This is a genomic window from Microtetraspora sp. AC03309, assembly GCF_020826795.1.
GTDB lineage: Bacteria > Actinomycetota > Actinomycetes > Streptosporangiales > Streptosporangiaceae > Microtetraspora > Microtetraspora glauca.
Window position 1 is genome coordinate 56194 of sequence record NZ_JADDIL010000023.1, and the last position, 57324, is coordinate 113517.

The following is a 57324-nucleotide window of genomic DNA, read 5'->3' on the forward strand; positions in this document are numbered from 1 at the left end:
CTGGAATCCCTCCGCGGTCGGCCGGCCCGGACCCGGCGTCGGCGCCATGACCAGGGACGCGAGCAGTGGCCCGAGCAGAGGTGTGAGCAGGGCGGCGATCGGTCTCATCGGGCACACTCCTTCGCGGGCGCGGCAGGGTAGGTGGCGATGCGGAACGTGTTGATCCGCCAGACACCGCCTTCGTCCCGGCCGACCACACCGACCCACAGGTAGACGGCCAACGGCGGCCGGGTCCAGTCCGGCTGGTTCGCGACGGGCTTCCCCACCGGGTCGGTCATCCGGATCCCCGACTCGTCCACGCAGCCGAGCACCCGTACGCCCATCCGGTCGCCGATCGTGACCTCGGAATCGACGCGCAGCGCGTACAGCCGGGCCACGCCGCGCGCCGACAGGTTCCGGTCGGAGAACCCGCGCAGGCGGGTCACGATGTCGCGGACGGCCGCCGGCTCCACCTTCGCGAGGTAGGAGGCGTCCTGCCCGCCGCTGACGACGGCCCGCCACAGAGCGGTGTAGCTCTCGGCGTACATGCGCAGCGCTCCGGCCACGCCGGGGTTCACTCCCGAGGGCCACTCGATCTCGACTCGCAGCCCGTCCCCGGCCGAGACCTCCTCGGTCCCCGGAGTGATCGGCGACCCCGCCGGGAGGGGGGTGGCGGACGGCGTCCCCCGTACGGCGTCGGCGGTACCCCGGCCGGTGGACCCGCCCGCGAGCGTGCCCGTGCCTCCGGGGGCGAAGATCGGTTCTCTCCCGGAGGATCCGCATCCCGCCGCGAGGAGGCCGCACAGCAGGGCGCACAGGACGCCGCCCCTCAGCACCGCGTCGCCCCGCACGGTTCTCGCCGCTCGCACGGTTCTCGCCGGTGACAGGGCTCTCGCCGGTGGCACGGTTCTCGCCCCTCGCGGGGCGCCCGCCGTCGCCGGTGGCCGGTCACGCGAGACGCGGGGTGCCGAGGCCCGGGGGGGCGCCCCGGCGCCAGTCCGGGAGCAGTTCATCGATCAGCGCCTCCGTCTCGGGAGCCATGCCGCCTCCGTGGGGATGGGACGCGGCCCTACGGTGCAGGCCGTCGACCACCGCACGCAGCCGCGCGGGATCGCCGGTGGCGTGCGCGGCCCGCAGCAGGTCGCGCCAGAGCCCCTCGTCGTCCGCCGCGAGGAGCAGGCCCGCCCGTGCCGCCGCGACCGCGGACATGGGCTCGCCCCGCGCCAGCCGCAGCTCGCAGAGGCGGTGGGCGGCGTCCGCCACGCTCGCCGTCACGTCGTACTCGAGCGAGTCGGCGGCGAGCCAGGCGTACCGGCCCGCCGGCCTGCCGCTCAGCAACGGCCCGCGCACCAGCCCGACGGCCTTCTCCAGCAGGAGGATCTCCGCCTCGGGGTGCTGATCACGGGATCTGCGGACCAGCTCCTGGAAGAGATGCCAGTCGCTCCTGATCTCGGGGCCGAGCCGCAGCCGTCCCGACTCGTCCGCGTGGACGTGCGGGCGGCCTTCCGCGTCGGCGCCGAGCCACTCCACCACACGCGCGATGGTCGCGTCGCGGACCACCGCCTGCACGCCGCGCGGCCACAACACGCCGCCGAGCACGACCGGATGCACCCCCGACGGATGCGCCGCCAGGTAGACGACCATCTCGTGGGCGAGCGCGGCCCGGCCCTCTTCCAGCCGGTTCACCGGGCTGATCTCGACCGGGCCGAGGATGCGGACCTCGATCGAGGGAGGCTCGTCCGGCACCCGCACCTCGGGTTCGGGCAGCGGCTCGCCGTCTGCGCGCTGTGCCGTACGGAACAGGTCGATGACGGCGGTGTAGTGGCGACGCGGCAGGAGCTGGGCGTCCACCTCGAACCCCAGAGCGTCGATCCTGGCCCGGCCTCCGTCGGTGATCTCCCAGGTCCAGGTCGCGTGCGGCATCCCTCCCGCCACGACGTATCCGGTGGCCGTGCGCGTCGCCTTGCCGAGCACCGCGAGGCGGCGCGCCTCGTCCTCGTCCGGGCGGATCGCCGAGAGCAGGTAGTGGGGCGTCCAGGCGGGATCGGCCACCCTGGAGTGGATCCGTCCGGTGAGGACGTCGCCGGTCTCACAGGCCGCGCGTTCCTCCAGCTCGGGTAGGACCTCGGCGAGGCTGCCCGCGACCCGGATCCGGTCGGGGGCGATCAGCGTCAGCTCCTCGCCGAACCCGACGAGGGTGAGCGTCATGTGGTCCGACCAGCGGTTGGTCGCCAGCTCGACGGCGAGCGCGGACATGGCGGCGACGGTGTTGGTGCCCTCCATGGCGACGATCCCCTGCGCCGCCTCCAGATCGACGAGCACCCTGCCGCCGTCCGCGGTCCCCAGGGAGACGAGGCCCGGGTACGGAGCTGGCACGCCGGCGAGGTCCCGCTCGTCGATCCGGCGCCCTTCATGCGCGTGGAGCCGCCACACCTGCCCGCCGTCGCACGCCTCCCAGGGCTCGGGCGCGTCCAGGTCCGCGGGGTGGATCCACAGGTCCAGGCCCCTGCTGGACAGGTGGACCGCGTAGATCGTCGGCGGGCGCCTGTCCCGGTCGGCGAGCAGCCTGCCCAGCAGGCGCAGCCCCAGGTCGAGCATGCGGCTGCCCGGCGCGTCGGCCCCGAGGCGGATCGCCACCTCGGCCCCGGCGGCGTCCCCTCTCGGCCGGACCACCCGCCGGCCGAACGCGCGCCGCCAGAGCTGCTCCCTGCGCCGCCGCCCCAGAATGGCGAGCAGCCCGGCCGCCGCCAGCGACGCCGCAGCGAGGTAGTCGGCGAGGTCCGGGCCGCCGTCCTCCCGCTGCCCGTGGGGCCCGGCCAGCGAGGGCTCGCCGTGCTGCGCCGCCGTCCTGTCGCCCCTGGCGGTCGTGTCCTGCGCCGAGGGGACCGGCGACGGCTCGGCCCCGGCGGTCTCGCGGTGGGGGCGTTCGGGCAGGGCGGGCAGCGGCATCTGGAAATCGTCGTTTCCCGACACCGGATCGCGGTTCTCGCCCCGCCCGGTGTCACGCCCGGTGTCACGGCCGGTGTCGCCTTCGTTGCCGAGGTCGTCGTCCAGGTCGCCACTGCTGTCCGTCGGCATCCGGGGATGGTGGTCCAGCGTGGTGGGCCGGTCCTCCTCCACCGGGACGATCAGGACGTTCCTCGCGTCGTCCGGCATGTCGAGGACCCAGCCCGGCCTGATCAGATCGGCCATCCGCAACCGGCTGCCGTCGGGCTGCTCCTTGTGCTGGTTGAGCCGGTAGATCTCGGGATAGCGGCGGCCGTCGCCGAGGCACTTGTCGGCGATCTCCCACAGGCTCTCGTGGTGGCGCCCGTGCGGCGGCTGCACGACGTAGACCTTCTTCACTTCGCGGGCCTGGAGCGGCGGGCGGTCCTCGGTCGTGGCCACGGGCGCGGACAGCGTCGCCGCCTGGGGACGGATCGACGGGCCGGTGCCGGCCCCGGTGACCGGCCCGATCACCGGAACGGCCACCGCCGCGGCGGCGAACAGCAGCAGCACGGCCGAGACGAGCCGGTTGGCGAGCGCCTGCGTGCCGCCGGACAGGGGGACCCGCGCCGGCATGCCCACCCGGCGGATCCCGGCGTACACCTCCACGATCACGCAGACGAGCAGCTGCAACCAGGCCAGCCACACCAGCAGGATGAGGATCGCGATGACCGTCTCCGGGCCGACGTTGCTCGTGAGCACGTCCATGTCCCGCAGCTCGGGCCGCAGCGGCGGCCCGGCCAGCCTGATCAGCGCGTACGGCACGCCGCCCACGAGGGCGACCAACGCCAGCAGGGCCGCTACCCCGGCGAAGACGTCGCGCGGTGTCCGCTTCGGCGGGATGCGCACCGGACGCCGGACGGCCCGGCGGCCCTGCCGGCGGTGCTGGTGCGCGGCGGTCTGCTGGAAGGTCGAGAAGGACGGCCGGTCACGGTCGGCGACCGGCGGCCGGGTGGAGCGCCCCTCGGACGGCGGCGCGGGATCGCGGGAGGGCGGCAGCGCCGGTGGCAGCGGTGCCCGCTGGCCGGGAGGGCGACCACCGCCGGGTGGACGGCCGCCACCGGGAGGACGGCCCGCGCCGCGGGGGCGCCGCGGCGAGCTCGAACCGCGCGGCCACGAGTTCCCTTCACCGGTCATGCGTCCCCCGCGTCCGGCCCTGCCGTGGCGGTGGCCGCCATCTCCGAGCCGCCGAATCCGAGCACCGACAGGAACACGGCGTTCCAGCGGACGCCGACCTCGACGGTCACCTCCGCCTGGCCGCCGCCGATCTCGCAGCGCTTCATCTGTACGTTCTGGTCGTCGTGGGCCGCCACGATCTCCCCCGCCCGGCCGCACACGGCGCCCTCGTCGGCGAGCAGCCGTACCTGGCCGTTGGCGCGCAGCGCCTCCACGTCGATCTGGTCGGCCGCGGCGCGGGCGCCCTGTTCCGCGACGTCGGCGGCCCGAAGCCGGGCGTTGATGGCCGCCCCGCCGTCGACGAGCAGCCCGGCGAGCAGGAAGACCGCCACGGAGAAGATGACCACGAAGACCGACATCGATCCCCGCTCACCCCGCGCCCGCGATCCCGCGACGCGTCTCTGGCGGCCTGACCGGCGCGTACGGCCGCGCCGCCCGTGCGGTTCGGTCAATCCACCCTCCGGAACTGCTCCAGCGGGACCACGGAGGTCCCCTTCATCCGCCGTGTCGTGCCGAAGCCGAGGAAGTCCAGGTTCAGCTCGCAGGTCACGGCGACCTGGACGACGCCGCCTTCCTTCCATTCGGTGCCCGACAGGCCGACCTCGGGAGCGCAGTCGCCGGAGAGCGCGGACTCGGCCGTCTCCGCCGCCGCCGACTCGGCCTCCGACCGGGTCCGCTGGACCGACGCCGCGCGGGCCGCGTCCCTGGCCGCGCCGTTGACCTCCCCCTGGGCCTCGACGACCCGGCCCGCCCCGACGAGGAACATGAGGAAGAGCAGGAAGACGGGCGCGAGCATCACGGTCTCGGCCGTCATCGACCCGCCGTCCCGCGACCGGGGGCGGAACGCCTCGGGAGGCGGACGCCGTACGGGACGGGTCACCGGCACAGGTCTCCGCGGCATCGGTCTCATTGGCATCGGTCTCATTGGCATCCGTCCGAACCGTCGTCGGGGCGGAAACACTCGATGGGGCCGCCGAAACTGGCGGTGATGGTGAACGTCATCTCGGGAAGCAGCGGCACCACCTGGACGGCGCTGCCGGTCACGTCGACGCCGCGCTGGTCACCGCGTTCCCAGGCCCGAGCCGTGGCGTTCCTGAGGATCTCGGGCCCGACCGCCCGCACGATCTGCTCGGCCTTCGCCTCGGCGTCGCCCTGCCAGCTCTCCGAGGTGCCGGCCGCGCGGGCGAGCCTGGCGCCTTCCCTGGCGGCGGCGTCGGCGACCTGCCTGCCGTGGAACCAGAGCGTGAGCTGGACGACCAGCAGCACCACGGCCAGGACGATCGGCATGAGCATGGCGAGTTCGATCACGGTCGCTCCACGGTCGCGCGCGGTCCGCGGCACCGTGGACCGGGCCGCTCGGGGCCGGATCCCTGCCGACCGGGTCACTCTGGGCCGCCGTCGAACTGACCTCCCCCGCCTCCCCCGCCGCCGGTGCCGCCACCGCCGCCGAAGTTGGAGGTGATGTCGGCTTCCTTCTGCGTGACCAGGTTCTTGATGAGGGTGGCCAGGCCGAGCGCGACTCCGGCGATGATCGCCGTGATGATCACCCACTCGACGGCCGAGGCCCCCTTGCTCGGCGCGTTACGCGCGCGGTCGATCCGCACATGGAGCATCGCGATCAAATAGGTGAGCATCTACGCCCCCAACATCTTCATGGCCGCCGGGAAACTGAGAAAGATCACGAAGCCGGCGCACAGCAGGAGCTGGGCGACGAGCATCGACTGGGATCGCTCCCCCGCCTTGCCCTCGACCTCGGCGAGCTCCCTCCGCCGGAGGGTCGCGGCACGCGCGGTGAGCGAGGAGCGGATCTTGGCGCCGTCGTCGGCGACCAGGCCGAGCGCGGCGGACAGGTCGCGCAGCTCGTCCACGTTGATCTCGTCGCCGAGCTGCCCGAGGGCCTGCCAGGGGGTGATGCCGACGATGCGGGCGTTGCCGAGCGCCTCGCGGATGCGTTCCATCGCCCAGTTGGCGCCCGCACCGGAGCTCCCGGTGGGGCTGCCGACGGCGACCGCCATCATCAGCGCTTCCGGGACGCCGCGTCCGCCCGCGAGGTTCATGGCGACGAGGTCGAGGAACGCGCCGACCGCGTGCCGGAAGTCGCGGCGGCGGACTGCCGCGTCGCGCCGGATCTGCATGTCGGGGAGGAGGAAGAAGACCGCGGAGACCGCCAGCGCGGACCAGAGCGGGATGTTCACCGACATGTCCCAGCCCATCAGCGCCAGCCAGCCGACCAGGAGGGGGAAGACCAGCAGCCCGCACGCCGCGAGCAGGACCTTCGTGGCGAGGAACCCCTCGAAGGACTTGCCGAGCAGCGCGAGGTCGGCTCGGATGGACCGGGCCTCCCATCCTCTGGCCGCGTAGAACCGCGCGAGCCGTACGCCGAGGTCGCGGCGGAACGCGCTGACCTGCTCGTCGGGGGCGATGAGCGGCGCCCTCGGCAGGTCGGCGCCCTCACGCGCCAGGTCGAGCGCCGTCAGCCGGGCGAACAGGCCGGGCCTCGGTGGGAACAGCGCGCGGAAGAGCAGGAAGAGGCCCAGGCCGAGTACGGCTCCCGCGAGCGCCGGCTCTGTCATCGTGTCCCTCCCGCCCGGAGCGCGGACTCGTCCGCGGCGTCGTCGCGCGGCTCGCCGCCCCTCGCCACCGGCCCGCCCGCTGCCGCGTACGGCGCGAGGATCCGGGCGGGCTTGTCGAAGCGGGCCAGCCGGCGCATCCACGCGAATCCGGCGCCGAACAACCCCGCGACCACGACGAGGACGGCCTGGCCGAGCACCGAGCCGTACTCCTCCACGTACGAACGGTTGAAGATCACCAGGATGGCGGCGAAGGCCAGTGCCGTGCCGACCACGATCTGCACGCTCTTGCGGGTGGATCGGCGCTCGGCCTCGACCCTGCGCCGCATGTCGAGCTCCTCGCGGGCGGAGACGGCCAGCGCGGACAGCACGTCACGCAGGCCGGGACCACGCAGCCGCGAGTTGAGGATCAACGCCGCGACGACGAGGTCGGCGGAGGGGTCGTCGAGCTCGTCGGCGAACATCCTCAGCCCGTCGGCCAGGGGCATGCGGGAGTGCAACCGGTCCACGAGCGCGAGCAGGTGCGGCCGGAGCATGGGCGCGGCCGCCCGGATGGACGAGGGGATGGCCTGTTCGAGCCCGGCGGCGCCGGCGATCGTGTCCCGCAGCGACTCGGTCCACGCGGCCAGCCCCTCCAGGCGCCGCATGGCCGCGCGCTCCTCTGACGCGCCGCCGGCCAGGCCGCGCCAGGCCAGGACGAGGAGGACGGCGCCGACCGCCATCACCGGCCATCCCGTCACCAGCAGGACGACGAACCCGGTGATCACTCCCATCGCGGTCCGGGTGGACAGCGTCCTGAGCAGCTCGCGCCGGCCGGACTTCCCGTCGGGGCCGGCGGGCCGGGGGCGCAGGCCGTACAGGGCGAGGGCGAGGAGGAACAGGCCGCCGCCCGTCACCGCGCCGGTCAGCAGCACCAGCGGATCGAACAAACCGGCGGGCATCAGCGCCACACCTCCTGTGCGGGGTCGTAGCCGTGCGCCGCCAGCTCGTCCAGGCAGGAGATCGGGGCGTGCGGGACGACGCGGTCGCCCGCGGCGATGAAGACCTCCGAGGACAGGACCCGCCCGTCGCAGCCCGTGACCTCGCGCACGCTGGACACGAAGCGCCGGAGCGTCCCGCCGCGGTGGTAGTCGTTGCGCTTCTCGATGAAGACCACGAAGTCGATCGCGCCCGCGATGAGCATGTGGGTCGCCTCGATGGGCAGCCGCTCGTCGGCCTGCAGGGCGTACGTCGCGATGCGGTTGAAGACCTCCATCGAGGAGTTGGCGTGGATCGTGGAGAGCGAGCCGTCGTTGCCCTGCGTCATCGCGTTGAGCATGGTGACGATCTCGTCGCCCAGGACCTCGCCGACGATGACCCGCGAGGGGTTCATCCGCAGGGAGCGCCGGACCAGCTCGGCCATGGTGATCTCGCCCTGCCCCTCGGAGTTCGGCAGGCGCTGCTCGAACGCCACCACGTTGGGGTGCAGCTCGGGGAACTGGTCGAGGCCGAGTTCGAGCGCGCGCTCGACCGTGATGAGCCGCTCTGCCACGGGGATCTCGTTGGCCAGCGCCCGCAGCAGCGTCGTCTTCCCCGCGTTGGTCGACCCCGCGATCATGATGTTCTTGCGCGCCGCGACCGCGGCCGCGAGGAAGCGGCCGAGCTCTGGGGCGAGTGTGCCGTTGCCCACCAGGTCGCTGAGGAACACCTTGCCCAGGCGGGCCCGGCGGATCGACACGGCGGGCCGTACGGTGACGTCCATGACGGCCGACAACCGGGAGCCGTCGGGCAGACGCAGGTCGAGCTGCGGGTTCGCGGTGTCGAACGGCCGGGACGACAGGCCGGAGTACGCCGCGAGGATCTGGATGAGCTCGATCAGCTCGTCGTCGGAGTCGGCGACGGGCTCGTGCGCGATCTCCTGCCCGTCGGCGTAGCTCACGAAGACCCGGTCGCAGCCGTTGATGTCGATGTTCTCGACCTCGGGGTCGTCCAGGAACGGCTGGAGACGGCCCACGCCGAACAGCGCGGCGTGGATGCCGGCGGCGAGCGCCTCCTCCTCGTCGACGGTGGGCGGGGTGCGGCCGACGCCGATCTCGCCCCTGGCGTACTCCTCCAGGACCTGCGCGATCAGCGCGCGGGCGAACTGCCGCTCGTCCTCTCCGGTCATCGGGGGGATGCCGCTCGCCTGGTCCAGCCGCCGCTGGTGGGCCAGCCGGTCGCCGACCTCCTGGCGGAACCGCTTCACCAGCGTGTGGTCGATGCCGCCCTGCTGCCCGCTCATCGTCGCGCTCCGCTCTGGTCGGCCCGCTGCCCGGCCGGCTCCTCGGGAGAGATCAGGGCGGCCAGCCGCCCGGCCAGCTCACGTGCGGTGCGGATCAGCAGGCTGCGGTCGAGCCGCCCGCCCCACTGGCCGCGCAGCAACTCGGCGCCCTTGGGGTCGTGCGCGAGCCCGGCCACGAACGCGACGTCCCAGGGCGCGACGATACGCCGGACCTCCTCGACGGACGCCCGGTAGGACCGGGGGTCGGCGATCACGACCACGACCGGGCGGCTGTCCAGCAGGGCCAGCCGCTCGCGCAGATGGGCGACGTGGTCGAGGCTCGGGCGGGTGAAGAGCACGACCTGGGCGGCCTCCGCGATCAGGTCGCCGATCTGGGCGTGCCCGCCGAGGCGGCCGCAGTCGGCCAGCACGTCGGCGTGCGGCAGCGTGGCCAGCGACCGGCCGAGGGGTCCCCACAGCCAGGTGAGCCCCCCGGCCTGCTCGCCGTGGGTCAGGCCGGTGAGCACGTCCAGGCCGCCGACGAGCTTCTGCGTGTGCTCGTAGATGTGGTCGGGGTGCAGCCCGCGCCTGGCGACCGCGCCAAGGCTGAGCAGGCCGCGGCCCGGGTTCAGCACGCCGCCGTCCTGAGCGGGCAGCCGGTAGGCGAGGTCGCCGCCGGACGGGTCGCATTCGGCCAGCAGCACCGGACGCGGCCACACCGCCCCGAGGGCGGTCGCCGCGGTGGTCACGCCGGGCGCCCCCTTGTCGGCGGCGAGCACGATGAGCGCCACGTCACCCGGCTCCGGGGAGCACGGCCAGCGCGATCTCGCCGCTGGAGGCGTACGCGGCGACGGTGGGTGAGATGGCCGTGTCGACGACCACCGAGACCAGCCCGCTGCCCGACCTGCCGGGGGCTCCGACGCTGTGGACGCGGGCGCCGGACGCGAGCACCCGCTGCTGGGCCGTCCCCTTGCCGCCCGCGGAAACGTAGATCACCTGGACGACGTCGCCCTTGCGCATGCCGACCGGCGCCTGCCCCGCCTTGAGCGCGAGGCCCACGATGGCCTTGCCGGGGCCGAGCTCCTCGCTCGACTTGGTGACCATCGCGCTGGTCAGCAGCGTGCCGGGCAGCAGGGTCACGGCGGCGTAGGTCGTCTCGACCTCGCTCCGGTATCGCCAGGGAACGTAGTCGATGCCGGTGTCGGCGATCTGGACCTCCTTGATGGCGGAGGCCGTGATGAGCTGGCCGGCGCCGACCTGCTGGACGATCCCGACGGCCGAGACGCGGTCGCCGCTGCGCAGGACGAGCAGCGTGGTGGCCAGCGCCCCACCCAGGATGAGGAGGACGGCGAGCGCCGCCAGCGCCGGCTTGCGCTCCCGTGGCGGCACGGGAAGCTTGCGCGACGCCGGTCCGGACAGCCCTGGCCGCTCGTTCGCGGGAGCGCGTCCGTCGGAGGCGGGCTTGTCGCTGATCCTCATGGGTGGGGGACTCCCAGGGATGATCGCTTCCGGTACTGAAATGAAGGGCCGATTAACGGCCGCGCCTTCATCCGCAGTATTGGTCAGTTCGAATTACAGAATTGACACCATTATGGACAACCACCCGCTGCCGTGTGGCCGGAAACCGGCCATCCATGCTTATCCGTTAGGAATACCGGTGTCAATGCCCGATTGATCGATGCTTGTTTACGATTATCGCTTTCCTGTGGTTGAATTGCGTGATAAGAAGCACTCTGTCCGCATAGATCACATCGTCCCCACCAGCCCGTCCATGCCCATCCATGCTGTATGGCGGAGTGGGCCCGCGTTTCCCGCGAACAAGGAGATAACCGGGGACAGCCCCGCTACCTTGTCTCGGCGAGAGCCCTTTCGCCGGGCGCGTCCCGGAGGGACACTCCCCGAAATGTGGTCGGGGGGCCGGTTCCACGGGGGCCGGCCGATCGGCACGCACCGAGTTCACACACCGAGTTCACGCCACGAGTTCCGGTCACGGCGAACCGCCTTTCCCCGTGAGGGCGGCCCTTGGGAGTCTGGGTATGCGGATCATGCTCACCGTGGTGGCCGAGCACGGCCATCGCGAGGTGATGGTCGAAGGAGACGAGTCCACCACGGTCGGCGCGCTGGCGGCCGCGCTCGCCGGCCCGGCCCGGCCCTCCAACGTCGTACGGCTGCCGCCCGCCAGGGCGCCGTACGACCTGGACAGGGGTCGGCGGCGCCGGGCGGCGGGCCCCAAGCTCTGGGTGGACGGGCGGCCCCTCGATCCGGAGGCGCTCGTCTTTGGGCTGATCCGCGACGGCGATCTCGTGGCGCTCGACGGGCAGGCGGCGTCGGCGACGATGGCCGAGGAGCCGGACGGCGTGGTCGAACTCCGGGTGGCGGGCGGCCCCGGGGCGGGTTCCGTCCACAGGCTCGGCCCGGGCCTCCACACGCTGGGCTCGGATCCGGGATGCGCGATCGCCGTGCCCGACCCGCGGATGCCGCCCCACGCGGCGACGGTCCGGGTCGCGCCCGGCGGGGTCACGGTCGAGCCGGCGCATCCGGCCGCGGGGCTGGAGCTGGACGGCGAGCGTGTACGCGAGGCGACACCCTGGGCACCCGGAGGCGCGGCGCGGCGGCCCGCCGGGAAGTCCGGGAAGTCCGGGAAGTCCGGCCGCAGAGTGGGACGCAGGTTCCGCGGAGTCCGCACGGCCCGGCGGGCCGGCGAAAGCCGCCGGGCGGCGGGGACCGGCCCGGACACGGGAACGCCCAAGGACGTGCGGCAGGTCCTCCTGTCCTGCGGCGGCTCGGTGTTCTCCATCGGCCTCGTCGAGCCGCCCGACGCCCACCTGGACGCGCTTCCCGACGGAGGGCTGGCCTACAACCGGCCGCCCCGGCTCCGCGCGCCCGAACGGCACCGGCGCGTCGAGGTGCCCGGCGAGCCCAAGCGGGGTGAGGGTGCCCGGCTCCAGCTGCTGGCCGCGCTGCTGCCCGCGGTGTTCGGTGTCGGCATGTTCGTGGCGTTCCGCCAGGTGTACTTCCTGCTGATCGCGCTGATGAGTCCGATGATCATGCTCGGGCAGTGGGCGAGCGACCGCAGGCACGGCAGGAAGAAGCACCGCCAGGCCGTCAAGGCGTACAGGGAGCGGTTCGCGGAGTTCGAGACCGAGGTGGCGCGGGCGCGCGACGAGGACGAGGCGGCCCGCAGGGACGCGGCCCCCGACCCGGCGGAGATCCTGCTGACCGCGACCGGCCCGCGCCGCCGCCTGTGGGAGCGGCGGCTGCACGACCCGGACGCCCTGCGGCTCCGTGTCGGGCTGGCCGATCTTCCCGCCGGCATCGCCTTCGCGCCGGAGCGAGGCACGCCAGCCGACACGGAGCTGCCCGAGCCGCCCCTCGCGCGGCACGTGCCGGTCGCGCTCGCGATGCGCAGGCTGGGCGTGGCGGGCGTGACCGGACCCAGAGCCGTCGCGGTCGGCACCGCCCGCTGGCTGGTCGGGCAGGCGGCCGCCCTGCACAGCCCGAGGGACCTGGCCGTCGTGGTGCTCTCCGCGCACGCGGACGCCGCCGAGCAGTGGGGGTGGGTGCGCTGGCTGCCGCACTGCGCCGCCGAGGGGGCGTCGGGAGGTGTGGCCCTCGGTTCCGGCTCCGTCGCCCTCGTCGGCGCCGATCCCGAGGCCGCCGCCCACCGGGTCGCCGATCTCGCCGCGCTCATCGGCGAGCGACTCGACCCGGCAGAACCCGCCCTGCCCGGCGCCGCCTCGTACGGCACGGCGCCGCTCGGCGGCCCGCTGTCCGGCGGGCCGGCGGGCTGGGGGGACCTCGGCCGCCCGGGGAACGCCCGGCCCGAGGAGGCGGCGGAACCCGCGTTCGCCGCCTACGACGAGCGGCCCTGTGACGTGCTGGTCGTCCTCGACGGCGCCCAGGTGCTGCGCGGCCTCCCCGGGATGCCCCAGGTGCTCAGGCAGGGACCCAGGGCCGGGGTCTACACGATCGCGATCGACGACGACGAGCGCCTCCTGCCGGAGGAGTGCGCGACGGTGGCGTCCTGCGAGCGTGACGGGTCGCTGCGGCTCCGCGGCGGCGGGCTGGACGCGATCGGGCCGATCCGGGGCGACCAGGTCTCGCCGTCGTGGTCCGAGCGGCTGGGCCGGGCGCTCGCCCCCCTGCGGGACGTGAGCAGGGACGACCAGGCGTCGGCGCTCCCGGAGTCGGTCCGGCTCCTCGACCTGATCAGCCCCGAGGGCATCGCGGGCCGGTGGAACGGATCGGGCCGCTCGGGCCGCTCGACCCGCGCGGTCATCGGCGTGAGCCCCGACGGGCCGTTCGAGATCGACATCAGCCGGGACGGGCCCCACGCCCTGATCGCCGGGACCACGGGCGCGGGCAAGTCGGAGCTCCTCCAGACGCTGATCTGCTCCCTGGCCGCCGCCAACCGTCCGGACGAGATGACGTTCGTACTCATCGACTACAAGGGCGGCGCGGCCTTCAAGGAGTGCGTACGGCTCCCGCACACCGTGGGGATGGTCACCGACCTGGACGGCCACCTCACCCAGCGGGCCCTGGCGTCGCTCGCGGCCGAGATCCGGCGCAGGGAACGGCTGCTCCTGTCCGCGGGAGCCAAGGACATCGAGGACTACCAGGGGTCGCGGACGGCCGGCGGGGAGCCGCTGCCCCGGCTGGTGCTGGTCATCGACGAGTTCGCCGCGATGGTGGCCGAGCTGCCCGACTTCATGGACGGCCTGGTCGACATCGCCAGGCGGGGCCGTTCGCTCGGCATCCACCTGGTGCTCGCCACCCAGCGGCCCGGCGGCGTGGTGACCGCGGACATCCAGGCGAACACGTCGCTTCGGATCGCGCTGCGGGTGACCGACGCCAGGGAGTCCGCCGACGTGATCGACGGCCCCGAGGCCGCGCACATCTCCAAGACGACGCCGGGACGCTGCTACGTGCGGTCCGGCTCCGGCCAGGCGGTCGCCGTACAGGCGGCGCGGATCGGCGGGCGCTCCCCGGACGGCCGTGACGGCGGGGTCGGCGGGCCCGGCGGGAACCCCCGGGTGATCGAGCTTCCGTGGCGGGCACTCGGCCACGCCCTGGCCACCTCCTCCACCTCGTCCGCCTCGTCCGCCTCGTCCGGCGGGGACGCGGCGGCGTCCGGGACGGACCTCGCGCTGCTCGTGGACGCGATCGACGCGGCGGCCAGGGGCATCGCCCGCCGCCCCAGTCCCTGGCTGCCGCCGCTCCCCGACGCGATCACACTGTCCCCGGAGCGGGGTGTGGACGGGAGGCCGCCGGTGCCGGGCGGCGGGCCGTCGTTGCCCTTCGGGCTCACCGATCTGCCGTGGAACCAGGCGAGGGGGCCGCTCGCCCTGGATCTGGAGCACGGCGGGCATCTGCTGATCGCCGGAACGGCGCGGAGCGGGCGTTCCACGGCCCTGCGGACGATCGCGGGGGCGGTCGCCGCCTGGGCTTCCCCTGAGGACGTCCACCTGCACGCCGTCGACTGCGGTTCCGGGGCGCTGATCCCGCTGGTCGGTCTGCCCCACTGCGGCGCCGTCGTCGCCCGCGACCAACTCGACCGGGTCGAACGGCTGCTGTCCCGGCTCCGCGCGGAGGTCGGCCGCCGCCAGCAGCTTCTCGCGGAGGCCGGGTACGCGTCCCTGGCGGAGGCCCGCGCCGCCTCCGGAGCCGGGCGAGCGGGAGACACCGGAAGAGCCGGAGACGTCGGGAACGCCGGGAACGCCGGGAACGCCGGGGACACGGCGGTCGGGCGGCTCCCGTGGCTGGTGCTCCTGCTGGACCGGTGGGAGGGCTACGTCGCCGCGTTCGAGAACTACGACTACGGGCGGCTGCTCGACCTGCTGTTGCAACTGCTGCGCGAGGGCCCGGCCGTGGGCCTGCGGGCGGTCGTCACCTCCGACAGGTCGGGGTTGCTCGGCCAGATCTCGACGGTGTTCGAGGAGCGGCTCATCCTGCGCCTGGCCGACCCCGCGGACTACGGGCTGGCGGGGCTGCCGGTGAAGGACCTGCCCTCCGTCCTGCCTCCCGGGCGGGCGCTGTCCGTCGGGGAGCACGGGCTGGTGGAGAGCCAGATCGCGCTGCTCGCCGACGATCCGTCCGGTCCCGCCCAGGTTGCCGCCCTCCAGGCGCTGGCCCGTACGGCTCCCGCCCGGTTCGGCGGCGACCCGGAGCGGAGGGGATCGTGGGCGTGGCGGTCGCCGCCGCCCCTGCGCGTGGACGCGCTCCCCGTCCGTGTCACGGCCGAGCAGGCGATGGACCTGGCCCCGTCGTTCGAGCCGCCCTCGCCCCTGTGGGCGCTGCTCGGCGTGGGAGGGGACGCGCTGGAGCCGCTGGGCCTGGACCTCCTCGCCCAGGGTCCGGCGGCGGTGATCGGCGGGCCGGCTCGGTCAGGACGGTCGTCGTGCCTGGTCACGGCCGCGTGGTCGCTGGTGCGGCGGGGCACGCCGGTCCTCGTGGTCACCCCCCGTCGCAGCCCGTTGCGCGAGATGGCGGGGGCGCCGGGAGTGCTGGCCGTACTGGACGGCAACGCCAGGGGCGTGGCCGGAGGCGAGTCCGACGGGTTCGGCGGGCTGCCGGGCGCGCAGGACCCGCGGGCGCTCCTGGACGGCAGGGAGGGGTATGTGGTGATCGTCGACGACGCTGAGCTGATCTCCCCCGACTCGCCGCTCGGGCTGGCGTTGGAGGAGATCCTGCGCACCGCGCGGGACGGCGATCACGGGCTGCTGATCGCGGGGGCCACGGGGGATCTGGCGACGGCCTATCGGGGGTTCACCGCCGAGGCCCGCAAGGCCAGGACCGGCCTGCTGCTGTCGGTGCAGAGCCCCGCGGACGGCGATCTCTTCAGCGTACGGCTGCCGCGCGGCGCGGCCGGGGGCCCACCGGGGCGGGGACTGCTGATCACGTCGGGGACCGCGACCCCGATCCAGGCCGCGGTCCACGGATAGCGGGACCGGGCCCCGGATCGGGAGCGGGACGAACGTCGGGTGCGGACGTATCGGGGACGGAGATGTCGGGACGAACCGTCCGGACGGGACCGGGGCCGAAGGATCGGCGGATTCGCGGGTAACGGTGGATCGGTTACCTGGTCGCGGACTCGATGTTGCCGCGGTAGGCGTTGATCACCCGGGACGCCTCGTTAAGCTCTTCGGACATGCGCTGGAAGGCCGACCGGTAGCTCTGCCATGCCTCGTTGAAACGCTGCGCGCCCGGCCCCGTCCAGGCGGTGCCGACCTTGGCCGCCTCACGGTCGAGACTGGCCATCGTGGCGCGAACCTGGTCGGCCTGCTGAGTGAACTGTGCGGCCATGCTCTGCATCTCCGCGGGGTCGCCGCCGAGCAGGTTGTTACTCATTCAGTGGCTCCTTCGTCGACAGTTCGGGCGCCCTCACCGTAGATCACATACCGTCCTTGTAAAGGTGTTATGCCGACTGGTTATGAAGGCGGTCAGGAGTATTCCGAACGGATGTGGATCACACGGGCGTCGCGGTCTCACCGGCGATACGGCGGCGGGGTGGCGGGGTGGCCGGCCCTGGTGCGGCGGGTCCACGGGTCGAAGGGCCGCGGGGAGCCGGACCTGCGTGAGGCATGGTTCCCTGCGACCCCGGGTGCGGCAGATCGCCGGCCAGGACCACTCGTGAGTGCCACCGGAGAGGCGGCAGTAAACGGGCGGCCCCGGCCGCCTCTCAACTGGTGCTGTAGAACGCCGGGTATCCGGCGCAGCTGGCGGTGTTCAGCCGCCACGCTGAGGAGATCTTGTCGTTGAACTTCCACCGCGACGAGCTGAGGTTGGGCACTGTTTCGCCGGGACGAATGCAGTAATGGCGATCGCGGTAGTTCTTGTCGTCGTACACGACCCACGCCATCCAGTCGTTGTTGACCAGGGAGCTCGTCTTGTCACTGAAGCCGCCGAGGTCCGGCTCGGAGGTCGGGGTGACCACCCACATGCCCTCCGCTCCAAGCTCAGGGTGCCACACGAGCTTTTGCAGGACCCTGCGCCAGCCTTCGTATCCCGCGTCGTCGTGCAAGACCAGGGTGTAATAGTCGTCGTCCGTTGCTTGAGCAGGGGTTGCGGCCCCGAAGACGCCCAGCGCCGCCGCGGACACGATGGTCGCGAGCGCGAGTCGCATGTTGATTCGAGACATGATTCCTCTCAGGGGATCGGTTGCTTCGGTGTCTGAGAGGAGCTTGCCGATCGCATCTTGTCTGCGACTTATGCCGGGTTTGGAGCCCATTTGAAGCCATGGAGGCGCGCTCGGCCTTCCGGCTTGAGGGTCGGGCGGATGTCACATGTCGACCTCGAACGGCGTGTCACCACGAAACAGGACAAACCCAAGCTGCAACGGCACTAGTCTGTCCCGCCGGATCACCTGCTGTGGGGGCTCGCCGATGATCATTCGAGGTCTTGCCGCGATCGCGCTGGCGCTGCCGGTGCTGATCACCGCGACACCCGCGCCCGCGGACGCCGCCAGGCGGGACACCTGCGCCCCGTCCCAGCCGGGCCGCCTCACGCTGAGCGAGCCGTGGGCGCAGCGCAGGCTCGGCTTCACCTCCGTGTGGCCCCTCACCCGGGGGAGCGGCGTGACGGTCGCCGTCGTCGACAGCGGCGTGGACGCCAAGCATCCACAACTCAAGGTGGCCCAGTCGGTCGACCTCACCGGAACGGGCACCCAGGACTGCCTCGGTCACGGCACCAGCGTCGCCGGCATCATCGCCGGGACCGAACGCAAGGGCAGCCCCTTCGCCGGCGTCGCACCGGACGCCCGGCTGATCTCGATCAAGCACACCAACGCGGAGCGAGGCGATCCCGCGCTCCTCGCCAGGGCGATCGCCAAAGCGGCCGATCTCGGCGCCCAGGTGATCAACGTCTCGGTCAGGGCCTCCGACCGGATGGACCTGAGACGGGCGGTGGGATACGCACTGTCCAAGGACGCCGTGATCGTGGCCGCCGCCGGGAACGTGACCAAAGAGGACGGCACCCCGTCGCCCGCCTACCCGGCCGCATATCCCGGCGTCCTCGCGGTGGGATCGTCCACTCCGGACGACGGGCTGGCCGAGTTCTCCAACATCAGCACTCCGGTGGGCGTCCTCGCCCCCGGACAGGATCTCACCAGCACCTGGCCCGGAGGCACGTACCAGAATGATCTGAAGGGCACGAGCCAGGCGACCGCGTACGTCTCGGGGGTGGTCGCCCTGGTCCGCGCCCGCTATCCGCAGCTGGACAACGTACGGGTGCGGCGGCGCGTGGAACTGACCGCCGACGGCACGAAGGGCAAGGGAAGCGGCGCGGGCATCATCAACCCGCGGCTGGCAGTGACGACGATCCTGCCCTCGGAGGTCGTCGCGGTGGCGCCTCAGCAGCCCGCGTCGCTCACGGAGGCCGCGATCACCAAGGCCGATCCACCGGACGATCACGTGATCGGTGTGGCGTCGGCCGTGGCGGGCGGAGCGCTCGGCGCGGCGGCTCTCGCCATCGCACTGGCCGTGGTCGTGCCGCTGGGCCGCCGCAGAAGATGGCGGCCGGGCGGCGGGATCGGCACGTCCGAGTCCCCGTAGCGGATGAAAGCAGCCACACTCCGACATAGCGGATTCGCCACTCACAGTTGACGTTTGTCAAATAGACACCAAAAACAGCTGATGTGGTCGGGGTATTTTTGGTTGAATGTGACGTGATCATGACCGCTCTTATTGAGCTGATACCTCCCCGGAAGGACGTTCGATGGGCGAGATGAACCCCCTGCTTCCTGGTGATCCAGAGCAGGTAGGCGGCTATGCCCTCTTCGGCCGGCTCGGTGAAGGTCCCCGAGGTGTCACCTATCTGGGACGTCCCTCTCCGGAGGCGGCGGCGTCCGTCGTCAAGGTGATGCACGCCCAGCCGGCCGCCGACGCGGAGGCAAGGGACCGGCTCGTCCAGGAGCTGACCGAGGCCAAGGGACTGTCCGGATCCCACGCCGTCCCGCCCGTGGAGGCGGGCTGGGTGGGCGACCAGCCGTACCTGGTGCGCGGGTACGTCGCGGGGTCGTCCCTTCAGGAGACCGTACGGGAGGGCGGGCCGCTCGCCGCCGACGCCCTGGAGCGCGTCGCCCTGGGCACCCTCACCGCTCTCACCGCGATCCACGCCGCGGGCCTGGTCCACCGGGGCCTCACCCCGGACAACATCCTGATCGGCACGGACGGCCCGCGCGTGTCCGACATCGGCCTGGGAGAGGCCGTCGGCGCCTACCGCGCCCCCGAGCAGGTGCGCGGCGAGCCCGGCGACGCCCGGTCGGACCTCTTCTCCTGGGCGGCGTCCATCGTCTACGCCGCGACCGGACAGGCCCCCGGCGCGGCCGCCCCGACCGGCGCCGCTCCCACCACTCCCGCTCCGGGCGCGGACGACCCGTCCCCCGAGACGACCGTGAACGTCCGGGACATCGCCGCCGCCATGGCCGGTGACCCGACCGAAGGCGCGGACGCGGCCGGCGGCGACCGACCGGCCGGCACGCCCACTCTGGATGACGTTCCGCAGCCGCTGCGACGCATCCTCCTCGCCTGCCTGTCCCCCGACGCCTCCGCCCGGCCCACCGCGCGGAACGCGATGCTGCGGCTACTCGGCGAGGACGACGCGACGCCGTCCACCGAGGTCGCCGTGCCCGGCGCCCCCGTGGCCGGCGTCGTCCTCCCGGCCCAGCAGCACGGCCCGCAGCAGTTCCACGGGCCCGACGGCGGACCGCTCTGGGGAGCGCCCCCGATGCCCCCCGGCGCCGTGCCGCCGGCTCACGGCCCGCACGCGAACCCTGTGGCGGCTTCCGGCCAGGTCTGGCAGGGACCTCCGCAGCAGCGGCCCACCGCACCGCTGTGGGCGGCGCCCCCGATGCCCAACCAGGCCCCGCCCGTACCGGGAACCGTCAGTGGGTCCGGTGTCCCCGACCAGGGCGCGCCGCGGCGTAAGACACCCTCCGTCGGGCTGGCGGCGTCCCTGGCCGCCGTCCTCGCGCTGTCCGTCGGCGGCGTGTGGGCCGCCGGACACTACTCGAGCACCCAGTCGTTCGACCGTACGGCGGCCGAGGGGTCGGCCGGAGGCAAGCACGGCGCCGCGGGCCCGGGAGACGCCATCCCGTCCACGGGGACGGCCGGCAGGCAGCAGCCCCAGACCCAGGTGACCGTCCCGTGGGCGAACACTCCCGACCCGGAGGCGACGGGCGTGTTCCCGCTGACGTTGCCCACCGACTGGGTGTCCGAGACGCCGACGCCCGATGCCACCGCGCCGATTCCGGACATTCCGATCTCGCCGCCCGCCATTCCGAACACGCAGCCGACGGCCACCTCGGCGCCCGCGGCGACGGAGACGCCCACGGCGAACGCGCAGCCGACACGCACCCGCCGGCCGAGGCCCAGCCCGAGCCCCTCGCCCACGGAGAAGCCCAGCGAGTCTCCCAGCGAGAAGCCCACCGCGACTCGGGAGCCGGCTCCGGACCCCACGACACCGGCGCCCGACCCGACCACCAAGAAGCCGGAGCCCGAGCCGACCAAGACGACGACGCCTCCCAAGCAGGCGGACCCGACACCGACGAAGGCTCCGACACCGACGAAGGCTCCGACCCCGACCAAGAAGGCGGAGCCCGAGCCGACCAAGACGACGACGCCTCCCAAGCAGGCGGACCCCGAACCGGCCAAGCCGGTGGCCCCGGTGAGCAACCCGTACACGCCGCAGCAGGTCTGCAACTCCGGCGGTCACGGGTCGGGCTTCTACGTCCAGCGGTCGCAGGGTTTCAACGGGGGGACGCTCTACCAGCTCTACAGCAACTCCTCGGGGTACAACTGCGTGGTCGCCATGAAGACGGCGAACGTCGGTAAGGACACCAAGGTCTGGGCCACGCTCGAGGTCCAGGGCGGCGGCTCCTCGACCGACAGCGGGTCCTTCAAGTACTACGCCGGTCCGGTGATGCTGTCCGGCAAGGGCAAGTGCGTGCGCTACTCCGGAGGCAGCGACTCCGGCAGCGCCAGCGGCGACTGGGCGAACTGCGGGTGATCTCCCGTCGGGGGTGAGCGCGAAGGATCCCGCCTGAGGCGCGGCGGCCACGGTGATCGTGGCCGCCGCGCCTCAGCGTCGTCCCGGCCCGGCGAACCCGCTGACCACCGAAACAGCGGCGAACGCCCCCGGCTCGCCCGCCGACCGCCTGACCTCGCCTGATCACCACACCGGAAGAACGGACTGGGATGCAGACCCGTAAGGATCTCTACCAGGCGCATCGGCTCATGATGCAGCGCCTGGGCATGGCCCTGCTGCAGGCGGAGCCGGACGTGCCGGAGTCACCGATGCGCAGGCACAGCGTCGCGACCTTCTCGGGAGTCCTGCTCGCGGTCCTCGTCCTCGCGGTCTTCGGAATCTGGGGCCTGCTCAAGCCGGGCGGCGCGACGAGCCTGACGGAGCCCGGCCAACTCCTCGTCGAGGAGGAGAGCGGCGCCACCTACATCTACAGCGACACCGGCGACACGCTGATCCCCGTCGCCAACTACGTCTCGGCGCGGCTGTTGCTCGACAGCGCGGACGTGACCGTGCGCAACGTGTCGGCGGCGTCGCTCGCGGAGTTCAACCGGGGCCCGCTCGTGGGCATCCCCGGAGCGCCGGACTCCCTCCCCGCGTCCGAGAAGCTGGTCAAGGGTCCCTGGTCCGCCTGTGTGACGGAAGTGACGGACGCCGCCGGATCGCGCACGTCGTACGTGACCCTGGTGGGCGGCAGGGACGTCGGAGGCCGGGAGATCGGCGGCGACGCCATGATCGTCGAGGACGGCCGGCAGGACTGGATGATCTGGGGCGACAAGCGGATGCGTGTCACCGGCGAGGGCGCCCGCGGCCTGATCGGAGAGACCGCCAGAAGGGTGCCGGCCGCGTGGCTCAACGCCATCCCGCAGGGCCCCGACTTCCGCAGCCCGGACGTCCCCGGCCGCGGACGCAAGGTGCGCGGCCCCGAGGGCAGGGCCGCCGTGGTCGGCCAGGTCTTCACGGTTCCCGCGATGGCCGGGAGCTCCGCCCGGTGGTACGTCCTTCGAGACGACGGGCTCGCTCCGATCTCGATCCTCCAGGCGAGCCTGCTCCTTGAGGACCCCGAGAGCAAGAAGAAGGTGTACGGCAGGCGGCCGGTGAAGCCCATCGAGATCGACGCCGCCACGGCCAACACCGCCCCCGTGTCGAAGACCGGCATGGCCGTCGCCGACCTCCCCACCGAGATGCCGAAGATCATGACACCCGACGTGTCGGCGCCGCTGTGCGCGGTCTACGCGGACAGCCAGACCGGGTCGGCCCGGGCCCGGCTCACGATCGGCAGCCGGATGGACATCCCGGTCCCCCCGACGAGCGGCGACCAGGAGCACTTCGACCAGGTGCTGCTCCCGCCCGGCGCCGCGGCGCTGGCGGGGCTGCTACCCGGTGACGGGCAACTGTCGGCGGTGCACAGCTATGCGCTGATCACCGACCAGGGACGCCGGTTCGCCGTCGAGTCCGCCGACCTGCTCGCCAACCTCGGCTACCAGCTCTCGGACGTGACACCGGTGCCCGCGCAGATCCTCCACCTGATCCCCGAGGGTCCCGCGCTCGACCCCGCCGCCGCCAGAAAGCCCCTGCAGTACGGCCAGTGACCGGCGCCTCGGCCGCCGGTCACAGGCCGAGGCCGCTCGTTAATGAGGCCTGTGAGGCGACGATCCCCTGGCCGTCTTTGTACGTCAGTTTGATTTGCTCGAGATCGGGCGCCGGGCCGGGCATGGCCTTCATTTTCGGCAGGATGCTCGCTATCTGATTGCCGGCCATATTGACCGCGACGATTGTGGCGCCGAGCATGGCAACGATTTTGAATTGTTTCATGAAAACGCTCTTGAGCACTTCCAAGAGGGCACGGAGCCCCTTACCTATGATCCCCCTCACACCCACCCCGACAAGCGGGTTCCCCTTCGAGGTGATGTTCACTACCGCCCATATCATCATTGCATTCGCGACGAGGAACGCGATATTGGCGAGGATGTTGTAGATCTGAGCACTACTGAGAAGGCAGTCGCCGGCACCCTTGCGGCACTCCTTGGTCTTCGCCAACTCAGTGGCGAAATTATCCACCGCCTCGCTGTACGTGTCGAAAGCGGAACCCGACCACTGAACTGTCTCGTCGTTCGAGTTCCCCCGCCCCGCGAGCTTGTCTCGCTGCGATTTCAGCGCCGTGATCAAATTATCGATTTCAGGGCTGTCGACATGCCATTCGGATGCCGCTCGCACCATCTCGCCGGGGTTCGACACTATCGTCCCGATGGCCAAGGCGATCGTCTTGGTCACCGGATACTCCACCAGGAGCACAGCCGCAACGGACGCCACGGCGAAGGCTTCCCGGAATTTCCAGCGAGCACTCTCCGCGGCGACCATGTCTCCGGCGAAATTCTTGACCAGCCCCAGAGCCAAGTCCGAGTTATCCAAATCGAGCCTCACCTCCCATCGTCATGACGAATCCATTTCCTCAGCTCGTATGGGTGATGACCGAGGGCGCGACGTCACCGTCGTCGTCCCAGTCCCCCTCGTCGCCGGTCAGCATGGTCGATTTCTCGCGGTCGCGGTCCTGGCCTGCTCCGGCCGCACCACCGCCCATCGGCATGTACGGCATGCCACCCGTGCCGCTCCCGCTCGTGCCAGGCGTACCCGCCGTCCCGGGAGCGTTGGCTCCTCCCGAGGAGAACCCACCGTAGGACCCCGAGCCCCCGCTCCCGCCCGTCCAGGTCCCGGCGTTCGGACTCTGCTGCCCCGAGAGCGGGGTGTTGCCCGGGTTGTAACTCGCGAGCTTCGTCGGGTCGACCGTCGGGGAAGTCTGGTTGCCGAGCCCGTTCAGGCCGTTCCCATCGAGGCCTGATCCGGACACGTTCGTACCATTTCCGTTTCCGTCGAGACCGGGCTGATCGATGCCGGGAACGTCGGTCGTCGGCTGGTTCGGATCGGGACTGTCCGCACCTGGCAGCGTCGGCTCGGGTACTCCGTCGTCCGGAATGGTCCCGTCCGGAATGGTCCCATCTGGAATAGTCCCGTCCGGAATGGCCCCGTCTGGAATAGTCCCATCCGGAATAGTCCCGTCCGGGCCGGTCAACTTCGGGCTCTTAATATTCGCCCCGCCTCCACCCGTGTTTTCGTCTTCGGTCACGGATTTGTTCGCCGCGTGGTAGTTCTTGGCCGCCGCCATAAGAGCGTTTTCCCAGGACTCAAGAACGCCACTGACCTCGTTCAGGGACTTCACCACGCTTTCGCGGGCGTCGTCGTGTAGATCGCCGAGTTTCATGCCGATGACCCCGAAGGTCATCGGGCCGACATGGATCTTGGAGGTGTTCCGCGCCACTCCCGACACGCTGGACGTATGCTTCCCGGTGTTCCTGCCCGCGTCTTCCACTGCATCTTTTTTGAACTCGATCGCCCACGAACTGCTCACATCCGGCATCTGGAAGGCGGACGCCGCGGGGTTGCCGGTCTGGGCCGAGGCGTTCCCGGTCCCGTTCGCGTTCGCGTTCCTGGTCCCGTTCGCGTTCGCGTTCGCGTTCCCGGTCCCGTTCGCGGATGAATCTGTCATCGGGCTGCCGTTCCTCCGTCGCGCCTAGCCGAGAACCGGGGGAATGGTGCTGCCACTGTCGCCCCAGACCTCGTCGTCTTCCATGAGCCAGGTGGAGTTCTCGCGATCCTCCTGCTCCTCGCGGCCCTCTCCGCCACGCGTGGGGCCCATCATCATGCCGTTCGCGCCCAGTCGGCCGGTGCCCGCGCCACGGGCACCCGTACGCGTAGACGCCGTCCCACTGCCGGACATGCCGCCATAGGCCGGGACGATTCCCGAGGAGCCGGACCCGACGCCGGAGGGGCCCACACCAGATGTGCCGTAACCGGCGGGACCGGTCAGCGACGTTCCCGGAGGTGTGAGCGTCCCCGAGCCGTTGTATCCGGCCAACTGGGTCGTTCCCGTACCCGTACCCGGCACGCCGGGGACGGTTCCGCCGTTCCCTCCGGCGCCCGAGAGATCTGCCCCGGAATCGCCGACGACGGACGGAGACAGCCCGTCGGTATCCGGTCCGCCGTATCCCAGGTCGCCCGGGTCGAGCCCCTGTCCGGTCGTGCCGTCCAGATTCGGAATCGATCCGTCCAGGTCGGACGGTATGTCCCCCGGCGTCTCGAACCCGGGAAGCTTCCCGTTCTGATTTCCGACCGTCAAGCCCGGAATCTTGTCCGGATCGAACCCCGTGGGCTCGAACGGTGGGAGACCAATGTCGTTCGGATCGGGCAGCGCCTGCTGGACATCCTCCGGGAGCGCGGCGTAATGCTCGACGATCCGCTCGTTCACCTTCTTCAGGTGATTCATCGCGCGCTTCTCCGCCCGATAGATCCCGTAGAACGGAGTGACGTCGGCCCAGTCGATGTCGTTGTCGGATCGCGAGTCCCGGTATCTGCCGAGCACGACGTTCTGCTGCGCCCATTCGAGCGTCGCGGCGTAGTCCTGCAGCGGTCTGCCCACCTTGCCGAATTTGGTGGCGAGCTCGCGCACGCTCGCGTGCAGGCTTCGCAACTGCTTCTGCGTCTCGACGGCCACCGTCCCCTTGTTCTGCTCCGCCAACGCGGTGGCGGCCCGCTTGACGTCCGCGGCGAAGTCGTTGAGCAGGGTCTCGGCGGCGCAGTAGTACTGCCCGGCCCGTCGCACCTGGAACGGGTTGGTGTTGTCGATCCACTTCCTGATCGTGTCGATGTTGGAGTGCCCCAGGGAGGTCCAGAAGTTGAGCGGGAGCGGCACATCCGTGGTGGGGGTGTCCCCGAGCTTGAGATCGACACGCGTTTGCTTCGGTTCGGCCATCATGAACTCCGTCAGACTTCACGCGGGGCTTCGGCCCCGTTGGCTTGTTCCGCCACGTCATAGCTCTCGACCATGCTCAGCAGCGTCTGGATCGTGAGGTCGGCCTGCATGACCATGCTCGCGTAGGTACCGCTTCCGGCCTGCAGGCCGCCGGCCCCCTGGGCGCCGCCTCCTCGCGTGACCGCGCCTTCACCGATGAGGGTGCCGTACGCCATTTTCATCGACATCGTGAACTCCTCGGCGGTCAGCCACCCTCCTCCCCCGAGTTCCTTGGAGGTGAGCTTGCACTCCCGTCGCAGGTCCGGCAGCGACCCGGCCCCTGACGGCGGGCCGGGGAGCTCCGGCGGAGTGCTCCCCTTTTTGGACGCCGCCTGCGTGGCCTGGACGGGCGTCGGTGTGATCAGCGTGTCCAGCGCCGTCCGCAGTTCACCGGCGATCCGCTTGATCTCCGTGCGGTTCAGCTCAGGACTGCCTGAGCCGCCGGCGTCGTTCTTCTCGGTCAGGCCGGGCCAGTCGGCGTCGTATTCAAGCCCCATGCTCACCTTCCTGGTCTGTCAGGCGTCAACCGATCACAGGCGGGATCACTCGATGACTGGAGTCCCAGGCGTCCCGTTCCTCGGTCAGCCAGGTCGTTCGCTCCTCGCCCGAGGAGTCGCCCGCTCCGCTCGCCCCGCCCATCGGCATCAAGGGCATCATCGAGCCGTTCGCCGGACCGCGGGACGTGCCGAGGCTCGGCTGCCCGATCACTCCCGTGCCCGACACGGGTTCGCCCAGGATCGACGGCACGCCCGGCGCGGTCACACTCGGGCCCTTCACCGTTCCGATGACGTTGCCCGGAGTCACGGAGGGGACGTTGCCGGGGTTCGTGGAGAGGGGCGTCGTGACCGGCTGATCGGAGACGCCGGCCACTTCGGTGCTCTGGGAGTCGCTTCCCGTCGTCGTGCCGTCCTGCCCGATCACGGGTGGAGCGGTGCCGTCGCCCGCGTCCGTTCCGCCGTTCGAGCCGCCCGTGTCACCCCCGGAGGCGGTGCCGCCCGGATCGCTCCCGCTGTCACCGCCCGTGCCGTCACCGCTGTCGGCGGGGGTGTCGGGGGTGGTGTCGCCCCCCGTCCCGTCGTTCCCGGTGGCACCGCCAGAGGGGTCGCCACCCGTACCCGCCGCCCCCGACCCACCGGAGCCGGAGCCTGAGCCGTCGGCGCCCCGGGACGCGGCGGTCGCGCCGCCGGGGTCCCTCCCAGACGGACCGGCCCCGCCGGTGTACGGGGGCGTGTCCCCGTAGTCGACCTTCCGCTGGGGAGGGGAGCCGCCTTTCTCGGGCTCCACCTTGGGCAGCTCGTACGTCACGTACTGCGGGACGTGCAGGTTGTAGACCTCGACGATCTGCTCGTTCAGCGTGTTGAGGACCTTCTGGGCCTCACCGTCCGCGTGCGCCTTGGCCAGCTGGTAGGTGGCCTCGTTCTTGATGCCGGTCTGCGCGTTCAGCGTCCGGGGAATGCCGGTCGAGCCGCCGCCGGTCCCGTCGAAGGGGGACTGGCCCACGGGAGGGCTCGACTGACCGGTGGTGTCCGTCAGGGACGGACGCGTGCTCGTCCCTGACGGGTTCGTCGACGGGGGTGTGCAGCAGGGCAGCTCGGCCTGCAGGTCGAGCTGGATCTGCTGGATCTTGGCCTTCGCTTCGGGGAGATGGAGCTGGCTGTACAGGCGGAGGGCCCGGGCCATCTCGTCCATCTTGTCGAAGATCTCGGTGCCGGCCGCGCTGAGGAACTGCATCGCCTTCTGGACGTCGGCGGCGACCGGGCCCTGCCATGCCTCCGAGAGCCTCTTCGCCCGCGCCTCGATCGCGTCGGCCATGAGCTTGACCGTGCCGGCCGCGTTCCCGTAGGCGAAGGCGGCGTTCTCCACCGCCGTCGGATCGGTGTTCCGCATCCACTCGGCGATCTCGTCGACGGACGCGGTCACCTTCTCGCCGGGAGGAGGCGCGGTCGCCTTGATCACGAAGGTCTGCCTGTCGTTACCCACAACGATCCTTCTCCGACGTTCCGGTCAGCCCTCGTTCGGCGGGTTGGTCTTCTCGTACACGGAGGCGCTGACTTCCATCGCCTCGATGACGGCCACGTACGCCTCGTGGAACCGTCGATAGGCGTCGGTGAACTTCTCGCCGCCGGGGCCGACCGTGTCGGCCAGGGCCCGCGCGTCGGTCCACGTGCCGATCTGCGCCGCGTTGAGACGGCAGTTGCCCTCGACGCTGCTCAGCGTGCCGGTCGTGTAGCCCTCGGCGTAGGCCGGTCCCTCGACGCCCTTGAGGTACGCCCGCAGGTCTTCGGCGACCTTCCGGATTTCGGAGACGCTGTACTTGAGAGGCACCTCACCGTCCAGGCCCGGCCATTTCGGGTCGACCTGGAACGTGTCGTCACCGCCGCCGTCCACGGCGTCCTTCTGGGTCATGTCCCTCCCCCGCCTGGACGCGCGACGCGCGTCACCGAGCCGTACGCGGAGGGGCCGGCCGGGTCACCGCGGGGCGGCGACGACCGGACGGGCTCCCCGTGTGTCGCGACAGGTCAGCCGTTCACCCACATGGCCTTGTTCCGCGCCTCGGCCGCCTTGTAGTTCTCGTTGGCGATCTGGATGGCCCGCTGGATCTCGTCGAGCTGACCCCTCATCTGCGTGGCCTGGGCGTCCCACTTCTGCTGGTGCTCCCTGAAGAACGCCTCCGCGCCGCCGTCACCGTCCCAGTGACCCGCGAGGTCCTGCTGGAGCTTGGTGATCAGGTTGGCCGTGGCCTCTTCGAACGACTTGAGGATGTTGACGATGTCGCTCTGGGCCAGTTCCATCTGGCCGAAGTTGACCTTCGTGAAGTCGAGTTCAGCGGACACTGCGCTCTCCGTTCCTGCCTGGCTGGGATCCGGTCACCTGATGTCGACGTTGATCAGCGACTCGACACGGCCGACACCGGCCATCACGTCCTGGTCGGCGGCGTCGTAGACGACGGCGTTGGCGCCCATCGTCTGGGCGATCTGGTCGAGGTCGTCTCGGACGACTCGCATGCTGTCGTTCCACGCGGTCATCGCGCGCCGGAACACACCTGCCGCCGGCCCGATCCATCCCGTGGCCAGGAGTCCGTTCGCCGTCGTGTCGACACCCGCCCGGAGACCCTCGATGTACTGAGCCGTGTCGACGACATGGCCGGATGCGATCTTGATCTGAGCCGGACTCGCCCCAAAGAATTGCGACATTTTGTCACCTCCGTGACATAAGGCCAGTTGTGGCCCGCAATGCCCCCGCATATCAAGGGACATCCCGCGCGAACATCACCAACCGGCATCGTAATCGTCAAGATCCACCTAGATAACAGGTATGTACATTACAGATGGGTAAACTTTAGTCAGCATGTCCGTAATCGGTCACGCTCCGTCTCCGAGGCGACGCCGAATGCGCCCCAGATCGGCCATCACGTCGTCGAACGTCTGGTTGTAGACGGCCTCCGCCGCCGAGACCTTGTGCATCGCCGCATCGGGGTCGGTGAGCAACTTCATCGGGTTGTCGTCCTTCCCGAAGATCTCCTCAGACGCCTCCTCCATCTGCCCCTGCAGGTCGGCTCCCGCCGCCCGGATCGCCTCCTTGATCTTCTCGGCGAGCTCACCGGAGCTGAGCCGCATCGCCTTGGGATGCAGCTGCAGCTCGCTCAGGCCGGCGGCGGTCCATTCGACGGTGACCAGGTGGTCCTCGTCCTGCGCCCTACCGACCAGGCCGGACATCACGCTCTCGAGTTGCTCCATCTGCGCGACCTGCTTGTCCCCTTGGCGCAAGAGCTGCTCGATGTCGATGTTCGCGAAGTCTCCGAATCCCGCCATCCACTGCTCCGTCCTTCGAGGCGGCCGCCCGTCTCGTCCCGCGAGTCACATAAAGCCATATTTGGAGCAACGTATCTCACCGCCGCGCACTATCACCGGACTTTCCGGCCCCAAGAGACGGTTCGGCACCCGGCAGCGCGGCCTCTCGGCGGCGACACTTCCACCGCACGCGAACCCGTGCCGGCGAGAGGTGACTCGGGGTCGTTTCGACCCGACCATTTCACCGCAACCTCGAGTTATATGTGGCGCGATGCCCGAATGCGGCTGTCAAAAATCATGACAAACCTCGCATATATCCGAATTTGTCAATACCTGCTGAGCCGCGTGGGGCAGCCCCGGACTCAGCCGGAGCGGCGCCGGAACCGCTCCAGGCCGGCCATCCGGCCCTCCATCGACTCGAGGAAGGAGTCCTGAATCCGCTCCAGCCGCTGTCGCGTCCGCTCGATGTCGGGCGCCCGGTCCATCGGGCGGGCTCCCTGTTCCTCCGGGCCACGGGACGGCTCGGCGCGCACCCCGTCCGGTGGGTTCCGGAGTGAGTCCCCCGGTGATTCGCCGAGCACCACCCCCAGCACCTCGGCGGTCTTCCGGCGGGCGTCCCCCTGCGCGGCCCGTACGGCCTCGACCACCGCCTCAGCGAGGCTCTCGCTGTCCTGCCGCATCACCCGGGGATCGAACCGTACGCCCTGGATCATGCCCTCGCCGTCCACGACGGCGCGCACCATGCCGCCCGCGGCGTCCCCCTCGCCGGTCACCTCGCCCAGCCGTTCCATGGCGTCGGTGAGATCCCGGAGAGAACGATCCGCCTGCCGGATGATCCGGTCGATCTCCTCCGGGCGCACCGTCGCGGGATCGAAGTCGAACATCCCTGCCCCCTCTCGGTCGTACCGCACCGCGAGTTGATCATCAGGCGGTGAACCGGGTTCCAGCGCCGCATGGCCGCGGACCGAACCCGGCGTGAACAGATGGCTCCCACCTGGGCGAACGCCGCACGACGCGTCGCGCCGGGGGCGTGCGCGGTGATAGTGAGATCACATGTCTCCCCCTCATCCGATCGAGGCCCCGGCAGCCGGTACGACATCGACGCCCCGCCTCCATCACCAGCCCGGACCCAGCGGCCCGCCAGTGAAACGGACAGTGCGATGAGCGGCAACCAGGACAGGTATGTGACCTCGAACGGCATCAGGGACCTGCGGGACCGCCTCTCCGAGGACGTCATCCCCCAGTTCGAGACCAGGCGGCGGCAGGTGGACGAGACGGTCCTCGGGCCCTGGGACCTCGGCATGTCCGGCAGCGCGATCATCCTGCCCACCTACGAGGGAGCCGTGACGCGGGCACGCGAGCACCTCGCCGACGCGATCGGCGCCGCACGGAAATGGATGGACCAGCTCGACACCGCGGCGACCAACTGGCGCACCGCCGAGGACGCCAGCACCGTCAAGTACGTCTGATCGCGGCGGCGTCGCCGCCGACTCACGGCACCCGGCACCCGGCACCCGGCACCCGGCACCCGGAGCCTCGGCACTCGGGGCAGGGCGACCCGCACGACAACCAGCACATGTGGCGATATAGCGCCACAATTCGGCCACACGAAAGGCGAATGGATGGGCAAGCACGCGGGCGTCCCCGCCGTCGAGGCGATCGGCAACCTGAGACGGGCCCAGATCCTCGCGGGAGCGGGGCTCCTCGCGCTCACGCTGGTGGAGAACCTGCTGATCGACGACGAGGCGATCATCCACGCGGCCAACAACTGGCTCGCGGTCGCGCGCGAACTGGACGGCGGTCCGAAGCGGCTCCTCGCGCTCATGCTGACGGAGTCGAGGAACACCTGGATCGCCGACGACCAGACGGCGTTCGAGGACGCCGTCGTGACGTTCCAGTCGAAGCTGGAGGTCCTGCGGGGCATGTTGACCGACACGGGCGGGCTGCTCGACGAGATCGGAGCCACGTTCCGCGACTTCGGGTGGGCGATGTTCGTGTTCTCGGCCACGCTGCTCTCCACGATGGCCTCCGCCGCGGCCCTGCGGTTCACCCCGGCGGGTGCCCAGGCACAGCTCGTCATACGCGCGCTGATCCAGACGGCCGACAAGATCCTCGCAGTGTGGGGCAAGGCGCTGCTCGCCTACCTCGGCGGCGCGGCGTACATCCTCGGCTACCTGTGGCGCAAGGACATGCAACTGCGGAACGTCGAGCCGACCGGTGTCGCCGCCATCGACTTCACGAAGGCGACGATCGATGTGGCCGACAACCCGACCTTCCGCGAGCCGGGCAAGCCCGGCACGTTGCCGCCGTCCACCGCCGGTTTCGACTGGGTCGCCCCCAAGCGCGACGTGCCCCTGCCGTACGGGCAGTAGCCACGAAACGGGGCACAGAAGTACAAAACGGAGCACGGACGAACGAACCCGGGCGGGCGCGTCGGCCGTGAGAGGAGACGGACCAGCCAGCGGCCGGGTAACGGATCAGCCGGACAGGCCGCGGATCCAGGTGTAGACCTCCAGCACGCCCAGCGCGAGCGGGAACAGCGCCGCGGTCAGCACGACGTCGACGATGTCCCCGGCGCGTCCCCAGAACGGGGACGGGCGGCCGGAGGGCAGCCACAGGCCCAGGCTCACCGGGATCGCCGCGACCCACAGCAGGCCGATCACGATCGCGATCGCCCCGACTCCGCCCGCCCGCGTACTCAGCGCGAGCACGAGCACGACGATCCCGGCCAGGGCGGAGACGGTCAGCCAGAGCCGCTGGGACACGCCGTGGAAGACCCGCGTCCGCATGACCAGCGTCAGCGACGACACGAAGGACATCACCGGGGCGATCCACCCGTCGGCGAGCACGAGAAGCGGCTGGGCGGCGAGCACGGCGACGGCGATCCCCGCGATGAGCCCGGTCGCGTAACGCCGCGCCTGCCCGGTCCGCTCCAGGATGGCCGCGCTGTCCACCCGGTCGTTGTCCGCGCGCAGCTGCTCGGCCGTGGTGGGCATGGAGGGCAGCGGCAGCCGGGCGAGCCGGAACGCCAGCGCCGGGATGAACGGGCTGCACGCCAGCAGGACCGACACGGCGACCGCGGCGACCCCGGCGGGGGGCGCGTCGAACACCATCACGACGGCGGCGCTCACCGCTCCCACGACGGACGCGACGGCGGTGCCGAGGAATCCGGGCACGCCGTCGGCGACCGCCGCGCCGCCGAGCGCGGCCACGAGGGCGGTGCAGGCGAGCGCGGCGAGCAGGTGCGGCGCGCCGAGCCCCGCGAGCCCGGCCGGCCCGGCCGGGGCGAGCAGCCCGGCCAGGAACCCGTACGGCAACGCCGCGTAGCCGATCGCCGCCCCGGCGGCGGAGTCGCCCACCGCCCGGGACATCGAGGTGGCGGTGCCCAGCAGGATGACCGCGAGCACGCCCGCGACCACCGCGACCACGGCCGGCGCCGCCCCGGAGAACGCGAGCGCCGGGGCTCCGGCGACGAGGAGCGCGCACGAGGCGCCGACCCCGAGCAGGCGGGTGTGCCTGCCGCTCCACGTGCCCCGGCCCTCCTTCACGCCGGTGGCGACCACGTCGGCCACGTCGTCGAACATCGCCGGAGGCAGTACGGACTCGCGCGGGCGGAGGTAGAGCACCTCGCCGTCGAGGACGCCCAGTGCCCCCAGGCTCTGCCCGAGGTCGAAGGGCGTGCCGCCGAGCCGTTGCAGCACCCAGCCCGGCGCGGCGGCCGACTCCCCGTCCACCTCGCCGAGCGCGCGCAGCAGGCCGGGCATGACGTGCGGCAACGGGATGTCCGCGGGCAGCGCGAGATCGGCCCGCCTGTGCGGTCCGACGATCGTGACGTGGCACAGCGCGGGCAGCCGGGCGCCCGCCGCGGCAAGGGCTCCCTGTGGCATCGGCTCATGGGCGGCCAGCGAAGTCACACGTCCTCCTCGTACGGATCACCGAACAAGGCGAACATAGCGCGCCTCTTTCCCCCACTCGGATGTAAACCACATCTGGTAAGAAAAGATCCAAACGATCTGGAAGGGCGTCCAGGGTGAGCATTGTCGTCGTACGCCGTCCCGAGCGCCGTCCCAGCCCGAAACCGCCACGGGGCGAGATCCTGCTGGAGTCGCCGCCGGAGGTCCCGGAGGTGCAGCCGCCGGGCTTCGGCAACCTGCTCACCTACCTGCCGATGGGGGCGGGCGCGGCGGCCATGGGGCTGATGTTCACCGCCGGCGGGAACTCCAGCCCGATCATGTACGTATCGAGCGGCCTGTTCGCGGTGTCCATGCTCGGCATGAGCGTGAGCCAGATGGGACGCCAGGCCGGAGAGCGCAAGAACCGGATGAACGGCCAGCGCCGGGACTACTTCCGCTACCTCTCCCAGGTGCGCAAGCGGGTACGGCGGGCGGCCAAGCAGCAGCGTGAGGCCCTCGAATGGAGCGGCCCCGCCCCCGACTCCCTCTGGTGGATCGCCATGGGTCCCCGCCTGTGGGAGCGGCGGCCGCGCGACGACGACTTCGGCACCGTACGCCTGGGAACCGGCGTGCAGAAGCTCGCGATCCAGCTCATCCCGCCGGACTCCAAGCCGGTCGAGGACCTGGACGCGCTGTCGGCGGGCGCGCTGCGCAGGTTCGTCCGGGCGCACTCGACCGTGTCCAAACTGCCCGTGGCCGTGGCCCTGCACTCCTTCGCGCGGATCAGGCTGACGGGCGACCCCGTCGCCGTGCGGGGGCTCGTCCGGGCCATGATCGCGCAGATGACGGTGTTCCACTCGCCCGACGACATGCGGATCATGGTGTGCGCGGACCAGGAGTGGATGGCCCAGTGGGAGTGGGTCAAGTGGCTGCCCCACGCGTTGCACCCGGAGCGGACCGACGCCGCCGGGCAGGTGCGGCTGATGACCGAGAACCTCTCCGAGCTGGACCGGCTCGTCGGCTCCGAGGTGAGGGAGCGCGCCAGGTTCAAGCCGGGGTCCGCCGCCGACGCCCTGCCGTACCACGTCCTGATCGTCGACAACGGGCGGGTGCCCCTGGACTCCCAGCTCGGGACCGACGCCATCCAGGGCGTCACCGTGATCGACCTCTCCGGGTCGACGGGCGCCGTCGAGGAGCAGAGCACGCTGCGGCTGGACGTCCGGCCGGAGGGCTTCTTCATGATCAAACTCGATCACGCGGGCAAGGAGAGCCGGACCAGGCTTGGCGACCCTGACAGCCTCGACTTCCTCAGAACCGAGGGCCTGGCCAGGCAGCTCGCCCCACTGCGCGCGTCCACGGCCTCGGGCGAGGAGACGCAGGACGTCCTCGCGACGAACACGTCGCTCACCGACCTGCTCGGCGTCGGCGACGCCGCCCTCATCGACCCGGCGGTGACGTGGCGGCCGCGGGCGGGCCGTAACCGGCTGCGGGTGCCGATCGGGCTCGGCGCGGACGGCCGCATGGTCGAGCTCGACATCAAGGAGTCGGCCCAGGGCGGCATGGGGCCGCACGGGCTGGTGATCGGCGCCACCGGATCGGGCAAGAGCGAGTTGCTGCGCACGCTCGTGCTCGGCCTCGCCCTCACCCACTCCTCGGAGATCCTCAACTTCGTGCTCGTCGACTTCAAGGGCGGCGCCACGTTCCTCGGCCTGGAGAGCCTGTCCCACGTCTCCGCGGTCATCACCAACCTGGAGGACGAGCTGCCGCTCGTCGACCGCATGCACGACGCCCTGCACGGGGAGATGGTCCGCCGCCAGGAGCTGCTGCGCGCCGCCGGGAACTACGCCTCGCTGCGCGACTACGAGCGGGCCAGGGAGCAGGGGGCCGACCTCGCGCCCATGCCCACGCTGTTCGTCGTCCTGGACGAGTTCAGTGAGCTGCTGACGGCCAAGCCCGAGTTCATCGACCTGTTCGTCATGATCGGACGGCTCGGCCGCTCGCTCGGCGTGCACCTGCTCCTCGCCTCCCAGCGCCTGGAGGAGGGACGGCTGCGCGGCCTGGACACCCACCTGTCGTACCGGATCGGGCTCCGGACCTTCTCCGCGATGGAGAGCCGGGTCGTGCTCGGCGTGGCCGACGCCTACGAGCTGCCGTCCGCCCCCGGCAACGGGTTCCTGAAGTTCGACACCAGCGGGATGACCCGGTTCAAGGCCGCCTACGTCTCCGGGGCGTACGAGGCGGGGACCCACCACACGGCCGCGCCGGACGGAGGCGGCCCGATGCCCCGCGTGGTCGAGTACGGCCCCGCGTACACCCCGCTGCCGGAGATCGAGAAGGCACCGGACGAGCCGGACGAGGACGCGGCGGCCGAGGGCGCGGCGGCCGACGGCCAGAAGACGCAGAGCAGCCTGCTCGACGTCGTGGTCGCCAGGATGAAGGACAAGGGGCCGGCCGCCCACCGCATCTGGTTGCCGCCCCTCGGCGCTCCGCCCACTCTCACCCACCTCCTCCCGCCGCTGTCGGTCACACCCGAACTCGGGCTGTCCACCGCCGCGTGGCAGGGACGGGGACGGCTGCACGCCGTGGTGGGCATCATCGACAAGCCCTTCGAGCAGCGCCGCGACCCGTTCTGGCTGGACCTGTCCGGCGCCGCGGGTCATGTCGGCGTGGCCGGGGGCACGCAGAGCGGCAAGAGCACGGTGTTGCGCACGCTGATCACCAGCATGGCGCTCACCCACACCCCGCGCGAGGTCCAGTTCTACTGCCTGGACTTCGGCGGCGGCTCGCTCGCCTCGCTCGACGGGCTGCCGCACGTCGGCGGCGTCGCCAGCCGTCTCGACGCCGACCGGGTCCGCCGGACGGTGGCCGAGATCTCCACGCTCCTCCAGCAGCGGGAGCGCGACTTCGCCGAGCGGGGGATCGACTCGATCACGGCCTACCGGCGGCAACTGGCCGAGGGCACGGTCGAGGGCGACGGCTGGGGCGACGTCTTCCTAGTGGTCGACGGCTGGCTCACCATCCGGCAGGACTTCGACACCCTCGAACCCGTCATCACCGACCTCGCCGCGCGCGGGCTCGGCTACGGCATCCACGTCGTCGCCGCCACCAACAAGTGGTCGGAGTTCCGGCCCGGCATCAGGGACCTGTTCGGCACCCGCGTCGAGCTCAAGCTCGGTGACGCGTACGAGTCGGAGATCAACCGCAAGAAGTCGCTGGCCGTGCCCGAGGGCGTGCCGGGTCGCGGCCTCACCAGGGACGGCCTGCACTTCCTGTCCGCGCTGCCCAGGATCGACGGCGTCCAGAGCGCCGAGGACCTGTCGGACGGCGTGCGCGGGCTCGTCCAGGCGGTGCGGAGCGCCTGGACCGGCAGGCCCGCCCCCGCCGTACGGCTGCTGCCCGCGGTGCTGCCCGTCGAGACGCTGCCCGACATCGCGGCGACCGGGCCGGGCCGGATCCCGATCGGCATCGACGAGGGCACCCTGTCACCGGTGCTGGTCGACTTCGACGCCGACCCGCACTTCGTCGTGGCCGGCGACACCGAGAGCGGCAAGTCCAACCTGCTGCGGCTGATCGCCGAGGGCCTGGTGGCCCGGCGCACGCCGCAGGAGGCCATGATGATCGTGATCGACTACCGCAGGACGCTGCTCGACACCGCCGTGACGGACCACCGCATCGGCTACGCCGCGTCGGGGCCCGCGGCGCTCGAACTGATCAGCGACGCCCGCAGCGCGCTGCTCAAGCGGCTGCCCCCGGCGGACCTCACGCCGGAGCAGCTCAGGGCGCGCAACTGGTGGCGCGGCTCCGACCTCTACATCGTCGTGGAGGACTACGAGCTGGTCGCCACCTCGTCCAACCCCCTGCTGCCGCTGGCCGAACTGCTGCCACAGGCCCGCGACATCGGCCTGCACCTGGTGTTGTCCCGGGCCATGGGCGGTCTCGGCCGGGCCATGTTCGACCCCGTCATCCAGCGGGTCAAGGACATGGCCAGCCCCGCCGTCATCCTGTCCGGCAACCGGGACGAGGGCTTCCTCTTCGGCAACGTGCGGGCGCAGCCGCTCCCGCCCGGCCGCGGCATCCATGTCGACAGGAAGTACGGCAACCGCCTGATCCAGACGGCGTTCCTCCCCCAGCAGCAGCCGCCGGAAGCCGGCTGATGGGACTTCGCCTGCCCACCGGGCTCGTCCTGGCCATGGGTCTCGTCGGCTACACCTGGCCCGCAGCCGACGAGACCAAGCTCATCGAAACCGGCCGTGCCTGGCTCGGCTTCGCCGACACCCTCAGCAAGCAGTCCCAGAACTCCTACGAACACGTCCGGCGGGTCGCCACACGCAACAGCGGCGGCGACATCACCGCCATGCACGACCACTGGATCTCCGCCGACGGCCCCACCGCCCACAGCAAGGACGCCATAACAGCCACCCGGCTCATCGGCGCCGCCTGCCTCGCCGGAGCCGCCATCGTCGCCGCCCTCAAATTCGGCATCATCACGGCACTGGCCCGCCTCGCCGTACGGGTCGCCCGTGCCATCGCGACCGCCACCGTCAGCCTCGGCACCTCACTCGCCACGCTTCCGCTCTCCATCGCGGCCACCCGCGTCGCCATCCGCGGGCTCCTGCGCGTCACGCTCAACCGCCTCAAACGGATCGTCGGAGCCCTCCTCGAACGCGCCCGCCGCCTCTTCCAGAAGATCACCCCCATGGGGTTGCGCATGCGGCTCGCCAGGCGGCCGGATCCGCTCCGCGCCGCGGCCGACCGGAGCGTGAACGTCAAGGCCATCACCCCCTCCCCGGTGTGGCGTACGGACCGGCTCGTTCTCCGGCGCGCGGACGACCGGCACCCGGACGAGGTGTTCGGACCCGGCTTCCATCCGCGCAACCCCGGCAACACCGACCTGGAGTCCCACCTGCGGTTCGAGGAGTCGGCGTTCGTCAGCACCACCCGGCTGGACAACCCGATGGACATCTTCCCGACGAGATACCTGTACGACGTGGACGCGCCCGGAGGCATCGACCTCGCCTCCACCATGGGCAGCGCCCTGCGCACCGGGCACCAGCGGGAGATCGCGTTCCCCGGCGGGATCGAGGGCCGCTACATCAAAGGCGCACGGCCGTACGACGCCACGACGGAGACATTCGGGGACTACATCCCGAACCCGGGCTACCGGCCCTGATCAGACCATCCGGTCGGGAACGGCGTCGGCCGCGGCCTGCGCGCTGGCCGACTCGGCGCCCCCGTGATTTCCGGACATCGCCTCGACGGCGGTCCCCGCGTCCCTGATCCCGCCGGCGAGCGTCATGTACGCGTCCAGCGCCTCCCGCCGGATCATGGCGTAGATCGGCCCGCACATGCTTCCCAGCTCGTCGTCGCCCCAGGGATCCAACCGGCCCGCCAGCTCCGTGCCGAAGATCTCGGCCTCGCGTGCCATGTTCTCTCCCACGCGCGTGAGTCCCTCGCCCGCGGCGCGCAGGTCCGTGTGGGAGACCTCGATCCCGCCCGGTTCCCTCATGCTCTGTTCTCCTCCTCACCGGCGCTGCGCCGGATCAGCGCCCTCATGAACGGGCCGTCCATCCGGCCCGGCGCGTAGGGGGCGGCGTTCGCCCGGGGACGCTCACCGACGGCCCGCGCCCGCCGCTGGAGTTCCTTCCAGCACACGTGGTAGCCGTTTCCGGGCATCGTCACACCTCTCCCTTCGGAGGCAGGTCGATGGGCTGGGGCAGGAACGACGCGAAGTCCACTCCGTCCCCGAAGAGTTCCTCGTACGACAGGCCCTCCGGCAGCAGCGGAGCCATGAGCTCCTGGGTCCGCTCCGCGATCTCGGCCGTTCCCTTCCCGATCAGCTCCATGATCGAATGCGACAGCTCGGACGGCGACAGCTTGCGGTAGACCCGGGGATCGAACTGGATGTTCCGTACCTGCCCGCGTGAACCGATCGTCACGGTGACCATCCCGTCCTCCGAGCGGGAGGTCGCGGTCAGTTCGTTCAGGCTGCCGTACGTCTCACGGAGTCGCGCGGCCTGCATGTTGTATTCCCGGGCGAGTCCCTCGATCATCGCCTGGTACTCGTCGCTCATCCGCGATCACTCCCGGCGCGGCCGAGGCTGATCAGGGATCGTCCACTCCGCACCCGCCACTTATCGATCACCCACAAAAGGTGGCATCGCTCCGAAATCCCCGTCAACGACGGCAGCCACCCGATCCTGACAGCCGAGGTCGCGATGTGACATGCTCGGCCACCGCGATCACCGCGGATGCCGGAACCGGTCCTGGAACGGTCTCGGCAACGGATACGGTTTCGCCGGACAGGAACAATTACGCATCACGGTTCGTCCTCAAGGGCGAAGGAGGCTTACGCCGTGACCATCACCCATCCGCTGGGCCGCGTGGGGGCCGCCGTTGCGGCGCTGCTCGTCGGCCTGTTCGCGTTGTTCGCCTGGAGCCCGGCGGCCCACGCCGCGGCTCCACCAGACGTCAGCACGGTCCTGGCCGGCTGGAAGAGCAATGATCCGCTCTTCGTCCAGGACGGGGCTCCCTTGTCGTCCGGCGACCAGTCCGGCATCCGTGACGCGTTGAAGAACGCGGACACCAAGATCTACGCCGTCGCTCTGCCCGACGGGACGATCACCACCAACCAGGAGGCGGGCACCTACATCACCTCCCTGGGTCAGGCCCTCGCGAACGCGGGCCGGCCGAAGGCCACCGTCGCCGTCATCGACGGGACCACGCTCTTCGCCGGGTCGAGCGCCCTGGGCCGCAAGACGTCGGGGCTCGCGGGCCAGATCGCCAGGAAGGCCACGGAGAACAACCCGGGCAAGCCCGTCGAGGTCATGCAGGACTTCGCCAACCGGATCGACGCGGCAGCGTCCGGCGACCGCAAGGCGCTCGACGACGGCAGCGCCGCCGGCGGGGTCGGCGGTGGCGGTGGCACCGGCCTGCTGGTCATCCTCGGCATCGCCGTCGTCGGAGGTGGCGGTTTGTGGATCTTCGCCCGCAGGGCCAAGCGGAAGCGCGAGGAGAAGGAGGCCGCCGAGCTGGCGGCCGTCAAGCAGACGGTCGAGGAGGACGTCACCAAGTTCGGTGAGGAGATCACCGCGCTGGACATCGACGTGAAGATGCTGCCGCAGTCCGAGACCTCGGCCGACTGGCAGCGCGCCCTCGACTCCTACGAACGCGCCAAGAACGAGCTGGCCGCCACCAAGCGGGCCGAGGAACTGCGCACGGTGACCGCGACGCTGGAGGACGGGCGGTACGCCCTGGCCTGCGTCAAGGCCCGCGTGAACAAGCAGCCCCTCCCCGAGCGGCTGCCCCCGTGCTTCTTCAACCCGCAGCACGGCCCGTCCGCGCGTAACGTCAACTGGGCTCCTCCCGGCGGCGCTCCGCGCGAGGTCCCGGCCTGCGCGGCGGACGCCGAGGCGGTCGAGCGCGGCTTCGACCCGCAGATGCGCGAGGTCATGGTGAACGGCGAGCGCCGTCCCTACTGGGACGCCGGCCCCGCCTACCAGCCCTACGCCTACGGCTACTACGGCGGTTTCGGCGGCGGCGACATGCTGACCGGCATGCTCGTCGGCACCATGCTCGGCAGCGCCTTCGGCGGCTTCGGCCACGGCGGTTACAGCCACGGCTACGCGGACGGCGTCGCGGCCGGCGACTCCGGCGGAGACTGGGGCGGCGGTGGCGGCGACTTCGGTGGCGGCGGAGACTGGGGCGGCGGCGGTGACTGGGGTGGCGGTGGCGACTTCGGTGGCGGCGACTTCGGTGGCGGCGGCGACTGGTGACCCGCACCCCCGCGTGCTGATCGATTCCTGATCGACGGCCGGGGCATGGCTTCTCAGGTGACCTCGCACCCAGTGGGTGCGGGGTCACCGCCTTTTCCGGCACTTTGGGGCGATGCCGAGGGAGATCAGGGATACCGCCTACCATCGGCGCGAGAGACTTAGGGGGCGTTTCTTCAGCTTTGTGAGGAGGCTCCGTTGCGTCACTCCCGAGCGTTGGCCGTCACGTTGGCGGCCTCCGCCGTGTCGTTCCCCGTCCTGCTGGGCCCGGCAGGCGTACCGGCCGCGGCACGCGCCAGGGCCTGCACCCCGGGCAGTGGGCCGGACCTGCGCGGCGAGGACCTCGCCGACGCCGACGATCTCCCCCGCAACCTGCGCTGCGCCGACCTCACCGGAGCCACGCTCAACGGCGCCGACCTCACGCACCGGGATCTCACCGGGGCGATCCTCCGCGACGCGTCCCTGCAGGGGGCCACGCTGAGTCTCGCCCACGCCGACGGCGCGGACCTGCGGGGCGCGGATTTCACCGGTGCCGACCTCGGCCAGTTCCGTGCCAAGCGGGTGAAACTGCGCGGGGCGCTCCTCATCGGCGTCTACGCGGAGCAGGCGGAGTTCCCCCGCTCCGACTTCACCGGCGCGATCCTCAGCGGGGCGGTGCTGACCCAGGCGGACCTCACCGGGAGCACGTTCGCCTCCGCCGATCTCACCAAGGCCACCATGGGGCAGGTGAAGGCGCGCGGGGCCGATTTCACCCGGGCCACGATGCGCGGCACCAGGCTTGGCCAGGCCCACCTGGAGCGCGCGGTGTTCACGTCCGCCGATCTCAACCGGGCGGTGCTGACCCAGGCGTCGCTGGACGGTGCCGACCTGAAAGGGGCGAACGTCAACGGCGCCACCTTCGGGCAGGCGCGCGACCTCGATCTCACCGGATCACGCGGGACGCCCGCCGATGTTCCCGCCGACGCCCTCTCGCCCTCGCCCACGGAGGCCGACAGGACGCCCGAGGCCGCTCAGGAGGCCGCGAACAGGGCCATCGCCAACGATCCCGTACGGACCGCGGCAGGGCTGCTCCTGGTCGTCCTCAGCGGCATCGGGCTCGGCCTCACGCTGCTCTTCTGGGGGCTCTCCCACCGGCGCAGGAAGCGCGAGCTCGGCGCCTTCGAGAACGAACGCATCGCGGTCATGGACGACCTCGCGCGGTTCGGGGACGAGATCAACACCGTCGACGCCGAGATGAAGTCCGGGCGGATCGACGGCGCGCCCGGCGACTGGCGCGCCGCGCTCGACGCGTACGAGGCCGCCAGGCACGTGCTCACGGTGGCGCGCACGCCGTACGAGCTGCAGGGGGCCGCGTCAGCCGTACAGCACGGCAGGGCGTCGCTGCACCGGGTCAGGACGCTGCTGTCAGATCACGGTGGTCAGCGGTGACATGAGCCGGCGGGCCGCCTCGGTGATCGATCCGGACAGCGAGGGGTAGACGGCGAACGTCTGCGCGAGCTGGTCGACCGTCAGCCGGTGCTGCACCGCCACCGACAGGGCGAGGACGAGCTCGGACGCGCGGGACGCCACGATGACGCCGCCGAGCACGATGCCGGTGTTCGGGCGGCAGAAGAGCTTGACGAAACCGTCGTTGAAGCCCTGCATCTTGGCCCGCGCGTTGGTGGCCAACGGCAGCTTGACGACGTTGGCCTCGATCTCGCCGGACTCGATCTGCCGCTGCGACACGCCGACGGCCGCGATCTCGGGATCGGTGAAGATGTTGGAGGCGACGGTGGCCAGGCGGATCGGCTGTACGGCCTCGCCCAGGGCGTGCCACACGGCGATCCGGCCCTGCATGGCGGCGACGGAGGCCAGCATGAGCACGCCGGTGCAGTCGCCCGCCGCGTAGACACCGGGCGCGGAGGTCCTGGAGACCTTGTCGACCTCGACGAACCCGCCCCGGTCGAGCCGGACGCCGGCCTCCTCCAGGCCGATGCCCGAGGTGTTGGGGATCATGCCGACGGTCATCAGGCAGTGGCTGCCCTCGGCGGTCCTGCCGTCCTCCAGCGTGACGACCACGCCGTGCTCGGTGCGCTTGACCGACGCGGCCCGGGACCGGCCCATGACGTTCATCCCACGGCGCCGGTAGACCTCTTCGAGCACCTCAGCCGCGTCGGCGTCCTCGTTCGGCATCATCCGGTCGCGGGAGGAGACCAGGGTCACCTCGGAACCGAGCGATCGGTAGGCGCCGGCGAACTCGGCCCCGGTGACGCCGGACCCGACCACGATCAGGTGCTCGGGCATCTCCTGCAGTTCGTAGATCTGCCGCCAGGTGAGGATGCGCTCCCCGTCCGGCTCGGCGCCGGGCAGCACGCGCGGGTACGCGCCGGTCGCGACGATGACCACGTCGGCCCGGATCGTCCGGTCACCGGCGCGGACGACCTGCGGGTCCACGAGCCGGCCCTTCGCCCGGATGACCTCCACGCCCTCGGCGGCGAGCCGCGCGGCGATGTCCGCCGACTGCGCCTGCGCCAGCTCCTTGACCCGCTTGTTCACGAGGGGCATCTCGACCATGATGCCGCCGATGTCGCCGTCCGTTCCCCCGTCGAAGTGAACGCCCACGGAGGCCGCGTCCAGCAGCGCCTGTTTACGGACAGAGGTGGCGATCAGCGTCTTGGACGGCACGCAGTCGGTGAGCACGCACGCGCCCCCGGGCCCTTCCTGTTCGACGACGGTGACCTGCGCCCCCAATTGGGCGGCGACCAGGGCCGCCTCGTACCCGCCGGGGCCACCACCGATGATCACGATCCTTGTCACGTGCCCTATTCTCCCGCATCATCCCACTCGTCGCAGATGAGGGGGACATGTAAGGGTCCGACTACGGGGATTCCGCGCGAGTTGGCGGGTCGTGCGTCATGGCCGTCCGGGGACGCGCCTCGTGGTTTAGGCTTCGTGCCGTGCCTGTCTACGCCGCCTACAGCAGCAACATGGACCCCAAGCAGATGGCTGAGCGCGCCCCGCATTCACCCATGCGCGGCACCGGATGGCTGTCGGGCTGGCGGCTGACCTTCGGCGGGGAGGACGTCGCCTGGGAGGGCGCGCTCGCCACCATCGTCGAGGATGCCGACGACCAGATCTTCGTCGTCCTGTACGACGTTCCGGAGTGGGACGAGGCGTCGCTCGACCAGTGGACCGGCACAGAGCTGGGCTTCTACCGCAAGGTGCGGGTCCGCGTCGCGACGCTCGACGGCGACGTGCTGGCCTGGACCTACGTCCTCGACTCCTACGAGGGCGGTCTGCCGTCGGCCCGCCACCTCGGCATCATCGCGGACGCGGCGGAGAAGGCCGGGGCGCCGGACGACTACGTCAAGCACCTGCGGACCCGCCCCTGCAAGTCGCTGGGCGACTGACGGCGCTTTTCGCGACGAGCGTCGCCGCCGGCGTCCCGTCGGCGCCATTAGAAAGAGTCCTTTACTATCAGTGCGCGCCGACTTATCGTGACGGTGAACGTCGACGGGGGCGACACAACTGACGTGCCGGCGGGCCGCTCCGCCCGGCACGCGGCGACCCCTCGGAGGCGTCGATGAAGGTCTACGGAGGGCGGCGCGGACTCGCGGCCCTGCTCCTCGCCCTGAGCGCCGGTGTGGCGGCCGCCGGGAGCACCGTGCTCGCGATCGGACCGGCGGAGGCCGCGCCCACGCCCGTGCCGTTCGGCTCGGTCCTTCCCGCCGTCGCCGGCTCGACCTCCACGCCCGGCGTCACGTACGACATCGGCGCCGCGACCACCATCTACACCGAACCCGGCTCGGCCGCCGCCGCGTCCATCGGCGGCTACCTCGCCGCGCTCCTGCGTCCCTCCACCGGCCATCCGCTTCCCGTCACCGCCGCGTCCGTCCCCTCCCCGTCCGACGGGATCTCGCTGCTCCTGTCCGGCGCGCCGAGCACCGTCGGGAACGAGGGCTACCAGATGGAGGTGACGGCCACCTCGATCGTCGTGCGCGCCAACCGGCCGGCCGGTCTGTTCGCCGGGGTGCAGACACTGCGCCAGCTGCTGCCGGCCGCGGTCGAGAGCACGACGGTGCGACCCGGCCCGTGGACCGTCGCCGGCGGAAAGATCGTCGACTATCCGCGATTCGCCTATCGCGGCGCCATGCTCGACGTCGCCCGGCATTTCTTCCCGGTGGCGACCGTCAAGCGCTACATCGACGAGATCGCGCCATACAAGATCAACCATCTGCACCTGCACCTGTCCGACGACCAGGGATGGCGCATCGCGGTCGACGGCCGGCCCAACCTCGCGACCTACGGCGGGAGCACCGCCGTCGGCGGCGGCCCCGGCGGGTACTACACCAAGGCCGACTACCAGGCGATCGTCGACTACGCCGCGTCGCGATACATCACGATCGTCCCCGAGATCGACATGCCGGGGCACACCAACGCCGCCCTGGCCTCGTACGCCGAGCTCAACTGCGACGGCGTCGCGCCGCCCCTCTACACGGGGACGGACGTCGGATTCAGCTCGCTGTGCACCTCGAAGGAGATCACCTACACCTTCGTCGACCAGGTCGTCGGAGAGCTCGCCGCGCTGACACCCGGGCCGTACGTGCACATCGGAGGCGACGAGACCCAGTCCACGCAGCCGGCGGACTACACCGCGTTCATCAACCGGGTGCAGCGGATCGTCTCGGCGTACGGCAAGACCGTCATCGGCTGGCACGACGTCGTCAACGCCACGCCCCCGGCCTCGACCGTGGCCCAGTTCTGGGGCACCACCACGCGGAACGCGGCCGTGACGAGCGCCGCCCAGCGCGGCGTCAAGGTCATCATGTCCCCGGCCAATCGCACCTACCTCGACATGAAGTACAACTCCCGTACTCCCGTCGGCCAGAAGTGGGCCGGCCTCATCGAGGTCAGGGACGCCTACGGCTGGAACCCGGGGGCGTACCTGGGCGGCGTCGGCGAGTCCTCCGTCCTGGGCGTCGAGGCGCCGCTGTGGACCGAGACCATCCAGAGCCTGTCCGACATCGAGTACATGGCCTTCCCGAGGCTGCCGGCGATCGCGGAACTGGGCTGGTCGCCGTACAGCACGCACGACTGGAAGGCGTTCGGTCAACGTCTCGGCGCGCAGGGCCCCCGCTGGCGCGTCATGGGCCTGAACTACTACCGCTCCGCCCAGGTGACCTGGCCGGCGGGTTCGTAGGCGCCCCCGCGAACCGGCCCGGCCACGTCTCCTCGCCTACCTGAACCACCCCGCCAGGTGTCAGCGAGAAGGAGTCCGTTCCATGCCCGTTTCCCGCAAGCGTCCCCGGCTGCTCCTGTCCCGATTATTCGTGATCCTGCTCATGGCGTTCGCCATGGGAGCCGTCGACGCCGGCGGCGCGACGGCCGCCACCCTCGGCTCGACCGAGCTGACGACGGGGTGGGCGCTGCGGTCGGCCGCCAACGTCGCCGACACCGGCGCGACCATCTCCCAGGTCGGTTACAGCACCGCCTCGGGCTGGAACCCGGTCACGCTTCCCTCGACCGTGCTGGCCGGGTTGACCGCCAACAACGTCTACCAGAACATCTATTTCGGGACGAACCTCAAGTCGGTCCCGGACCTGACGGGGCAGAAGTGGTGGTTCCGCGGCGAGTTCCCCGCTGCGGCGACGACTCCCGGCCAGGTCTACCGGCTCCGTTTCACGGGGATCAGCTACCGGGCCCAGATCTGGCTGAACGGGACCCAGCTCGACACGGGCGCCGTGGGCTCGATGGTGGCCCACGAATACGACGTCACCGGCCTGATCAACCCGGGGGCGGCGAACGCGCTGGCCGTCCTCGTGACACCGCCCGTCCACGACTGCAAGGACCTGTCCTTCTGCACGGTGGACTGGAATCCCGAAGCCCCCGACATGAACGCCGGCCTGTGGGGCAGGACGCTGCTCGACACGACCGGCCCCGTCGTGCTGCGCGACCCCTACGTCAGGACCGTCCTGCCGCTGCCCGCGACGAACTCGGCCGACCTGACCGTCTACGTCGACGCCGTCAACGCCACGAACGCGCCGGTCACGACCACCGTCAGCGGGACGATCTCGAAACCGGGCCATCCGACGATCTCCGTGAGCCAGAACGTCACGCTCAACGCGGGTGAACGGCGGGAGATCGCCTTCACCCCGGGGGCCTATCCGCAACTGCACGTCACCGACCCGGCCCTGTGGTGGCCGTACCAGTTCGGCAGCCCGGAGCTGTACCGGCTCGCGATCTCCGCGGCCACCGGCGGCGCGACCTCGGACACCAAGTCGATCGACTTCGGGATCCGGCAGTTCACCGACTACCGGACCACCGTCAACGGCACCTCGTTCGCCGGCTACAAGGTCAACGGCCAGAACATCATGTTCCGCGGCGGCGGTTACGTGTGGGACATGCTGCAGCGCTGGGACACCAGGACGAACGCGGCGCACATCCAGTACGTCAAGGACATGGGGCTCAACACGATCCGGCTGGAGGGCACCCTCGGCAACGAGGAGCTCTACGACCTGGCCGACAGAGCGGGCATCATGCTCATGCCCGGGTTCGTCTGCTGCAGCGCCTGGGAGAACGACAGCGGCTGGTCCGCCGAGCAGGCGCAGGTGGCCGTCGCCTCCCTGGACAGCCAGATGCGGGCCCTGCGCGCCCACGCGAGCACCTTCCTGTGGACGTACGGCAGCGACCAGCCGCCGACGGCGGCGCACCTGACGGCCTACAAGAACGTCGCCACCGCGCTGCACTGGCAGAACCCCACCCTCGACAACGTCGCCACCTGGTCCAACGCCGACGCCGGGATGAAGATGGACGGCCCGTACGTGTGGGAGCCGCCGGTTCTGTGGTGGGACACCACCAGGGCCGGGAGCGCCTTCGGCACCACGGGTGAGGAGGGCACGGAGTCGCCGCCGCCGCTGGAGAGCCTGCGGAGGTTCCTCGCCCCGGCCGACCTGTGGCCGATCGGAACCGCCTTCAACTACCACGCGGGCAAGCCGGGCAGCGTCTTCGACACCATCGCCCCGTTCACCAACGGCGTCAACAAGCGGTACGGCACCGCCACGAGCGCGGCCGACTACTCGAAGAAGTCGGAGCTGCAGAACTACGAGAACACCCGGTCCTTCTTCGAGGCGTGGAACGCGCACCAGCACACCCAGTCCTTCGGCACCATCTTCTGGATGCTCAACAGCGCCTGGCCGTCGGTCCACTGGAACCTGTACGACTACTACTTCAAGCCGGGCGGCGGGTACTTCGGCAGCAAGAAGGCCAACGAACCCGTGCACATCAGCTACGACTACGCCACCAGGAAGGTGTTCGTCGTCAACTCCACGCTCGCGGCGCGCAGCGGCCTGACGGCGACCGCCACCGTGTACAACGTCCCGGACCTGTCGCAGAAGTACACGACCCAGGCGGCCGTCAACGCGGGCGCCAACGCCTCCACGCAGGCGCTGACCCTTCCCGCGATCACCGGCCTGTCGACGACCTACTTCGTCCGCCTCCGGCTCACGGACGCGGTGGGCGCGACGGTCAGCGACAACCTCTACTGGTACTCGACCCAGGCCGACACGCTGGGCAACAAGAGCAACTGGTACCAGACGACCGTCAAGACGTACGCCAACCTCACCGGCCTGAACAGCCTGGCCGCGAACCCCGACGTGACCGCGACCGCCACCCGGACCGTGTCCGCCGGAAAGGAGACGGCCACCATCACGATCAGGAACACCAGCACGACCGCCGTCGCGTTCTTCCTCCGTCCCGAGATCACCGCAGGAAACGGCGGCGACGAGGTCGTGCCCGTCACCTACACCGACAACTACCTCTCGCTCTGGCCGGGTGAATCCACCACGATCACCGCCGCGTACCAGACGGACGATCTGGGCGGCCAGGCGCCCTACCTGCGGGTGAGGGGCCACAACGTCCCCACCGTCTCGATCCCGCTCCCCTAGTGACCACGGTGGAGGTCCCTTCTCGCGAGGGACCTCCACCGCCGCCGAAGGTCGTGTTTGGAGAACATCGCCGAAGTCCGGCCCGCGGATTCTGGCAGGTGACGTGGCAAGCGAGGTTCGTCCGCTTCTGTACGCTCGGTGAACGTGACCAACGACGCTTACGAACTGGCGGCAGAGGCCGCGGCCACCCTCAAGAACCTCACCGGCATCGAGTCCTTCGACGTCGCCCTCGTCATGGGGTCGGGCTGGGTCCCGGCCGCGGACGCGATCGGCGAGACCGTCACCGAGTTCCCGGTGACGAAGTTGCCCGGATTCGCCCCGCCCGCCGTCGCCGGGCACGCGGGCACGATCCGCGCCGTCACGACGGCGTCGGGGCTGAACGCCCTGATCTTCCTCGGTCGTACGCACCTCTACGAGGGCCGCGGCGTCGAGCCGGTCGTGCACGGCGTCCGTACGGCCGTCGCGGCCGGGGCGCGCACCGTGGTCCTGACGAACGCCGCGGGCGGCCTGCGCCCCGAGACCCAGAACGTGGGCGACCCCGTCCTGATCAGCGATCACATCAACATGACCGGGGCCAACCCGATCACCGGCGCCACCTTCGTCGACCTCACCTCGGTCTACTCGCCGCGGCTGCGCGACCTCGCCCGCGAGGTGGACCCGTCCCTCGCCGAGGGCGTCTACGTCGCCTTCCGCGGCCCGACGTACGAGACCCCGGCGGAGATCCGGATGCTGCGCACGCTCGGCGGCGACCTGGTCGGCATGTCGACGGTGCTCGAGGCCATCGCGGCACGGGAGGCCGGGGCGGACGTGCTCGGCATCTCCCTGGTGACCAACCCGGGCGCCGGTCTGGTGGGCGAGCCGCTGAACCACGAGGAGGTCCTCGAGGTCGGCCGCGCCACCGCCGCCCGGATGGGCGTGCTGCTCGCCAAGGTCGTCGACAAGCTGTAGGGGCCCCGATGAGTGATCTCGTACTGCGGGCGCGGGAGTGGCTGGCCCAGGATCCGGACCCGGAGACCCGGGCGGAGCTGGAGGCGGTTCTCGCCCTCGACGACGAAACGGAGCTGGCCTCCCGGTTCGGCTCCAGGCTGGAGTTCGGCACCGCGGGCCTGCGCGGCGAGCTGGGGGCGGGTCCCGCCCGGATGAACCGGGTCACGGTGATGCGCGCCGCCGCCGGTCTGGCCCGCGTCCTCGGCCCGGGCCGGCACGTCGTGATCGGCTACGACGCCCGGCGCAACTCGGACGTGTTCGCCAGGGACACCGCCGCCGTGCTGACCGGCGCGGGCCTGCGGGCCTCCGTGATGGACGGCAGGTGGCCGACCCCCGTGCTGGCGTTCGCCGTACGCCATCTGGGGGCGGACGCGGGCGTCATGGTCACCGCGTCGCACAACCCTCCGCGTGACAACGGCTACAAGGTCTACTGGGGGGACGGCGCGCAGATCGTGCCGCCCGTCGACGGCGAGATCTCACGGGCGATCGACGCGGTCGGCCGGGTGGACGAGCTGCCTCTCGGCGAGTCCTGGGACACCCTCACGCACGAGGCGATCGTCACCCCCTACCTGCGGGCCCTCGCCGCGCTCCCTGTCGGTGACGCCAGGGACGTCCGCATCGCGTACACGCCGTTGCACGGGGTCGGCGCGGACACCCTGGCGGAGGCGTTCCTGAGCGCGGGCTTCGCGGTCCCGGAGATGGTCGCGGCGCAGCGCGACCCCGATCCGGACTTCCCGACCGTGGCGTTCCCCAATCCGGAGGAGCCGGGCGCGATGGACCTCGCGCTCGAACTCGCCGGGACGATCGGGGCGGACATCGTCCTGGCCAACGACCCGGACGCCGACCGGTGCGCGACGGGGCTGCGGCTTCCGGACGGCGGGTACCGCATGCTCACCGGCGACGAACTCGGCTCCCTGCTGGCCGAGCACATCCTGCGGAACACCTCGGGCGACGACCGCCTGGTCGCCACGACCATCGTCTCGTCATCGCTGCTCGGCAAGATCGCCGCGGCGCACGGCGTGCGGTACGCGGAGACGCTGACCGGTTTCAAATGGATCATGAAGGCCGGACCGGGGCTGATCTTCGGGTACGAGGAGGCCCTCGGCTACAGCGTCGGCTCCGACGCCGGGCTGCCCGTCCACGACAAGGACGGGATCGGCGCGGCACTCACCGTCGCGGGACTGGCGGCTGCGGCCCGGCGCGAGGGCCGGACGCTGCTCGACCTGCTCGACGACCAGGCGCGCCGGTACGGCCTGCACGCGACCGGCCAGCTCTCCGTCCGGGTCGAGGACCTGTCGCTGATCGGACGGGCCATGGCCCGCCTGCGGGAGGAGCCCCCGGCCAAGCTGGGCGGGCGCGAGGTCGAGTCGGCGGAGGACCTCGGCGCCGGCCTGTCCGGCCTGCCCCCGACCGATGGCCTCCGGTACCGGCTGGCCGGAGGGGCGCGCGTGGTCGTACGGCCCAGCGGCACCGAGCCGAAGCTCAAGTGCTATCTGGAGGTCGTCGTCCCGGTCACCGGTCCGGCGTCCGGCGACGTGGCCAGAGCACGGGCGGCCGCCGCGGCCGACCTCGCCGCGATCAAGGCGGACCTGTCCGCCGCGCTCGGCGTGTAGGAGGCCGGGCGCCGGCGGGCCGCCCGGTGGGCGAGCGCGGCGGTGGTTGTGGCGGCGGCGCGGGCGGCTCAGACGAGGACGAAGGTCACCACGACGAGCACGACCGCCGCCGCCACGGCGGCCAGCGCCACGGGCGACCAGGACACGCTGGTCGTCCCCGAGGCGTCCCGCTTGCGCAGCACGGCCATCTCCAGGAGCTGCTGGGCCACCCAGTCGGCATGGGTGCGCCCCAGCACGGCCTGCGCCGCGCTGTCCGGCAGCTGCGAACTCCGCGCCTGCTGCCTGCCCGCCCGGCGCACGGCCTTCGCCCGCTCGCGGGCGCTCGGCTGGGGGCTCCAGCAGCGGATGCTGGTGTCACCCGCCACGATGACGATCGCGTTGGAGACCTGTACCTCGTCCACCGAGCTCCACGGCACGTACGCGTTCCGGAACGGGTTGCGGATCCGGACGCCGCCCTCCTCGGGGATGATCGCCGGGCGGAGCGCCAGCAGGCCGACGAGCAGGGTGATGACGCCGAGCACCGCCCCGGCGATCAGCGCCGACGGCATGCTGCCGCGGACGATCAGGTCCCAGGCGTTCCACGCGGCGAAGATGACCCACGCCCACCCGAAGACCCACGCCAGCTTCGACCGGAAAACCTGTTTCATGCCTGCCACTTCTGCTGTGCGAAGCCCGGCTTGATCACACCGTTGATCAGCGCGAGCCTCTCGTCGAAGGGGATGAACGCCGACTTCATGGCGTTGACCGTGAACCACTGCAGGTCGTCCCAGCCGTAGCCGAAGGCGTCCACCAGCTTGGCGAACTCCCGGGACACGCTCGTGGCGCTCATCAGCCGGTTGTCGGTGTTGACCGTGACCCGGAAGCGCAGCCGGCGCAGCAGCCCGATCGGGTGGTCCGCGATCGAGGAGGCGGCCCCGGTCTGCAGGTTGGACGTCGGGCACATCTCCAGAGGGATGCGCTTGTCCCGGACGTAGGCGGCCAGCCTCCCGAGCTTGGCCTCTCCGTCGTCCGACAGCGCGATGTCGTCGATGATCCGCACGCCGTGGCCGAGTCGGTCGGCTCCGCACCACTGGATGGCCTGCCAGATCGACGGCAGCCCGAAACCCTCACCGGCGTGGATGGTGAAGTGCGCGTTCTCCCGCTGGAGGTATTCGAAGGCGTCGATGTGGCGGGTGGGAGGGTAGCCCGCCTCGGCTCCCGCGATGTCGAAGCCGACCACACCCACGTCGCGGTAGCGCACGGCGAGCTCCGCGATCTCCATCGAGCGGGCCTGGTGCCGCATGGCGGTCAGCAGGGTGCCGACCCTGATCCTCGGGGTGCCGTCGGGGCCGGCGGAACCCAGCCGGAAACCCTCGATCACCGCCTCGACGACCTCGTCCAGGCTGAGACCGCCGGTGGTGTGCTGCTCGGGCGCGTACCGGACCTCGGCGTAGACGACGCCGTCGTCGGCGAGGTCCTCCGCGCACTCGGCGGCCACTCTGACGAGCGCCTCCCGGGTCTGCATGACCCCGACGGTGTGGTCGAAGGTCTCCAGGTAGCGTTCGAGCGATCCCGAGTCGGACGCCTCCTGGAACCAGACGGCCAGGTTCGCGGCGTCGTGGGACGGCAGCTTCGCATAGCCGGAGTCACGGGCGAGGTCGATCACCGTCTCGGTACGGAGGCCGCCGTCCAGGTGATCGTGGAGCAGGACCTTGGGAGCCTTGCGGATCTCCTCCAGCGTCGGCCGGTTCATGCGCGCTCCTCGCGAAGGGCGCCGTGCCTACCGATTCGCTCGCTCATGCAGCCTCCTCGCCCGGCGGCCCCGGGATCGCCGGGCGCCGTTCTCGTTCATCTCGGCATCCTATGCCACCTGCGGAAACGCCGATCATGCACTGTTTGCCGATTATGAGTCGTCACGATTGGCAGTCTCGGGGGAGAACGCCGGGAGGCAGACGGCGACATATTCGGCCCCGGCGGGACCGGAGCGATAGCGGATCTTCTCGCCCGGATCGCTGACGAAGGCCTGACCTGCCCCGATCTCGGTGGACCCGCCCTCGTGCTCCACGATCACCGATCCCTTGAGCACGAGGGTGTACTCGCCGAACTCCGGGGTCTGCGGCGGTTCCTCCCAGTCGGGCGGCGCCTGCATGTGCGCGATCGAGAGCCGCTCGTCACCGCTGTTCACACGGCCGACGTACTCATCGATGATCTTTCCGCCCGGAACCGGGATCCGGGTGGCCGCGTCGATCTTCCTCACCATGCGACCAGTCTGTCAGTGCGCCACGTCGATCACGATCCGGGACGGCCCCGACTGCGGCACGACCCGGAACCCGGCCTTGTGGGCGAGGACCAGCCCCACGCTGACCATGCCCTCGAAGTCGCCGTTGTTCACGATGTGACGGACGTTGGGAAGTTTCGCGGCGACCTCGCGCGGCCCCTTCCACGTGGATTTCCCCGCGCTGTCGTGCGCGGCCGCGGGGGTGACGCGCACCTGGAGGTACGCCCCGCCCGTGACGCCCACGGCGGAGCCGGAGCCGTCGTAGACCAGCTTGTCCGTCCAGTCCACGGAGTACCCGGTCATGGCGCCCTTCAGGTCGATCACGACGCGGTCGAACCCCGCGTGCCGGGCGAACCTGACCCCGGTGACCTTCGGCGGCTTGGCCGGGGTGCGCTCCGCCTTGACCGGCTTGGTGCTCGTGGGCGGGGCGGGAGCGGACGCCCCCGGCTTCGCCGCGGCCGTACCCGTGGCGGCGGCCGGCGCGGCGGAGTCGGCGGCTCCGGTGGGGTCGCCCGCGCCGGAGCCCGGGGAGGCCGCGACGGCCGGTGAGGCGACCTGTCCGGCCGTACCACCGGTTCCGAGTTCGTCGCCTCCCGCGCTCCCGGCGCCCCCGCAGGCGAGGGTGGCGGCGACCGGTACGAGGGCGAGAGCCAGAGCGTACGACGTCTTCATCGCGATCTCCTTTCGAACGTTCCACAGCCGGCGGTGCGGTTCCGTCTCCAGTCGATTAGACGTGTGCTTCCGGTCCGAGGTTCGGATCTCCGTTAATGTGGCCGCCGCAGCGCATCTCACATTCCGAAATATCCGCATCATTCCACGCGGAAAAGTGGAGGGCCAGTGATGACCGAGCCACGCCGCGGGCGCGACCGCGGCCCGCTTCGCCTCCGGACCCGCCTCGGCACGGCGCGGACGTGCGCGCATGAACGGTGACCGCGGCACGAGCGGTGATCCCGGCGTGAGCGGTGATCCCGGCGTGAGTGCCGGCCACGGCGTGAGCGGCGGTCCCGGTGACAAGGGTGCGCGGGGTAAGCGCCACAGGAACGACATGGGCCGGCTGACCGGCTTCGAGGCGTTCGTCGCGGACCAGGCTCAACCGCTGGCCCGTACGGCTCTCCTGCTGACCGGCGATCCCCATGCCGCGCGCACCTTCGTGATCGGGACCCTGACCCGGATCGCCGCCCGCTGGCCCACCCTTCGCTGGGCCAGGCCCGCCGACACGGCCCGTCAGGGCCTCTTCACGTACGTCCTCGCCCGGCCCGCCGACACCCGGGCCGGTGATACCCGGGCCGGTGATACCCGGGCCGGTGATACCCGGGCCGGTGATACCCGGGCCGGCGGTCGGAAGGGCCGCGCCGGGGCGGCGCGTGGCGAACTCCGGCCCTCGACCGTCCCCGCCACGGAACGGTCGTCCCTCCAGGAGGCCCTGGCGGCGCTGTCCCCGCTCCAACGCGCGCTGATCGTCGCGCGCTTCCACGAGGGGATGCCGGAGCCGCAGGCGGCGGGGCTGTGCCGCACGGCCGCCGCCACGACACGGGCGGAGATCGAGCTCGCCCTCGCGGAGTTGCGCCACCGCGTCCCCGGACTCGCCGAACCCGTGTCCGGTGCGGCTCGGACCTCCGCCGACCTGGCGGCACGCACGTCCGCGGCGGCCCCGCCCCCATGGACGCCTCCCGGGCCGGAACCGGACGCCGCATCCCTGCCGTCGGCGACCTCCTGGGCGTCCCCGACTCCGGAGCCGGAGGTCATCGCTTTCGCGAAGGAGCCCGCCTGGGCGACGGTGCCGCCGTCAGCGGTCCCGTGGGGAGGGTCCACGGCGGGAGCGTCCGGCGTGTCCGGCCCCGTGCGGGCCGACCCGATGGAGGAGGCGCTGCGCCGGGGGTTGGACGCCATCGCCTCCGAGATGCCACCCGTCCGCGTCGTCGACGAGGTCGTCGACACCGCCCGGCGCCGTCGCGCCAGCCGCGTCTCCCTCATCGCCAGCGTCTGCGTGACGCTGGCCGCCGTCATGATCGTGCCCATCGTCTTCGGCATGACCGTCTTCGTCGGCGCGATCAGGGACGCGTCCGACCGAGGCGCGCCGGACGGCACGGCGGACGGCACGGTGGACGGCACGGCGGATGATCCGTACGGGATCCACGAGGACGGCCCGGCCCAGGAGTCCGGCGGCCCGCTCCCGTCCGTCGTGGACGTCCCGATCCGGTACGCCTACCAGGACTTCTGTACGCCGGGCCAGGCGAGCGGGAACGACTGCGTGGAATGGCGCGTGGTCACCGCGAAGGGGCAGGAGTACGAGATCGTCGATGTGGGGGTCGAGGACAGCTCCCGCGCGAACGAACTGCTCGCGGTCAGCGGGGACGGGAACCAGATCGCCTACTACAGCTCCAGCGCGTCCGACGTCGTGATCGTGGACCGGCGGCACTCCGTGCCGGAAGAGACCGACCTCGTCCCGTACGGGCAGACCCCCACCAACAACACGTCGTTGGCCATCTCGCCGACGGGGCGGTGGCTGGCCACCGGACTCGGCACGCGCAAAGCGATCGGACGCCCCCGGGTGCACGACGCCACCACGAAACGCACCTGGACCCTGCCCCTGCGCATGCGGGTCCTGGCCGTCTCCGACGGCGGCACGGTCCTCGGCACGACCGTCACCCGGGTGAACGACACCCGGATCACGGAGCTGGTGCGGATGCGCCCGAACGGCCGGGTGCTGAGCCGCGTCTCCCTACGTGACCCCATGTACGGCCTCCGGCTGCCCGTCGCGGGCATGCCGCTGTCACCCGACGGGCGCAGCCTGGCCCTGATCGACCTCAGCGACCATCCGGGGAAGGACAGCCCGCTCTGGCTGAGCACCGTCGACCCCGGCACCGGCCGGGTCCGTACGAGCTGCGCGCCGCGCCTTTCCGAGGACGCCGAAGTCCTGAGCGTGCGCGGCTGGGCGAGCGCCCGCGAGGTCATCGTGGACGCCCGGACCGCTTCGGACGGCGGATCGGGTGGTGGAGGCGCGGTGCCATCTGTCCACGCCGTGGACGTGCGGTCGTGCGCCGCGCGCGACATCGTCCTCGACGAGCGGAGCCGGGTCCCTCCTGTCTGGACTCCGGGAGCGCTCGGCTAGTGCCGTGACCGATCCCCGCGGCCGTCTTACGCGTGCCCGGGTCGCGCAATCCGGGCACGCCAGAGGGGCGCCCCCGAAGGAGCGCCCCTCACTCGCCGTACCGTCGGACCGGCGCCCCCGCCGCGTGCCGGTCGGACGGGACACGGTCACCTGGACGCGTCGTCCGT

General features: G+C 71.3%; 50 protein-coding genes (1 of these 50 only partly in view). 17 read left to right on the forward strand and 33 right to left on the reverse strand.

Translation table 11 applies throughout. From position 1 onward, the window contains the following. The 12 genes from IMZ11_RS15970 to IMZ11_RS16025 all read right to left on the reverse strand — a co-directional run. Positions 1-108, reverse strand: partial view of a hypothetical protein gene (locus tag IMZ11_RS15970; protein WP_228642141.1) — the 5' end (the start) only. 873 nt of this gene lie to the left of the window's left edge; the window shows 108 of its 981 coding nt (coding positions 1-108); the start codon lies at positions 106-108; the stop codon falls past the left edge of the window. Next, positions 105-848, reverse strand: coding sequence for a hypothetical protein (locus tag IMZ11_RS15975; RefSeq protein ID WP_228642143.1), 744 nt, complete (start codon positions 846-848; stop codon positions 105-107). Before IMZ11_RS15975 ends, IMZ11_RS15970 begins: the two co-directional genes overlap by 4 nt. A 79-nt stretch (positions 849-927) precedes the next feature. After that, positions 928-4101: a bacterial transcriptional activator domain-containing protein gene (locus IMZ11_RS15980; RefSeq protein WP_228642145.1), complete on the reverse strand. Its 3174-nt coding sequence runs from the start codon at positions 4099-4101 to the stop codon at positions 928-930. Further along, a complete protein-coding gene (locus IMZ11_RS15985) occupies positions 4098-4499 on the reverse strand; it encodes a pilus assembly protein TadG-related protein (RefSeq protein ID WP_228642147.1) in 402 nt (133 codons plus the stop codon). The genes IMZ11_RS15980 and IMZ11_RS15985 overlap by 4 nt, the downstream gene beginning before the upstream one ends. A gap of 89 nt (positions 4500-4588) precedes the next feature. Further along, positions 4589-5041, reverse strand: coding sequence for a TadE family protein (locus tag IMZ11_RS15990; protein WP_228642149.1), 453 nt, complete (start codon positions 5039-5041; stop codon positions 4589-4591). 20 nt (positions 5042-5061) lie between these two features. Then, a complete protein-coding gene (locus IMZ11_RS15995) occupies positions 5062-5448 on the reverse strand; it encodes a TadE/TadG family type IV pilus assembly protein (RefSeq protein WP_308066798.1) in 387 nt (128 codons plus the stop codon). Between the two features lie 74 nt (positions 5449-5522). Next, a complete protein-coding gene (locus IMZ11_RS16000; RefSeq protein WP_061253381.1) occupies positions 5523-5774 on the reverse strand; it encodes a hypothetical protein in 252 nt (83 codons plus the stop codon). Continuing rightward, positions 5775-6713, reverse strand: coding sequence for a type II secretion system protein (locus IMZ11_RS16005; RefSeq protein ID WP_228642151.1), 939 nt, complete (start codon positions 6711-6713; stop codon positions 5775-5777). Beyond that, a complete protein-coding gene (locus IMZ11_RS16010; protein WP_228642153.1) occupies positions 6710-7651 on the reverse strand; it encodes a type II secretion system F family protein in 942 nt (313 codons plus the stop codon). The genes IMZ11_RS16005 and IMZ11_RS16010 overlap by 4 nt, the downstream gene beginning before the upstream one ends. Continuing rightward, positions 7651-8970, reverse strand: coding sequence for a CpaF family protein (locus tag IMZ11_RS16015; protein WP_228642155.1), 1320 nt, complete (start codon positions 8968-8970; stop codon positions 7651-7653). Before IMZ11_RS16015 ends, IMZ11_RS16010 begins: the two co-directional genes overlap by 1 nt. Next, complete coding sequence (locus IMZ11_RS16020) at positions 8967-9740, reverse strand: hypothetical protein (protein ID WP_228642157.1); 774 nt, start codon at positions 9738-9740, stop codon at positions 8967-8969. The genes IMZ11_RS16015 and IMZ11_RS16020 overlap by 4 nt, the downstream gene beginning before the upstream one ends. A 1-nt stretch (position 9741) precedes the next feature. Continuing rightward, a complete protein-coding gene (locus IMZ11_RS16025) occupies positions 9742-10428 on the reverse strand; it encodes a hypothetical protein (RefSeq protein ID WP_228642159.1) in 687 nt (228 codons plus the stop codon). Between the two features lie 557 nt (positions 10429-10985). On the opposite strand from IMZ11_RS16025, the gene IMZ11_RS16030 reads away from it, so the two are divergent. Beyond that, positions 10986-15890 carry an FtsK/SpoIIIE domain-containing protein gene (locus IMZ11_RS16030; protein ID WP_228642161.1) on the forward strand — a complete coding sequence of 1635 codons (4905 nt, stop codon included), beginning with the start codon at positions 10986-10988 and terminating at the stop codon, positions 15888-15890. 133 nt (positions 15891-16023) lie between these two features. Here IMZ11_RS16030 and IMZ11_RS16035 read toward each other — a convergent pair whose 3' ends face one another. Next, on the reverse strand, positions 16024-16296 hold the full coding sequence (locus IMZ11_RS16035; protein ID WP_061253375.1) for a WXG100 family type VII secretion target: 273 nt from the start codon (positions 16294-16296) through the stop codon (positions 16024-16026). A gap of 331 nt (positions 16297-16627) precedes the next feature. Beyond that, complete coding sequence (locus IMZ11_RS16040) at positions 16628-17086, reverse strand: beta/gamma crystallin family protein (protein WP_228642163.1); 459 nt, start codon at positions 17084-17086, stop codon at positions 16628-16630. A 244-nt stretch (positions 17087-17330) separates the two neighbouring features. On the opposite strand from IMZ11_RS16040, the gene IMZ11_RS16045 reads away from it, so the two are divergent. From IMZ11_RS16045 to eccB, 3 genes are all read left to right on the forward strand, one after another. Continuing rightward, positions 17331-18497, forward strand: a complete 1167-nt coding sequence (locus tag IMZ11_RS16045; protein ID WP_228642165.1) for a S8 family serine peptidase — start codon at positions 17331-17333, stop codon at positions 18495-18497. A 163-nt stretch (positions 18498-18660) separates the two neighbouring features. Further along, positions 18661-20952, forward strand: a complete 2292-nt coding sequence (locus IMZ11_RS16050; protein ID WP_228642167.1) for a serine/threonine-protein kinase — start codon at positions 18661-18663, stop codon at positions 20950-20952. Between the two features lie 188 nt (positions 20953-21140). Beyond that, the gene (gene eccB, locus IMZ11_RS16055) at positions 21141-22559 is read left to right on the forward strand and encodes a type VII secretion protein EccB (protein ID WP_228642170.1); all 1419 of its coding nucleotides are present in this window, start codon (positions 21141-21143) and stop codon (positions 22557-22559) included. A 19-nt stretch (positions 22560-22578) separates the two neighbouring features. Here the strand turns inward: eccB and IMZ11_RS16060 are convergent, their stop codons facing one another. Then, positions 22579-23391 carry a WXG100 family type VII secretion target gene (locus IMZ11_RS16060; protein ID WP_228642172.1) on the reverse strand — a complete coding sequence of 271 codons (813 nt, stop codon included), beginning with the start codon at positions 23389-23391 and terminating at the stop codon, positions 22579-22581. Positions 23392-23419: 28 nt separating this feature from the next. Next, entirely contained in the window at positions 23420-24247 is an 828-nt protein-coding gene (locus tag IMZ11_RS16065) for a hypothetical protein (RefSeq protein ID WP_228642174.1), read from the reverse strand. Here IMZ11_RS16065 and IMZ11_RS16070 point away from each other — a divergent pair. Next, positions 24231-24539, forward strand: a complete 309-nt coding sequence (locus IMZ11_RS16070; protein WP_228642176.1) for a hypothetical protein — start codon at positions 24231-24233, stop codon at positions 24537-24539. The genes IMZ11_RS16065 and IMZ11_RS16070 overlap by 17 nt on opposite strands. On the opposite strand, the gene IMZ11_RS16075 is transcribed toward IMZ11_RS16070, so the two are convergent. The 8 genes from IMZ11_RS16075 to IMZ11_RS16110 form a co-directional block, all read right to left on the reverse strand. Next, positions 24536-25774 carry a hypothetical protein gene (locus tag IMZ11_RS16075; protein WP_228642178.1) on the reverse strand — a complete coding sequence of 413 codons (1239 nt, stop codon included), beginning with the start codon at positions 25772-25774 and terminating at the stop codon, positions 24536-24538. The genes IMZ11_RS16070 and IMZ11_RS16075 overlap by 4 nt on opposite strands. Positions 25775-25785: 11 nt before the next feature. Then, positions 25786-26310, reverse strand: coding sequence for a hypothetical protein (locus IMZ11_RS16080; RefSeq protein WP_228642180.1), 525 nt, complete (start codon positions 26308-26310; stop codon positions 25786-25788). Positions 26311-26335: 25 nt separating this feature from the next. After that, positions 26336-27793 (reverse strand): WXG100 family type VII secretion target, encoded by a 1458-nt coding sequence (locus IMZ11_RS16085; protein ID WP_228642182.1) that lies wholly within the window; start codon positions 27791-27793, stop codon positions 26336-26338. Between the two features lie 24 nt (positions 27794-27817). Next, positions 27818-28219 (reverse strand): hypothetical protein, encoded by a 402-nt coding sequence (locus tag IMZ11_RS16090; protein WP_228642184.1) that lies wholly within the window; start codon positions 28217-28219, stop codon positions 27818-27820. A 113-nt stretch (positions 28220-28332) separates the two neighbouring features. Then, positions 28333-28647: a WXG100 family type VII secretion target gene (locus tag IMZ11_RS16095; RefSeq protein ID WP_228642186.1), complete on the reverse strand. Its 315-nt coding sequence runs from the start codon at positions 28645-28647 to the stop codon at positions 28333-28335. A 33-nt stretch (positions 28648-28680) separates the two neighbouring features. Then, positions 28681-29007, reverse strand: coding sequence for a WXG100 family type VII secretion target (locus IMZ11_RS16100; protein WP_228642188.1), 327 nt, complete (start codon positions 29005-29007; stop codon positions 28681-28683). 168 nt (positions 29008-29175) lie between these two features. Then, on the reverse strand, positions 29176-29625 hold the full coding sequence (locus IMZ11_RS16105; protein ID WP_228642190.1) for a YbaB/EbfC family DNA-binding protein: 450 nt from the start codon (positions 29623-29625) through the stop codon (positions 29176-29178). A gap of 341 nt (positions 29626-29966) precedes the next feature. Then, on the reverse strand, positions 29967-30488 hold the full coding sequence (locus tag IMZ11_RS16110; RefSeq protein WP_228642192.1) for a YbaB/EbfC family nucleoid-associated protein: 522 nt from the start codon (positions 30486-30488) through the stop codon (positions 29967-29969). A 276-nt stretch (positions 30489-30764) separates the two neighbouring features. Between IMZ11_RS16110 and IMZ11_RS16115 the strand changes: the two genes are divergently transcribed. Further along, entirely contained in the window at positions 30765-31073 is a 309-nt protein-coding gene (locus IMZ11_RS16115) for a hypothetical protein (RefSeq protein WP_228642194.1), read from the forward strand. A 153-nt stretch (positions 31074-31226) separates the two neighbouring features. Beyond that, positions 31227-31976, forward strand: a complete 750-nt coding sequence (locus IMZ11_RS16120) for a hypothetical protein (protein WP_228642196.1) — start codon at positions 31227-31229, stop codon at positions 31974-31976. A 105-nt stretch (positions 31977-32081) separates the two neighbouring features. Here the strand turns inward: IMZ11_RS16120 and eccD are convergent, their stop codons facing one another. Further along, positions 32082-33518, reverse strand: a complete 1437-nt coding sequence (gene eccD / locus IMZ11_RS16125) for a type VII secretion integral membrane protein EccD (RefSeq protein ID WP_228642198.1) — start codon at positions 33516-33518, stop codon at positions 32082-32084. Between the two features lie 116 nt (positions 33519-33634). Between eccD and eccCa the strand changes: the two genes are divergently transcribed. Next, positions 33635-37651 (forward strand): type VII secretion protein EccCa, encoded by a 4017-nt coding sequence (eccCa, locus tag IMZ11_RS16130; RefSeq protein WP_228642200.1) that lies wholly within the window; start codon positions 33635-33637, stop codon positions 37649-37651. Then, a complete protein-coding gene (locus IMZ11_RS16135) occupies positions 37651-38667 on the forward strand; it encodes a hypothetical protein (RefSeq protein ID WP_228642202.1) in 1017 nt (338 codons plus the stop codon). Before eccCa ends, IMZ11_RS16135 begins: the two co-directional genes overlap by 1 nt. Here IMZ11_RS16135 and IMZ11_RS16140 read toward each other — a convergent pair whose 3' ends face one another. Genes IMZ11_RS16140 through IMZ11_RS16150 form a run of 3 tightly spaced genes read right to left on the reverse strand, consistent with a single transcriptional unit; the run spans position 38668 to position 39568 of the window. Further along, positions 38668-39003, reverse strand: coding sequence for a hypothetical protein (locus IMZ11_RS16140; protein ID WP_228642204.1), 336 nt, complete (start codon positions 39001-39003; stop codon positions 38668-38670). It lies immediately after the preceding gene. After that, on the reverse strand, positions 39000-39176 hold the full coding sequence (locus IMZ11_RS16145) for a hypothetical protein (protein ID WP_228642207.1): 177 nt from the start codon (positions 39174-39176) through the stop codon (positions 39000-39002). The genes IMZ11_RS16140 and IMZ11_RS16145 overlap by 4 nt, the downstream gene beginning before the upstream one ends. Further along, positions 39173-39568 carry a YbaB/EbfC family nucleoid-associated protein gene (locus tag IMZ11_RS16150; RefSeq protein ID WP_228642209.1) on the reverse strand — a complete coding sequence of 132 codons (396 nt, stop codon included), beginning with the start codon at positions 39566-39568 and terminating at the stop codon, positions 39173-39175. Before IMZ11_RS16150 ends, IMZ11_RS16145 begins: the two co-directional genes overlap by 4 nt. 282 nt (positions 39569-39850) lie before the next feature. On the opposite strand from IMZ11_RS16150, the gene IMZ11_RS16155 reads away from it, so the two are divergent. After that, a complete protein-coding gene (locus IMZ11_RS16155; protein ID WP_228642211.1) occupies positions 39851-41269 on the forward strand; it encodes a hypothetical protein in 1419 nt (472 codons plus the stop codon). Positions 41270-41464: 195 nt separating this feature from the next. Next, positions 41465-42694, forward strand: coding sequence for a pentapeptide repeat-containing protein (locus IMZ11_RS16160; RefSeq protein WP_228642213.1), 1230 nt, complete (start codon positions 41465-41467; stop codon positions 42692-42694). Here IMZ11_RS16160 and IMZ11_RS16165 read toward each other — a convergent pair. After that, complete coding sequence (locus tag IMZ11_RS16165) at positions 42671-44062, reverse strand: NAD(P)H-quinone dehydrogenase (RefSeq protein WP_061253350.1); 1392 nt, start codon at positions 44060-44062, stop codon at positions 42671-42673. The two genes, IMZ11_RS16160 and IMZ11_RS16165, sit on opposite strands and share 24 nt — an antisense overlap. A gap of 140 nt (positions 44063-44202) precedes the next feature. Between IMZ11_RS16165 and IMZ11_RS16170 the strand changes: the two genes are divergently transcribed. The 5 genes from IMZ11_RS16170 to IMZ11_RS16190 all read left to right on the forward strand — a co-directional run bounded on the left by IMZ11_RS16170 (position 44203) and on the right by IMZ11_RS16190 (position 51788). After that, on the forward strand, positions 44203-44655 hold the full coding sequence (locus tag IMZ11_RS16170) for a gamma-glutamylcyclotransferase (protein WP_228642215.1): 453 nt from the start codon (positions 44203-44205) through the stop codon (positions 44653-44655). Between the two features lie 173 nt (positions 44656-44828). Next, positions 44829-46445, forward strand: a complete 1617-nt coding sequence (locus tag IMZ11_RS16175; RefSeq protein WP_228642217.1) for a beta-N-acetylhexosaminidase — start codon at positions 44829-44831, stop codon at positions 46443-46445. An 82-nt stretch (positions 46446-46527) separates the two neighbouring features. After that, complete coding sequence (locus tag IMZ11_RS16180) at positions 46528-49188, forward strand: hypothetical protein (RefSeq protein WP_228642219.1); 2661 nt, start codon at positions 46528-46530, stop codon at positions 49186-49188. A 144-nt stretch (positions 49189-49332) separates the two neighbouring features. Further along, complete coding sequence (locus tag IMZ11_RS16185; RefSeq protein ID WP_228642221.1) at positions 49333-50136, forward strand: purine-nucleoside phosphorylase; 804 nt, start codon at positions 49333-49335, stop codon at positions 50134-50136. An 8-nt stretch (positions 50137-50144) separates the two neighbouring features. Beyond that, the gene (locus IMZ11_RS16190) at positions 50145-51788 is read left to right on the forward strand and encodes a phospho-sugar mutase (protein WP_228642223.1); all 1644 of its coding nucleotides are present in this window, start codon (positions 50145-50147) and stop codon (positions 51786-51788) included. Between the two features lie 68 nt (positions 51789-51856). On the opposite strand, the gene IMZ11_RS16195 is transcribed toward IMZ11_RS16190, so the two are convergent. The 4 genes from IMZ11_RS16195 to IMZ11_RS16210 all read right to left on the reverse strand — a co-directional run bounded on the left by IMZ11_RS16195 (position 51857) and on the right by IMZ11_RS16210 (position 54717). Then, positions 51857-52435 carry a hypothetical protein gene (locus IMZ11_RS16195; protein ID WP_228642225.1) on the reverse strand — a complete coding sequence of 193 codons (579 nt, stop codon included), beginning with the start codon at positions 52433-52435 and terminating at the stop codon, positions 51857-51859. Beyond that, the gene (locus tag IMZ11_RS16200) at positions 52432-53520 is read right to left on the reverse strand and encodes an adenosine deaminase (protein WP_061253343.1); all 1089 of its coding nucleotides are present in this window, start codon (positions 53518-53520) and stop codon (positions 52432-52434) included. The genes IMZ11_RS16195 and IMZ11_RS16200 overlap by 4 nt, the downstream gene beginning before the upstream one ends. A 150-nt stretch (positions 53521-53670) precedes the next feature. Beyond that, entirely contained in the window at positions 53671-54027 is a 357-nt protein-coding gene (locus tag IMZ11_RS16205) for a cupin (protein WP_061253342.1), read from the reverse strand. Positions 54028-54039: 12 nt separating this feature from the next. Further along, positions 54040-54717: a hypothetical protein gene (locus IMZ11_RS16210; RefSeq protein ID WP_228642227.1), complete on the reverse strand. Its 678-nt coding sequence runs from the start codon at positions 54715-54717 to the stop codon at positions 54040-54042. 247 nt (positions 54718-54964) lie between these two features. On the opposite strand from IMZ11_RS16210, the gene IMZ11_RS16215 reads away from it, so the two are divergent. Continuing rightward, the gene (locus IMZ11_RS16215; RefSeq protein ID WP_228642229.1) at positions 54965-57157 is read left to right on the forward strand and encodes a hypothetical protein; all 2193 of its coding nucleotides are present in this window, start codon (positions 54965-54967) and stop codon (positions 57155-57157) included. Positions 57158-57324 lie beyond the last annotated feature (167 nt).

Bases quoted from the DNA above. Each gene is read 5' to 3' on its own strand.
- IMZ11_RS16135 (WP_228642202.1), top strand. From the start codon at position 37,651: ATGGGACTTCGCCTGCCCACCGGGCTCGTCCTGGCCATGGGTCTCGTC.
- IMZ11_RS16175 (WP_228642217.1), top strand. From the start codon at position 44,829: ATGAAGGTCTACGGAGGGCGGCGCGGACTCGCGGCCCTGCTCCTCGCC.
- IMZ11_RS16035 (WP_061253375.1), bottom strand. From the start codon at position 16,296: ATGAGTAACAACCTGCTCGGCGGCGACCCCGCGGAGATGCAGAGCATG.
- IMZ11_RS16010 (WP_228642153.1), bottom strand. From the start codon at position 7,651: ATGCCCGCCGGTTTGTTCGATCCGCTGGTGCTGCTGACCGGCGCGGTG.
- IMZ11_RS16005 (WP_228642151.1), bottom strand. From the start codon at position 6,713: ATGACAGAGCCGGCGCTCGCGGGAGCCGTACTCGGCCTGGGCCTCTTC.
- IMZ11_RS16200 (WP_061253343.1), bottom strand. From the start codon at position 53,520: ATGAACCGGCCGACGCTGGAGGAGATCCGCAAGGCTCCCAAGGTCCTG.
- IMZ11_RS16210 (WP_228642227.1), bottom strand. From the start codon at position 54,717: ATGAAGACGTCGTACGCTCTGGCTCTCGCCCTCGTACCGGTCGCCGCC.
- IMZ11_RS16015 (WP_228642155.1), bottom strand. From the start codon at position 8,970: ATGAGCGGGCAGCAGGGCGGCATCGACCACACGCTGGTGAAGCGGTTC.
- IMZ11_RS16195 (WP_228642225.1), bottom strand. From the start codon at position 52,435: ATGAAACAGGTTTTCCGGTCGAAGCTGGCGTGGGTCTTCGGGTGGGCG.
- IMZ11_RS16180 (WP_228642219.1), top strand. From the start codon at position 46,528: ATGCCCGTTTCCCGCAAGCGTCCCCGGCTGCTCCTGTCCCGATTATTC.
- IMZ11_RS16140 (WP_228642204.1), bottom strand. From the start codon at position 39,003: ATGAGGGAACCGGGCGGGATCGAGGTCTCCCACACGGACCTGCGCGCC.
- IMZ11_RS15980 (WP_228642145.1), bottom strand. From the start codon at position 4,101: ATGACCGGTGAAGGGAACTCGTGGCCGCGCGGTTCGAGCTCGCCGCGG.
- IMZ11_RS16100 (WP_228642188.1), bottom strand. From the start codon at position 29,007: ATGTCGCAATTCTTTGGGGCGAGTCCGGCTCAGATCAAGATCGCATCC.
- IMZ11_RS16040 (WP_228642163.1), bottom strand. From the start codon at position 17,086: ATGTCTCGAATCAACATGCGACTCGCGCTCGCGACCATCGTGTCCGCG.
- IMZ11_RS16190 (WP_228642223.1), top strand. From the start codon at position 50,145: ATGAGTGATCTCGTACTGCGGGCGCGGGAGTGGCTGGCCCAGGATCCG.
- eccB (WP_228642170.1), top strand. From the start codon at position 21,141: ATGCAGACCCGTAAGGATCTCTACCAGGCGCATCGGCTCATGATGCAG.
- IMZ11_RS16045 (WP_228642165.1), top strand. From the start codon at position 17,331: ATGATCATTCGAGGTCTTGCCGCGATCGCGCTGGCGCTGCCGGTGCTG.
- IMZ11_RS16115 (WP_228642194.1), top strand. From the start codon at position 30,765: ATGAGCGGCAACCAGGACAGGTATGTGACCTCGAACGGCATCAGGGAC.
- IMZ11_RS16030 (WP_228642161.1), top strand. From the start codon at position 10,986: ATGCGGATCATGCTCACCGTGGTGGCCGAGCACGGCCATCGCGAGGTG.
- IMZ11_RS16075 (WP_228642178.1), bottom strand. From the start codon at position 25,774: ATGGCCGAACCGAAGCAAACGCGTGTCGATCTCAAGCTCGGGGACACC.
- IMZ11_RS16070 (WP_228642176.1), top strand. From the start codon at position 24,231: ATGACCCCGAAGGTCATCGGGCCGACATGGATCTTGGAGGTGTTCCGC.
- IMZ11_RS15985 (WP_228642147.1), bottom strand. From the start codon at position 4,499: ATGTCGGTCTTCGTGGTCATCTTCTCCGTGGCGGTCTTCCTGCTCGCC.
- IMZ11_RS16215 (WP_228642229.1), top strand. From the start codon at position 54,965: ATGAACGGTGACCGCGGCACGAGCGGTGATCCCGGCGTGAGCGGTGAT.
- IMZ11_RS16080 (WP_228642180.1), bottom strand. From the start codon at position 26,310: ATGGGGCTTGAATACGACGCCGACTGGCCCGGCCTGACCGAGAAGAAC.
- IMZ11_RS16065 (WP_228642174.1), bottom strand. From the start codon at position 24,247: ATGACCTTCGGGGTCATCGGCATGAAACTCGGCGATCTACACGACGAC.
- IMZ11_RS16120 (WP_228642196.1), top strand. From the start codon at position 31,227: ATGGGCAAGCACGCGGGCGTCCCCGCCGTCGAGGCGATCGGCAACCTG.
- IMZ11_RS16000 (WP_061253381.1), bottom strand. From the start codon at position 5,774: ATGCTCACCTATTTGATCGCGATGCTCCATGTGCGGATCGACCGCGCG.
- IMZ11_RS16205 (WP_061253342.1), bottom strand. From the start codon at position 54,027: ATGGTGAGGAAGATCGACGCGGCCACCCGGATCCCGGTTCCGGGCGGA.
- IMZ11_RS16150 (WP_228642209.1), bottom strand. From the start codon at position 39,568: ATGAGCGACGAGTACCAGGCGATGATCGAGGGACTCGCCCGGGAATAC.
- IMZ11_RS16110 (WP_228642192.1), bottom strand. From the start codon at position 30,488: ATGTTCGACTTCGATCCCGCGACGGTGCGCCCGGAGGAGATCGACCGG.
- IMZ11_RS16050 (WP_228642167.1), top strand. From the start codon at position 18,661: ATGGGCGAGATGAACCCCCTGCTTCCTGGTGATCCAGAGCAGGTAGGC.
- IMZ11_RS16105 (WP_228642190.1), bottom strand. From the start codon at position 29,625: ATGGCGGGATTCGGAGACTTCGCGAACATCGACATCGAGCAGCTCTTG.
- IMZ11_RS15990 (WP_228642149.1), bottom strand. From the start codon at position 5,041: ATGCCGCGGAGACCTGTGCCGGTGACCCGTCCCGTACGGCGTCCGCCT.
- IMZ11_RS16025 (WP_228642159.1), bottom strand. From the start codon at position 10,428: ATGAGGATCAGCGACAAGCCCGCCTCCGACGGACGCGCTCCCGCGAAC.
- IMZ11_RS16090 (WP_228642184.1), bottom strand. From the start codon at position 28,219: ATGACCCAGAAGGACGCCGTGGACGGCGGCGGTGACGACACGTTCCAG.